The sequence below is a fragment of the Sinorhizobium fredii USDA 257 genome, assembly GCF_000265205.3.
Classification (GTDB): domain Bacteria; phylum Pseudomonadota; class Alphaproteobacteria; order Rhizobiales; family Rhizobiaceae; genus Sinorhizobium; species Sinorhizobium fredii_B.
The window spans coordinates 4,086,249-4,143,919 of record NC_018000.1; the positions used below are offsets into that span (position 1 = coordinate 4,086,249).

Here is a 57,671-nt window from a genome sequence, read left to right on the forward strand (position 1 = left end):
GCAGCTTCCGAGATCGTCCGGATGAGCCGACTGTCCCGTGAAAGCGTGCGGCTCGGACTTCGCTCGCTTGAGTCCATGGGGATTGTCGCCTGGTCAGGGTCGGCACATGCGAGGGTATACCGCTTTAATGACAGCCACTATCTCGCGCCGGTGTTGACGGCGCTTTTTGAAGCCGAGAAAGAACGGTTTTTGGCGGTCCTGGATACAGTACGCCAGAGTGCTGCCGACAAGCCCGTCTTCAGCCTTTTCATCTATGGCAGCGCGGCTCGCGGGGATGACGGGCCGGATAGCGACCTCGACATCGGCCTGGTCGCAAGGGCGGACGACCTCGCCGCAGTGGTGGCGGGCGTCCGGGAGGCATTGAGGGAGCCGTCAGAGAAGTTGGGCTTTCTGCCGAATGTTGTCGGACTCGACTTCAATGATGTCCGTCGTCTTGCTGGAGGCGAGGACCCGTGGTGGAAGAACGTCAAGCAGGATGCTGTCGTGCTTTGCGGTAGCCGCCCCGAAGACGCTATTTCACTTCGAGGGGAACTGCGTGGCTAGGGCCGGATTAACCAGGGAAATGACGCGGCGCATGTCTCAGGAAGGCTCGTGATCGCCCACGGCTTCTTGAATAGCAGCCTCGTTGACGACCCAGGAGGCATCGGAAGCCAGTCCATGGTCGAAGTTGCTCAACTGCGATCACCTATGCCACTGCCCTGACGGCAAAGTTGCGCGGCGAGGTCAATCAAGACTGCGGTCGTCGAGCTGTTGCGAGCAGCTTTGGGAAAAGGTCTTCCTCGAAACACAATGGTGTTCATAGAGCCAGCTTGAGCTGCGAAACCGGCGGATCGATCGCGGCATCTAACGAAGACAAGGTGACGCCGAGGAGGCGGATGCTGCGCCTGAATGGATACACCATAGAAAGCAGCGCCCTCGCGATCTCAGCAATCTCAGCCGGTCCGGTTACAGGGACGGGGAGGGTTCTGCTTCGCGTCGCCTGGGTAAAATCCGAGTACTTGATCTTCACGGTAACTGTCCGGGCGCTGATCGCGTTCGCCTCGCAGTAGCGCCAGACCTTCTCGACGAGGGGGACGAGTTCCTTGGAGGCAGGCTCGAACTCGAGGAGGTCTTCAGCAAAAGTGTCCTCGGCACCAACTGACTTGCGCACGCGGTCTGGCTTGACCTCTCGCTGGTCGATGCCGCGGGCAATCCCATAGAAATAGGCGCCGGATTTTCCAAAGTGCTCCTGTAGGAAAACGAGCGACCTTGTCTTGAGGTCCAGGCCCGTTTCGATGCCGAGCCGTTTCATTCGCTCAGCCGTCGCCGGACCTACACCGTGGAACTTTTTCACTGGCAACGCCTCGACGAAGGCGGGGCCGTTCCTGGGTGTAATTACGAAAAGACCATCGGGCTTGCGCTGGTCGCTCGCCATCTTCGCCAAGAACTTGTTGTAGCTCACTCCGGCCGAGGCGGTGAGACCCGTCGTTGCCTTGATCTTTGCCCGGATCTCCTCGGCGATGTCGGTTGCGATCTCCATGCCCTTCAGGTTTTCGGTGACGTCGAGATAGGCCTCGTCGAGAGACAGAGGCTCGATGAGCGGCGTGTACTCAGCAAAAATCTGCCGGATTTGCTCGGATACGGCACGGTACACGTCGAAACGCGGAATGACGAAGATGAGGTCAGGGCACTTGCGCTTGGCCGTGACAGAAGGCATCGCGGAATGCACTCCGAACTTCCGCGCCTCGTAGCTTGCCGCGGCGACGACGCCCCGTGCGGCAGAGCCGCCGACTGCGACTGGCTTGCCGCGCAGTTCCGGATTGTCACGCTGTTCCACAGATGCGTAAAAGGCGTCCATGTCGATATGGATGATCTTGCGCTGTCGCGCCGGGTCAGATGTCCGTGAATTTTCGCTGCTACGGGATGTCATTTCACCGACCATCAGATCAGATTGTCAGAGCACCTTGGTTCCTCGCGCGCCGAGCGGAAACTTCGACAGCAGACGTCCTTCAGCACGAACCCTCTCGGCCTGCATGCTCGGCGCGAGCTTCGCAAGGCAACTGGAACTTGCCGCGCCAGATAGCGGTACCCTTTGATCGCGCGGCTCGCTGAACGTCGGCATAGTCACCGCCGCTGTACTTTCCCCAATCGATCGCGTTTCCGCTTTCCACGAGCCACCGATTGACCTCTCGTCCGTCGGCGCGGAAGCACGTTGCAACGAAGCGCTCGTATCGATCGCGATCGAGGAAGTCGCAGCGGGTCGGCCGGGACGCTGCGATAAACCGGTCGAGCGCGAAGGCAGCCTCCTTGCCGCACCGGTAGTTGCCGCCGTCGCCGTCCTCGCAAGTCTGCCAGCTTTCCGGAGCGTCGACGCCGTGCAGGCGAATGCGCTCGCCGCTGATCTTGATGGTATCGCCGTCGATCACGGATGCTCGGCCGGTGAGGGTCTCCGCAGGAATGGCGATGTCGGCCGGCAGCAGAAGTGCTGCCGCTAGGTGCAGTTGATCCCCTCAAAGCAACAAAGCCTCCTGTGTGGTCTCGACTGGCAGCAGTGTCATCCGCTCGGCCGAAAACGGCCGCTGCAGCGCCTTGGCATCCTTCCACTCGGCGGTCAGCCACAGTTCGATCTCGGCTGGGTCGGTCAGGATGACCGGCATCGCCTTAGGATGGATCGGCTTCACTAGCGCGTTCGCTTCGCAGGTGAGGAAGGCGAACAGCTCGTGCTCGCCGGTGCGCGGGGTCCTTATCGAGCCGCGCGCGCCCTTCCATGGCGTCCAGATGCCGGCGAAGAAGGCAAGCGGCTGCTGGTCATCGATGGCGAACCAGCGGGCCGTCTTCTTTGGCCTGGTGTCCTCGTATTCGCAGAAGGCTGTCCACGGCACGAGGCAGCGGTTGTTGACGCCGGTCCAGCCGCGCCAGTGCGGAGAATCGAGGTTGCGGATATTGGTGACGCCATAGTCCGGCCTGCCATTGGTGACCGTCGGCGGGGAGGGCATTCCCCAGGTGAGATTGACCAGTTCGCGTTCGCCGTCGGCGCTGTTGCGGACGACCGGCCCTAGCTTGTCCGGAAACACCTCGGTCGTCGGATTGGCACGGTTGGTCATGTCCCGATGCGGCCGCGCCGCGTGCCATAGCTCGTCAAATTGAACTTCGATGCGGTACCGATTGCACATCCACCCACTCCGAGTCGCGGTCGATCCTGCCGAGCCGCCAGCCATTGTTGCCCTTGTTTCCGCAGCGCCCACAACGGAGCATCTGCCGCAGCTCGTCAAGAGTTCGCTCGCTGCCGAACCGGCGGGCGATCTCCCATCGGTTCATCCAGTTCTTGTAGTCGCACGCGGCGCAGCGCGCGCCGAGGATCTGTTCTTCCTGGAGATCGGCAAGACGCAGATGGCCTATGCCGCTTACCGGGTCGAACGCATGTATTTCAGGAACAAGGTCAATGCTGCGGCTGTGCCTCATGGCGCGACTTCCATTCCGGCCTATGTACGAAACAGAACCATTTCGGCTCGGTCCTGCCGCGCGCAAAGCCAAAGCTGCCCCATTCCTTGCAGCCGGAGTGCTCGCAGTAGTGAACATATGGACCAGCCTCGTAATGCGGCGTCGCCCCTTGTTCGTCGTTCACCAGACGATCTCCTCTGGTTGCTCCCCAATTCTCGAGGTTTCGAGCAGCAGTTGGTTGTTCTTGTTTTGTTCTTACGCTATCTCATCGCCATGGTCGAGACAATTGGCGAAGCTTCAGGGTCAAGAAGGGTGACCGTCGTATTCATGTCGCCGTCAACCGGTGACAGGAGGCCGGGGCGGCATAGTGCGGGCTGAGCGCAGATCCGGGACGACGCTTCGCAACTCGGATTAGTCAGAACAATGATCGGTTCGATATTAGATCACTTGATCGGATATCGGATCATTTGATCTGGTCTGTCTGGAGAAAGACGCCGCGAGATTGGAAACGCGGAATACAATGCTCGCGTAACCCCTCCCCATACGGCGCATCACTGATGGTCACCGGTTCACCCGTTAGCGACGACCGATGTCACGTGGTCCGGTAAGGACTCGAAACGGGGATCTAGACCTGCACACCGGTCGCAGCAGTATCTGAAGCGCTGCTGCTTGACCTCATTGCTGAAAACCCAGTTTAAGATCGCCCGTCCAGGTCCTTGGCGCGCAAGTACTTTCGGCCCCTCGAAATACTCGACGAGTCCCTTACGGAAGCAGTTCTTCGAGCCAAGCAGGGCGGTGAGGTCGTCTATCTGAGAGAACCGCTGCAGCAGCATCGCCCGCGCAGTGATCTCATCCAGGCCCGAACCGCTTGCGGTCTTTTCGGCCATAAACCGAAGGAGTCCAACATCGCGGCCGGCGCGGCGTCCGGTTTCGATGAACGTAACGGCGACAGACTGCCTGCCGTCGCGACCAGCTCGGCCGAATTCCTGTAAATAGTCCTCTACCGAAGCGGGCTGCTGCCAATGGATCACCAGACGAACGTCTGGAACATCCAATCCCATGCCGAAGGCGTTCGTGCAGATGATGTGGTTGACGACCGGACGGCTCTCTCCTTGAAACCGCTTGAGCAGTTCCTGTCGCTCCCACTCGGTTCCGAGTTTCGAATGATAGAAGGGAATCTCGAGGCCATTGTTTCGGAGGTCGTTCTGCAGTTCCTGCCCAACGCGTGCCGTCGGTACGAAGATCATCGCCTTGCGGTCCGCGAACATAAAGAGCCGCAGCAGCTTGGCGATCTCCAGGTGACGAGCTCCCGGCGGCGCGCTCCATCTGATCAGCGCAATGTTGGGACGGTCGACGCCGCGGACGAACACTGTCGCGTCCTCTATGCCGAGGGACGAAAGGATTCGCTTCTGCATAGCCTGTCCCGCAGTGGCGGTGAAGGCAAGTACCGGTGGCGAACCAAGGCTGGTGCGGACCTCTTTCAGCCGCCCATATTCGGGCCGGAAGTCACGGCCCCATTGATCGACGCAGTGGGCTTCGTCGACGACAAGGTATTCGGGGCGGCTGCGCAAGAGTGCGTCGCGTTCTCGCTGTCGTTTGACGAAGAAGCGCTCGGGAGCAACGTAGAGGAACTTCACCGCGTTCCTGCCAATCAAGGAATAGCGGATCTCCTTTTCCTCAGAACCGAGTGCGCTGTTGATAAAGGTAGCCGGTATCTTCTTTCGCAGGAGCCCGGAGACCTGGTCGCTCATAAGGGTCTTTAGAGGACTGACGATAATTGTAATCCCACGGCGAAGCAGGGCAGGGAGCTGGAAGCAAAGCGACTTCCCTGATCCTGTGGGACTGACGACCAGGATCGATTTCCCCGATAGCGCCGCAAGCACTATCGGGAGCTGCCCTCCGCGAAAATGGAACGTGCCGAACAACCGAAGGACAGGGCCGAAGTTTATCTCGGCCTCGAGTGCGCGTGCTTCGCTGTCCAGCCAGCGGGCTAGACGCATCGCCCATCGTTCGATCACCCGGCGTGCCAGGCCCCCGGCGAGGTTCGGGTGATGCGCCGCGTGGCAGCCATCGCAGAGGGTAACAAGGTTCGAGAGTTCGTCGGAGCCTCCCATCGATCTCGGAAGAAGATGATGGATGTCGGAGTCGCGCGAACTCAGCTTCGTTGAGCACGAAACGCACTGGTAGCCGTCTCTCTCAAGAACCAAACGGCGCGTCTCTTCCCACTTACCCACCAGGCCGAACTCGTCACGCGGTTACCATTGCTGCCGCGAAGATGCCTGAAACCCGCTGACAAAAGGTAACTGCGACCGGGATTTGCCGCCCAGGGGGTGAAGATGTTGCTCTGATAACCTTCCCAGCACCCCCTCTCGAAGGATTCATCGTCGTCCAGCACCAGCCGGACGTTGCCCGACGCCTGGATACTGCGCTCTCCCACGCGAGGGCGACCGTCCTCCTCGCGCGATCCGCCGCGGAAACTATCGAGGTCATGAAGCGCTATCAGGCCCATCTGGTAGTGATGGACACCCCCATTACGCTGAACAGGTGCTCAACGAACAGGTGGCGTTCGCGGCCTTCCACAACCAGGAGAGCGCGAGCATCTGCAACAGCGAGAAACTGCCGGCACGCGGACTGATTGCACTCGCACGGTGGGTGGACATCGCGCGGCCCGTAGCGGATGTCGTAGATGAGGCCGTGGCGTTCAGGGCAAGGACGAAGGCGTAGCGCTTCACTTCCATTTCGCGGCCCACTCGCGGATTTCGGCTTTTGCTTTCTCGGGCTACTCCTTGACGGGGGGGCTGACCTTGATCTTCTGTCCCGAGGGCTTCCAAGCCAGGTAGATCTTCTTGTTCTGCATGTCGGCGATGACCAGACCTTCCTGATCCAGGCACATGTGGCGGGAGCAGGTCAGTCCAACGAAGTAGTCGCCTTTGAACTCGCCGGAGCCGACGCCCATCAGGATGTCGTTGACGAGCTCCCGATCAGGTCCGGCCATGCTGGCTATCTCGTTCCCGATCTCGACGTAGTCCAGCAGTTCGCTCGGATGTGATGCCGTGCGCTCCCGCAGTTGAGCCCAGCCTTTCGAGCTGTCCGCCACAAACTTGTCGCCCTGGACTGCCTTGAGGCCGTCCGACGCCGTCCAGATCCATTTCTCGCCCGCCTTGTTCGGCGTCGGGGCAGTGGAGAGGGTGAGGGATTCTGCAGACCTATCGACGCGGACGCCGAAGCATGTGTCGAGCGGGCCGTCGAGACGAGGGTTGCCCTGTTCCGCAGCTTTCGTGATGGAGACATGATGACCGAACATGGTCATGTCAACTTCGGCTGCCGCAACTGCGGTCGTCAACAGGCTGCCGATGGACGACACCAGCAAGATTTTTCGGATCATCCGCGCTCTCCTCCAGACCACCCGCTCGCAGTTATCCAGCCACGGTTCACTCTTTGCAAGTGTAAGGAGCCGACACGAGCGACGGACAGTTTTGACGGTGAAAGCCCCAGTCTAAAATTTCCTCCCGAGGCGCCTTGACGCCCAAGTCTTCGTTCTTTATTTGTTCTCACCATGATCAGGACCCGTCGACAACCGCAACAACGCTGACCGTACCGCCGCAATCGCGGCGCGCCTAGGTAGTTGCTGTGGAGACAGACGATGAATCCTTCAGATGCAAGTGGCCGACCGGCCTCCGATGCCGCGCACGCCATTCATGAGCGTTTCCGCCCGTTCGGGACAGTACGGTGCTCGAATCCCTCATACTTTCGATCTCAACTCGCGCGAGACTTGGGCTGCCTGTTGGACGTCGATGATAAAGTCGTCGCCTGGTGCTGCCGGCCATACGGGCTGGATGACGTCCTTCTGGACATCGGATGGAAGGGACCGCCTCCAGATTTCTTGGCAACCTACGCGGACGGCCGTGACGTTTATCTTCACGCGGTTGAGGACGAGGGCGATCCCGAGGTCACGGAAGCGGCCGCATGCCGACGTATCTGGCATCGGTTCGTAACGGCCTCGGACATTCGATCCGGCCACCGCCTTCAGAACGCCAAGGACCTCCTTCGCTACTCGGGCTATCGGACGCCTCTCGGTGACAGGATACGCCTTCTTGCGGCGCTCGAACAAGAAGGCTCTGCGACCGTTGCCGAGTGCCTGTCGGTCTTCCGGGAGGTCAATCCGATGGCCGGCCTGTCCTCCCTTATCCTCCATAGATTTGTCACCGTCGATCTCGACGCGGAGCTGCTCGCTCCGCACACCGAGGTCCGAATTTTCAGGAAGTAGTCGCCATGCCCAGACGTTCCGATACGGAAAATGCTTCGTCCAATCTTGCCCGTGTTGCATGCACGCTGGCTCTCCGCAAATCCCTTCGGCAGCATGCGCCGGTGTTTCGCGGAGAGCCGTTCACGCTTGCTTTGCTGATTCCGGAAGAGACCCGGAAGGACTTCGAGCGCGCCTTCTACGACTTGAAGAAGGCGGAAACGGTGCTAGCCAATGTCGATCTCGGTCTGGCAACGACCAGCATGAGAGGGAGGCACGACTACACCGATATCAAGGCATCTCTTCGGGCCAACCGGCGGGTTGTGATCTTCCTTGAGAAGGAAGATGGAATCCCCGCCTATGTTGTCGCGGCCGCGGACACGGTCAAGCCCGTCCACCCGATCGACGCCGCCGTACTTGCCGATGCCGTCAAAACAGTACACGACGTCGTGCTTGACTCCGTCGTCGCCGAGCGAATGCTAGCCTTTCCTCTTGAGGATGTCCTTGCGGCCCTTCGCCCAGGAAGAAGCCACTCCGACACCCTGAGGCGGCTTGAGGTGGCGAAACAGAGCACGCTCGACCGAAAGATTCCGCCTGTTGAGCAGCTTGCCGGGTACGGTGCCGCAGGGGAGTGGGCTCGTGTCATTGTCTCGGAACTGGCTGACTGGAGGGATGGCAAACTTCCGTGGGAGGACCTAGACTCCGGCGCTCTTTTGAGCGGTCCACCGGGCGTTGGTAAAACACTTTTCGCACGGGCGCTGGCGAGAAGCTGCGACTGCTCTTTTGTCGCCTCGTCAATTGCTCAGTGGCAGTCAGCCGGTCATCTGGGCGAGATGCTGAAGGCAATGCGAGCGACGTTCAAGCTCGCTGCCGAGAGAGCGCCGACGATACTGCTGTTGGACGAGTTCGACAGCGTCGGCGACAGAGCCAAGTTTAGCGGGGACAATGCCCAGTATTGCACCGAGGTTGTCGCCGCGCTGCTTGAATGTCTTGACGGCGCGTATCGTAGAGAAGGAGTCGTCGTCGTTGGCGCCTGCAACCACCCCGCCCGCATCGACGCGGCATTGCTCAGGCCGGGCCGGCTCGGCAGGAATTTTCCATTATCCCTACCGGACATCGGCGCTCGCAAGGGGATACTGGCCACACATCTTGGAGCTGCCCTAAGCACGAACGACTTCGATCGCGTCGTCGCAGCGACCGAGGGCTTCTCCGGAGCCGAACTCGCCCAGCTCGCCAAAGACGCGCGCCGCCGGGCCAGAACACGAGCGGGGGAGGTTACGGTTGACGACGTCCTGGCGTCGCTGCCCCCTGTGAAGCCCATCGAGGGCGTGCTGCGCGACCGCATATGCGTCCACGAGGCTGGACACGTGGCAGCGGGGCTCGCCCTTGACGTCGGCAGGCTCGCCGGGGCGGTCGTCATGGATGGATTCCGCAGTGGCGTCGGGTTAGGCGGCGCCGCCTACTTCGAACGCGAGGACCGCCTTCCGACGAGCGAGTTCTACATGAACAACCTCGTGACCCAGCTTGCCGGGATGGCCGCCGAGTTCGTGTTCTTCGGCGACCATCTTGATGGATCGGGGGGGCCGGGCAGCGACCTGCAGCGGGCTGCCGACCTCGCCACGACCATGGTGGCCCAGCTTGGCATGGGCGGCATCACGAACTTCCTTTCGGCCGGCAGCTTCGAGGAGCTCGATAGGATTCGCCGGACGGTTCGGAGCGTCAATCAGCGGGTCGAGGGGATGCTCGCGGAGCAGTACGAGAGAGCGAAGGAGATCGCGATCAGGAACTCGCCCTTTATCTGCGAGCTTGCGGCGATTCTCAACAAGGAGGGTTGCGTTGACGGCATCAGGGCGACGACGCTTTTCCGGGCGCAGGGGAAGTCCGATGCCGCATGATTGGAAATCGGAGTTGGTTCGCCTCCGACCATTGCCGCCCGAGAAAGCCATCGGTTACATCCGAGGGATCCTCGCAAACGCGTCCGGTGGGCCTGCCACGGTGAAGGAGGCGCGAGCGAAACTCTTCCTGATTTCCCTCGCGGCTCTCCGCGGGGAACCTACGCTGATCGAGATCGATGCCCAGGTAGTCGTCGTAATGTCGGCGGTCGACCTAGCGGAAATCATCTGCATCCCTAGCATTCCAACGTTCGACAAGGGAACACGCCGCCCCCGGCGCATCGTGGGCAATCGATAGAAGATCGAGAGAGTTCGTCGCGTGAGTCGAGCCGGATCCTACGCCGAAGACCCGCCGCAAGATCAGAAACCGATAGACACCATGCCCGGTACCGTCGCCCCAATCGATATGTCCGATCACAGGAACGTTTGTCTCCAATTCGCGGACCACTCTGCGGAACGTTGGTGGGCCATTCTCGTGAATGGGGCTGGAGGCAAAGCGTGCCTATCACGATGAAGCAGGAGACACTATATTATATGGAAGTCCGATTCGGGTGGGCACCGGAAGCTCGGACGTCCCTCGGCTGAGGTCTGGTTCGCGCAAGGGAAACGGACTTTGGTTCTGGCTGCCTCGTCCTGGAAGCTGCATGAATGGCTGATCGGTTTACTGCCCTTTCTGAGCGAGCCCTGCGTTGAATGCCTGCGGGGCAGGAGCACCTCACCTGCTGCTTTTCGCTCCGGCGGCCGGCTTTACCCATCCACAAAGTGCCTCCACATCGCGCTTCACCCAAGCGGAGGGAGTACATTTTCAATTTGCCGAGTAGTTCGGAAGGCGCTGGCGGTGTGATAAGCGGTAAACCAACATGCCGACCAGCATTGCCGCAACGAAGAGAGCGGCCTCCCATCGCCCCGTCGACAATGCAGCGATAGCGGGGCCGGGGCAGAACCCCACCAGTCCCCAGCCGAGTCCGAACAGGGCCGCGCCAGTCACCAGTTTCCAATCGATCGATCTATTCGTCGGCACATAGAAGCGGCTGTCGAGCAAGGGAGCCGAGCCGCGGCTGCGGATGATGTTGGCCACGGCAGAAGGGATCAGCGCGCCACCCATGACAAAGGCCAGCGACGGGTCCCAGCTACCCGCGACATCGAGGAACGCCAGCACACGTCCGGGATTGATCATGTCGGAGATTACCAGACCCGCCCCGAAGATGAGCCCGCACACAATCGCTGCCAACATGCGGGCCCTCATGGCTGGACTCCAACGAGATGGCGGGTGACGAAGACCGTCGCGCCCGCAACGGCTATGAAGATTGCTGTGGCGGCAAGCGAACGCGGCGAAAGCCGCGCAAGCCCGCAAACGCCGTGGCCGCTCGTGCAGCCCGATCCGAGCCGGGTGCCATAGCCAACGATGAGTCCGGCGGCAATCAGCAGTGCTGGCGAAGACGTGAGCGTGATGTCGGGGTGGCGGACGAGCGTGGCCGTCAGCCAAGCGCCTGCGATGATGCCGGCGAGGAAACCCAGTCCCAACTTGCTGTCGCCGTCATGGGTCAAGCCGGCTGCGGCGGCCGCGAGGCCGGAAATCCCGGCTATCCTTCCGTTCAGCAGAAGGTAGAGGCCTGCCGACAGGCCGATCAGGAGGCCGCCTGCCAGGGGCCAGAGATAGTTTATTTCAGTCATTGCGCTCACACTACGTTCTCCGGTCGGACGTCGTTCTCCTCGGCCGGAGCAGAATCAACTAAGGTCGTTTCGCCTTGATGTACGCGACGAGATCGGCAATCTCGGAACGTGTCAGCGACAGATTGGGCATGCGGGAGTGGTGAGGAGCAGCCAAGAAATCCGAAAGTTTCGCCTCGTCAAACTGCTCCGATTTACGAATTTGAGCGAATGTCGGGACCGTATCAGAGCCGCGCATTTGTCCAGGTGTGACGACGTGACATTCGCTGCACCAGCGTTGGGCGATGCCGCGGCCGCGGAGTCGATCGGCCGCGGCGCTCTCGCCGACGACCATCGAAAGGAGAGCAACGGTGACAGCGCTTTGAAAACCGCTTATTCGCTTCATTGCAGCCAGGTCCTATTGGGTTCACCAGCAACTCGCGTTCGTGTCACCGGCCAGGGTTGCAAGCAACACATCTCAAGCCGCGTCCGGGTGAAGAGCTTTCCAAGCAGACACATCAGTCGCAGTTACTGTCACGCGCCCATCAGACGTGAGCTCTTTGCCATCGAATTTGTGAGACGCGATTTCGCTGAAGACTGAGACATACTCCTGTAGGCGGCACTCGTTGCACAGCGGCGGATCGGCGATGTCGAGCAGCGCTTCCTTCGTAACAAGAACGATCTCGTCGCCTCCGACGTCTCTTCCCATGATCAGAAGCGCCTCGTCACCGGATGCCTCCATCATTCCACTGACCAACTTCAAGGGCATTTTCGTCCTCCCGGCACGCGTGCGAGTGGAGCCACCAATCTGTGTTCACTCAAGCATTATGCTTCGCGCGCACAGAAACTCCTTGATCAAGCTCAAAGTCGGTCTCCAATCGCGAGCCTCTCGTAAAGGTAGATCGGGCGATCTGTTCGTGCTGCACTCAAGCGACCGGGTCGTTAGCAGAGGAGAATGCGCTGAGGGGCCGCCGCGTTCAAACGGCCTTGCGTAACTGGCGACCTTTCTATCTGACCAGCAGGAATGAGTTTCCCCGCTTTGAGGTTGAAGTCAGCGCGCCCGTCTGCCGAAGTCGCGCATGTCTTTGATCCAGCGAGAGCGCTTCTTCTCGTCGGCAAACGAGAGGCCATAGAAGCTCTCGCGAATAGGCTTGATTCCGGCGAAGCCCAGCATACTACGCTCGAAACTGCGCACGCCATAGGCGCCGAAATACCACCGATAAAGAAGCACCGGCATTCCCATTGTGACGATTATGCGGGCGGAGCGCCCGGCCAGCAGCCGCTTCGGAAAGCCGCCCTTCTTGTATTCCATCGCAAAGCCCGGCCTGAAGATGTGCTCGAGAAAGCCCTTGAGCAGGGCGGGCATCGTTCCATGCCAAAGAGGAAACAGAAAGACCCAGTGTTCTGCCCAGCGCATATCCTCACGCGATTGCTCCAGGTCGGGTGGCAATGCCCCGGTCTCGAAATCCTCCTGGGTTCGCAGCAGCGGGAACTCGAGCTTGGCCACTTCTATGCGGCGCACCTGGTGTCCCGCTGCCGTGGCAGCATCGGCATAAGCGTCAGCCATGGCGTGCAGGAGGTGCTGCCCGGCTGGGTCCGGATGGCCCTGGACAATTGTGACGCGCCTGGTCATCTGCTGCGCTCCGTAAAATTGTGAGGCATGCCATTGCATGCCTTGCTAGCGGTCTCGATCATGACCGAGTCGACGACGGTGCGGGCGAATCTGGCCGAACAGACGGCCCGCCACGCGACCCGGAAGGTTGCATTGTGCCTGTCTGAGCAAGGAAGTCGCTGACGGCCCTCTTAACTTTCTCCCCGTGTCCAACGAGCAGATGCCCGCCGGTGTCGTAGACGACTAACTTCGCGCCCGGAATGCTGCCGGCCGCGAATTTGGCTGCGGGGAGCGTGTTGAACAGATCGTCCTCGGCCGAGACGACCAGGGTGGGAGCGGCGATCTTCTCGAGGGGCAGGCGATGGAGATCGGGCGCACTGTCGATGTTAATGCCGGGGAAGCGCTGCGAAAGCGGTTCGACGCTGCGAATAATGGCCATCACCCGGTTTCGGTCCTTCGCCGGGGCCGCTTCAACGACCTCGGGCGGCACGCCGAGGAAGCGGATGAGAACCGACGGAGCAATCTTTTCTGTCGCCCACCAGGCGAAGTCGGCCCCGGTATTGACCAGCCAGAAGACAAACGCGCTGCCACGACTCCCCTCGACCATCACTGGACTCTCGGGCGCGTAGGTTCCAGGGACGATCAGAATAAGAGCTGACACCCTATCCGGATGGCGAAGCGCCAGTTCGATTGCCGAGCGCGCGCCAGCCGAAACACCGACGACCACGGCCCTGTCGATTTTAAGCCAGGAGAGCAGCGCCCTATGGGCGTCGGCTTGGGCGGCGGGCGACGCATCGGACGGAATCGACGTCCCCAGATACCCGAAGCGCGACGGGGCGATAATACGAAAATCGTTTCCGACCAGGTCGGCAACGTTGGTCAGCCCCTGATCCCACCCGCCACCCGCGCCATGAATGGACAGGAGCGGAATGCCGTCACCCCTTTCGGCATATTCGATCGGACCTGCGGCCGTATTCGCAACTCGCGCGCCACTGACGACCGCGAAACGCGCGCGGTCGATGTCATTGCTGTAGGACAGGAAAACTAGCCCGCCTGCGACCACGACAGCGATAGAGACCGCTGACAACACCCACCCGATCCGACCCATGGCCGCCATCCTAGAATTTCAACCTTGCGGGTATCCTAGTCGGGTTGAGCCCGGAGGACTTTGATGTCCCTCAAACGGATCGATGAGATGCAAAGCGATCGGCCGATTTCGATCCGCTCTTTCCTACTGCTCGTCCTCGAGCAAGCGATAGATTTCCTGCTCCTGGGCAAAGTGCAGGCGGGTGATCGCTTCGAGCCCGTGGAGCAGCCGCTGGATCTCGTAGCGCTGCGCCGGGCTCGGCCCATGCGCGCCGAGGGCCTTTCGAAGGGAGGTCAGGCTGTGGACCTGACGCTGAATCTCCATGTGAGCCCTACTCATGCCGGCAAGGGCATCCGGCGTGGCCGCCCGACTGCGCAGTCTCGGATAGAGTTCCTCGTCGTCGTGCCGCTCGTGCGGCAGAAGACGTCGACGGAGCAGGGCGTCCAGGTCCGCAAGCTCCTTACGGACTTCCGTTTTCGGCAGGTTCTGAATGCGTTCGGTCGTATGGCGTAGCTCGTCCACCACGTCCATCAGGGCACGATGCTCGGCTTCGAGCTGCATGAGCTCCGCGTGTGGCAAATGTGTTGTTTTCCGCCAGCCGCGCTTAGGGTTTCCAAGAGCGCGCAGCGCGTTCAAGATGGCGACGACGTCGATCGCCTCTTGCAGCAGTGCACCCTGAATCGGTGTCAGGTAGCCGAAGGCAGCCGCAAACATGCCAGCGACGGACAGGCCCATGCCCATATAGACGCTCTGGAGGGCTATGCTGCGTGACCGGTGCGCGATGCGGATGGCGCTGACGAGGCGATCGAGCCTGTCCACCAGGATGACGACGTCCGCCGCTTCCGAGGAGGCAGCCGCCCCGCGCGCGCCCATAGCCACCCCAACATCGGCGGCTGCGAGAGCCGGCGCATCGTTGACGCCATCGCCCACCATCATGACCGGTCCTGCCGATCTTTCCGCTTCCACAATCCGAGTTTTGTCCTCCGGCTTCAATTCGGCGACAACGCTGTCCAACCCGAGGAAGGACTGAAGGCTTTCCGCGAGCTCGGTGCGATCCCCGGTCGCAAGCACGATCCGATCGACGCCGGCCTCGCGCAATCGCCTCAGCACGCTGCCGGCCTCCGGTCTGACCTCGTCCGCAAGCAGAAACGCCCCCGCCAGAGTTCCGTCCTTCGCGGCGAGAACCGAAACGGTGCCATCCCTCCTGATCCACTCCCGGATGTCTCGCGAGAAGGCGGTCTCCTCGATCCTGGCGCTGACGAAATCCCAGCCGCCTACCGCGATCTCGTGGCGGTCGATGCAGCCGGTCACGCCGGAGCCCGCCTCTTCACGGGATCCAGATGGTGCGGCCAGCCGCAATCCCCGCTCTCTTGCGGCTGCGACCAGCGCGCGGGCGATGACGTGGTGCGAGCCCTGATCCAGCGATGCGGCCAGACGCAGCACTTCCAAAGGGTCGAGATCGGTGCGGGACTTGACCTCGATAAGACGGGCCCGGCCATCGGTAATTGTCCCGGTTTTGTCGAGGATCACCGTCTTCACGCGCGCAAGCATCTCGAGCGCGCCGCCGCCCTTCACGAGCACGCCTTTGGCGGCGCAACGGGAGACACCGGAGACAATCGCCACCGGGACCGCGAGAATAAGGGGGCACGGTGTCGCAATGACCAGGACGGCGAGCGCCCGGATCGCTTCGCCACTCACGGCCCAAGCGCCGCCGGCGAGAAGGAGGGTGATCGCGAGAAACCCCAACGCGTAGCGGTCGGCGAGCCGAACCATCGGCGCCTTCGCGGCTCTTGCCTCCTCCACCAGCCTGACGATTGCCGCATAGGTACTGTCGCTCGCCGAATTTGCGGCGAGCATTTCGAAGGCGTCGCCGGCGTTCGTCGTGCCGCTCGTCACCGGCTCGCCGGACCGGCGGCGGACCGGCAGAGCTTCGCCCGTCAAAGCCGCCTCGTCGAGCACGGCGATGCCATCCATCACGTTTCCGTCGACCGGCACCACCTCGCCACGGCGCACCAGGATCCGGTCGCCAGGTTTCAGTTCTTCGACGGAAACCTCCTGCAACTGCCCATCTACATAGCGAGGGGCGGTGCGCGGTACCCGACTGAGTAGCGCCGTCAGTTCTCGGCGTGCGCGCCTTTGAGCGAAATCTTCGAGCGCCTGTCCACCGGTGTACATCAGTGCGACGATGCTGCCGGTCAGGTATTCGCCGAGAAGAAGGGCGCCGCCCATCGAAAGCGCCGCAATGAGATCCAGCCCGAATTCCTTCCTACCGAGACTGATCGCGATCTCGGTAAGGAGGCTCGCAAGGATGACCGCGGTGCCGGCAGCCCAGGACGAGGCGCTGAGATCGGGCCGGTCCGCAAGCCAGGCGACCGTGCCGGCGAGCAACGCTAAAGCCATGACGGCAAGGAGAAGGCGCTTTCCCAGCTCTCCTCCTTGCCAAAACGGCTGGAAAGTTCGGCTCTTATTCAAAGTGCTCTCCAACAGATCTTGTGAAGGATATTGGATCCCAGGATCGTTGCCTTGATTCCGCGCAAAGGCCCTGCAGGAACGCTAACGGCGACCGAGGTAAAATAGTGCATGACAATGGGAATGGCGGCGCCGTTCTGCGCGTGCTTGCAACAACGGGCGGTGTTTGCTTTGCTTGGAGAGGTTTCATTTTGGGTCATCACAAATGACGGTACAGCGGCGGCGGCGCATCATTAAGCGTCAGAGGAGTTCTGTTGGTTTGGCGCTTGTCGCTGCAATATCGTTCCTCGCAGGCATGACGGATGCCATAGGACTCATGTCCCTCGGGGACTTTGTGTCGTTCATGAGTGGCAACACGACTCGCGCATCCGTCGCCCTGATCCAGGGCGACGTGGCGCGGGGAGTGCTTCTCATCGGGGGCATGATCACCTTCGTGATAGGGAACGCCGCGGGAGTGATGGTCTCGATCAGGTTCAGGCCGCAAGCTGTTTTGCTGTTTGTATCCGTTCTGCTCGCATGCGCAGCCCTGTTATCCGATCAAAGAGAGCTCCGGTTCCTTTTGCTTATTCTGGCGATGGGAGCGATCAACGCCTCTGTCGAGCAGATCGAAGGGCTGCCGGTTGGCTTAACATATGTTACCGGGGCACTGTCACGCTTCGGACGAGGTTTGGGACGCTGGGCGATGGGCATCCGCAACACGCATTGGGTCATCCAAATCGTGCCGTGGCTCGGCATGGTGGCAGGAGCCATTTCAGGGGCAGCCCTCGTTCAACAATTGGGCAACCTGGCCCTGTGGTTACCGTCGGCTGCAGCCCTGTTATTGACAGCAGTCGCGATCCAAATACCCCGGCGCTGGCAAAGCAGGTTCATTCAACACCGTTAGTGGCTTTCCGCATGTGCAACGCCGTTCATGGTTCCTTGACTCGTATCAAGGAGGCGAAGGCTTGTATCGTTCATTATCATTCCAGCCGGTGATCACTCGAGGATTCCTGGCCCGTCACTTTTTCAGAGGTGCATTCCATGATTGCCCAAGACCAGTCGGAGGTGGTCGAATTTTTGAGCGGGCCTCACTTGGTTGGCGCCGATAAGATCGAGATCATCGAGACGCACATCTCTTGCATCTTCCTTTCCGGCGATCGCGCTTACAAGATGAAGCGAGCGGTGAAGCTGCCCTATGTGGATTTCTCGACGGCGGAACTGAGGCTTGCAGCTTGTGAAAAGGAGGTGGCGCTGAACAGTGCCACTGCACCGGGCCTGTACCTTGGCGTGCGGCGGATCATGCGCGGCCGCGATGGCCGGCTTGTTTATGATCAGGGCGAGGAGCTTGTCGATGCGGTCATTGAAATGATCCGGTTCGACCAGGGGGCGTTGTTCGATCGCATGGCCGTTGGCGGCAAGCTCGACGCCGAACTGATGGCCCGGACGGCACACATGATCGCCCGCTTTCACGGGGGCGCCCAGATCGTTCATCAGGGACCCGGCTCTGCGAACATTGCCGCCGTGCTCCGTGTCAATGCCGCCGGTTTTGCCACGAGCCGGCTCTTCGACCCCGTCGAGCTGGCCGATTTCGAACATGCTTTCGAGCGCAACCTGGCGGCTTATGCACCGCTGCTCGATGCGCGTGAGGCCGCAGGCAAGGTCAGGCGATGCCACGGTGACTTGCATCTGCGCAATATCTGCCTGTTGAACGGCGAACCGCGGCTGTTCGACTGCATCGAGTTCAACGACCAGATTGCCACTATCGATACGCTCTACGACCTTGCCTTTCTGCTGATGGATCTTTGGCATCGCGGTTTTCCGCAATTCGCCAATCTGGTCATGAACCGGTATCTCGACGAATCGGGCGACGAGGATGGCTTCGTGCTGCTGCCTTACTTCATGGCGATCCGCGCTGCCGTGAGGGCGCATGTCACAGCGACTCAGATTGAAGAAAGCGGCGAGCGGTCGGACGCGCTCGCCGTCGAGGCTCGATCCTATTTCGAACTGGCGCTCTTCCTGCTGGAAAAGGGGCCGCCCCGGTTGATCGTCATTGGCGGATTGAGTGGTTCCGGCAAAACGACTGTGTCAGAGAGCTTGGCTGCGCAATTCGGTTCGCCTCCGGGGGCGAGAATTATCGAAAGCGATCGTGTCCGCAAGGCGATGTACCGGGTTGCGGCCGAAACGCGACTCCCTGCGGAGGCCTATCGTCCGGAGATTTCCAAGAAAATCTACGGCGAGATAGCGTGCCGCACATTCTCGATCCTGCGCGCAGGAGGATCCGTGGTCGCGGAAGCCGTCTTCGGCAAGTTCGCCAATCGTCAGCGCATCGAGGCGGCCGCGCGCGAGGCGCATGTGCCCTACACAGCTATCTGGCTGGACGCGAGCCCATCCGTCCTTCGCGGCCGCGTTGCCGAAAGGACCGCAGGGCCCTCCGATGCGGATCTGAATGTCCTTTCCCGGCAACTGGCTTACGACGTGGGGGACCTAAATTGGCACCGAATGGATGCCGATCGGCCGGCAGATAACATCGTCGCGGATATCCTGAAGCTCAGCCGTGATTGACTGTGGTGCTGAACTCACGAGGCGCGCATGTCGACGGGCCTGCTGCGGACCCGCCATTTGTCGAATTCCATGACGAAGAAGATTGAGGATGCGGCCAGGAGCAGCATCGCCCATTCCAGCAGCGATATCGGCGACAGTCGCAGGACCTCTCGCAACCAAGGGGTATACATGGCGGCGATGTGGAGCGCCTGTGCCGCTACAATAGAGGCAAGCAGAAGGGGATTGGCAAGGAACCCGAGCGCGAAAATGGATTTGCGCTCAGAACGGCTCGTGAGGGTCTGGAAGTTCTCGAAAAGGACGAACAACAACAGCAGCAGATTGCGGGCTTCGCTTTCGCCGTAGCCCTGCTGCAGCAGTACGTAGAACATTGCGAAGCCTCCGGCTCCCATGACGAGCGCGGATTGCCATATCCGCCGGACCATGATCCGATCGAAGATCGGTTCGGACGGCCGGCGCGGCGCGCGGCTGAGTTCGTCACCTTCTGGACTCTCGCCGGCGAGCGCAATGTCCTGGATGCCGTTGGTCACGAGATTGAGCCAGAGCAACTGCACGGGAAGAAGTGGCATAGGCACGCCGAGCGGAATCGCCAGCAGGAACAGCAGCAGTTCCGCAGCACCTGTCGACATCAGCATGAAAATGACCTTGCGGATGTTGGCGTAGGCGACGCGGCCCTCCCGGATGCCGCTGACTATCGAAGCGAAGTTGTCATCGGTGATGACGATGTCGGCGCTCTCCTTGGCGACCTCCGTGCCCTTGCGCCCCATCGCCACGCCGATATGCGCGTGCTTCAGCGCCGGCGCATCATTGACGCCGTCGCCCGTGACGGCGACGAAATGCCCGTTGCGGGCCAGCGAGAGGACGATCGCCAGCTTTTGCGAGGGGGCAACGCGCGCATAGATGCGACCATCGCGGATCAGTCCGTCGAGACTTTCCTGTCCCTTTTCCTCGGCCCTGCGCACGTCATCGCCGGTGACCACCTGGTCATCGGTGAAGGTCAGCCCGGCATGGGAGGCAATTGCCGCCGCGGTTCTCGGATCGTCGCCGGTGACCATCGCCACATCCACGCCTGCCGTGTGGCAATCGCGAATGGCTTGCGGCACTTCCGGCCGTACCGGATCCTGCATTCCCGCGAGACCCAGGAAGACCAGATCGACGAGGAGGTGCCGGCCGAAGCCTCCATCTGCCTCGATCGCCGTCTCGCCCTCCGCAAAGGCAAGCACCCGCAGGCCACGCGCGGCCATCTCTTCCTTTTGCCGGAGGAGGAGCTCCCGATTGATCGGCTCGGCGCGACCTGCCATGTCCATCCGGTCGGCCATCTCAATGAGGGTTTCCGCAGCGCCTTTGACGAAGATGCGAATGCTGTCGCCGTGGTGGTGGAATGAGGCAGCATATTTGAGGTCCGGCTCATAGGGAATGCGGGCGACGAGAGGATAGTCATCGTCGATTGCCTCCCGCGGCAGCCCTGCCTTGTAGGCGGCTGCCAGCAATGCAACGTCGACCGTATCGCCGACGGCGGTCCAGCCGTTCGCTTCCTTGACGAGCGATCCTTCGTTGGGCAGCGACGCGGCCTTAAGCAAGGCAATGGCACGTTCCCGCGCTTCCGCGGGAGGGGTTCCGTCGCCCCGGATCGCACAGGCGTCCAGGTCGGCACCCGTATCGCAAACAATATCGGTGCCGTCCGGCAATCGTATATCCGTCACAGTCAATTCGTTGAGCGTCAATGTGCCGGTCTTATCGGTGGCGATCATGGTGCAGGAGCCAAGCGCTTCCACGGCGGGCATTCGGCGCACGATCACATGAGCCTTCGCCATACGGCGCATGCTGATTGCCAGCGCGACCGAGATCGCTATCGGCAGACCCTCCGGAATTGCACTTACCGCCAGTCCTACGGACATCATGAACAGCTCGTTGAGCGTCATCGCGCGGGCAATTCCCACAACGACGAGAAGAGCGACTGCAGCCGCGACGATCCAGGCGATGAGCTGGGAGAAGCGTTCCAAGCGGATCATCAAGGGAGGCTTGGCAAAGGATGCCTTGCCGATTTCGGCGGCAATCTTTCCCATCTCCGTGGTCGCAGCCGTAGCGACGACGACGCCGCGTCCGCGACCACGCGTGACGAGAGTGCCCGCGAACGCCATGGGGCGCTCGCGCTCTCCGGGAGCAGCCTCGACGACCGGACCGGATTTGTGCACCGGTGCTGATTCGCCGGTGAGCAGGGACTCGTCACAAACGAGATCGGTCGCCCACAGGAGCCTGATGTCGGCCGGCACGCGTCCGCCCGCCTCAATGGCCACCATGTCGCCCGGCACTAGGAGCCGAGCGTCGATTTCCCGCAAGCGTCCATCGCGGATGACGTTCGCATACGGCTGTTCAAGCCGGCGCAACGCCAAGGCGGCTTTGCCAGCGGTGTGCTCCTGCAGAGACCCGATGATGCCGTTCGCGATGAGTACGATGCCGATGAACAGCGCATCTTGCAGATCGCTTAATAGGAGAGATACCAGTGCCGCAGCCAGCAGAATGTAGATCAGAGGGCTGCGGAACTGGCGCACGAAAGTGATTGCGAGCGAGGAGGCTCGCGGTTCCGGAAGGCTGTTCGGGCCAAATTGCGCAAGCCGAAGGCGAGCCTCCTCTTCTGTAAGTCCGACACCCTCGCTACCGACAAGGGCTTCCCTGCGCGGAGTAAGATCGGGGAGGGTCGCGTAGGTCATCCGAAGCGCTCCATTCAGGAATTGAATCGGCCTTTGGGTTCTTCGATTGTCAAGTGATCCTCAACCGCCGTCACGCCTCGAGCCGACCAGGCCGCTCGCTCCGCCATGATCCTTTCGCGCCGGCTTTGAACCTTCCCCCGCAAGGTGACATGACTGCCGGATACTTCTACGTCGATGTTTTCGGCTTCTATCTCAGCATTGCGTTTTAGCGCCTCTCTGATGCCATGCCTGATCTCGAGCACATCCATCATGGGACGGATCCTGAGGCGGTTGTCGATTCCGGTGATGCCCGTCAAGCGACGCACCAAGCTCTCGGCTGCAGAGCGCTGGAAATGAAAGTCGACCGTTCCCTCCAGGGTCACATAACCGTTTTCGATTTTGACTTGGATGTCCTTGAGGTCGGCGATTGCGGCTCCCCAAGCAAGGATTTTTACCACGCGACTGGCGATCTCGTCATCGGCAGCCTTCTTGTTCTCTGGCAAACGCACGACGATTTCCTCGGCGATCGCGCGTACGCCCTTCACTCTTTGGGCAACCCGTTCCGCAGAGTGTTTTTCCGCAAAGCTGTGAACATGGCCCATCAAAGTGACAACGCCGTCTTCGACCGTGACGCCGATGTTCGCGGCGTCTATGCTGGGTTCATATTCGAGCTCATCCAGGATGTCCTGGCGCAGGCGAATGTCGCTCATGATCGTCTCCTTCCTCAAAACCACAACGACGGCCAAGTATCGGCCATTCCAGACTGTCGGTCTTTGAGGGACATCAAGGCACGAGCGCCCCTGGAGATTTAACCTCAACCAATAGATCGACGCCGTAAGGAGGGGAGATCATGTTCATCAAGGAATTGTCCCGTCACGAATGCAACAGCGTGGTCCAGGCCGCTCACGTAGCTCGCCTTGCCTGCTGCAAGGAAGGCAGGCCGTATATCGTGCCGATCACCTATGCTTTTGCGGGCAACTGCCTTTATTGCTTTTCCATGCCTGGCCAGAAGATCGACTGGATGCGCGCGAACCCGTGTGTGTGCCTTCAAGTCGATGAGTTTTCAGGTGAGCGCCGGTGGAAAAGCGTCCTTGTATTCGGCCGCTATCAGGAGCTGCCGCCGGAAGGGCGATGGCAGAGAGAGTGCATGCATGCCTGGTCGCTTCTCGAGGCGCGACCAAACTGGTGGGAGCCGGGCGGGCTAAAGCCTGCACCACAAGGCGTCGCAGCCTCTTCGCCGCATCTCTTCTTCTGTGTCGCTATCGAAGACATGACCGGCCGAGGCGCATACGAACGTGAGGCATGACGGCAAATGATAAAGGCGCCGTTCTATGCGGCGCCTTTATTTCGATGTGACAGGGAATGTTCAGTGCACCATTAACACCGGAACAGCAGGTGCTTCAATCATCGCCTTGGTAACACCGCCGAATATTCTTTCGCGAAGACGAGTATGCCCGTACGCCCCCATCACGATCAGATCGGCAGAGGTATCGACGGCATGCTGGATTAGAACCTCTTCGACGCGGCGTCCGGCGCTCGGAAGCCGATCGACGGTCACCTTGATGCCGTGGCGAGCGAGATAGGTGGCAACATCAGCACCCGGTTCTTCGCCGTTTTTGGTCGAAGCTGCGTCCGGATCGATCAGGACGACATTCACTTCCTCCGCGCTCTCCATCATTTCCAAAGCTTCGCGGGCCGCTCTCGCGGCTTCCATGGTAGAGTTCCATGCGAGAACAATTTTCTTCGGACTCAAGGTGACGGATTGGCGATCGGCTGTGAGCAGAACCGGTCGCGCCGAATAGAAGAGCGCGCCGTCAATGGCACGCGCTCGCAACGGAGCATCCGTCTTCAGGCTCGCGCCGATCAACGTAACGTCCGCATAGCGTGCGCGGTTGCCGATATCGTCATCGGCCCATGCGGTTTCGCAGTAGATGCCATTTGCATCGAATGAGATCCCGAGGCCCTTCAGCGTCGCTCGGGCTCTCTCCACCGCCTTTTCCAGTTGCTGCATATCCTCGGCCCGTTCGTCGAGCCAAGCGACCGACATGGCCGCATACTCTCCGAGCGGTGGTGGAGCGGCAAGCTTGACCAGCAGAACCGAAAGATGGGCATTTGCGGCCGCGCAGAGATCCGCTGCCGCTGTTAGGTCGTTTTCGTGCTGGTTGCCATCGATCACCAAAAGAATTGTCTTGTAGGTCATTGCTTTTTCCTCCGAAGCCGATTGGCAATTTCATAAGCAATGTGCTTCAGGTGACGGCGGCTACATTGATCGTTGTCAAGAAGCTCCCGCCTGACTGCGGCACGAGTGTTGCATTCCTTTAAGTCGAATTGGCCGGGTGCGGCGCGATCGCATATCCGCACCGAGCACCCGCGCCCATGTTTCTATCTGGCTTGAGTAATGTCAGCGGACCATCAACACCGGCACAACTGGCGCCTCGATCATCGCCTTGGTAACGCCCCCGAAAATCCTCTGGCGAAGACGTGTATGTCCGTATGCGCCGATTACAATCAGGTCGGCGGTGGTATCAATTGCATGCTGATTGAGAACCTCGTCGACCCGGCGTCCGGCGCTGGGAAGCCGATCGACGGTCACCTTAATGCCGTGGCGGGCAAGGTAAGTCGCCACATCTGCGCCAGGTTCGTGGCCATTCCAGCGAGAGGCCGTAGGATCGACCAATACCACGTTTACGCCTTCGGCATCTTTCATCATGTCGAGCGCTTCGCGAGCCGCCCTTGTGGATTCGAGGCTTGAATTCCACGCCAGCAGAATCCTCTTGGGAAGCAAGGTTACTGATCGACGATGGGGTGCAAGCAGGACCGGGCGCGCCGAATAGAAAAGGGCGCCTTCGATGGCGCGCGCCCGCAACGACGGGTCCATGTTGGTCCCGATCAATGTAACATCAGCGTAGCGTGCCCGCTCTCCGACCAGATCGTCGGCCCGTGCAGGCTCGGTGTATTCGCCGGCGACGTCGAACGAAAAACCCACGTCCTTGAGCGTCGTTCGTGCCGCCTCGATGGCCTTTTCGAGCTGTTCTATCTCGGCCGCCTGTATGTCCAGCCACGCGACCGAGAGGCCCGCATGGTCCCCGAACCGAGGTGGAGCCGCGACCTTGACCAGGAGGACCGAGAGATGGGCGTTGGCGGCGGCGCAGAGAGCTGCCTCCGCTGTGAGGTCCGTTTCAAACTGGTTTGCATCGAGCACTTGAAGAACTGTCTTGTAGGTCATTGCTCTGGTCTCCCCAAGCGGTGTGGTTTTCTAAAAGCCAATCTACGCCAGATGGGGGCCGCGACATTGATTTTCGTCAAGAAGCTCCCGCCTGAGATTGCAGTGCCAGTGATGCGACCCTGAGGGTCGCATCGGTCGGGTGCGGCGAGATGGCAAATCCAAACTCGCGGCACATTTTCAGCATCTTCGCATTGTCACTCAGAATGAGACCTTCGACGCGCTTCAGACCGTCGGCTGCAGCATAGTCCCTCAGATGAGCCAGAAGAGCCCAGCCAAGACCTTGCCCCTGCAAGTCGGTCCTGACCAGCAAGCCATATTCGGCCGTTTCGTGATCGGGATCCGCGTAAAGCCTGGCAATTCCAGCGAGCTCGCCGCTTTCATCATCGAGAGCGACGAAGGCCATCTCGCGCTCATAGTCGATCTGCGTGAGCCTCACCAGCATCTGGTCCTGAAAGTGCTTGCGGGATGACAGGAAACGAAATCGGATGTCAGCCGGAGACGTCTTTGCCAGAAAATCCGGGTATAGAGCCGCATCGGACGGTCTGATCGGCCGCAGATGGTAAGCGCGTCCAGCGAGCGTAACCTGCTTTTGCCAATCGCTCGGATATGGGCGGATCGCGAGATCGCGGTTGGGGCCGGGGCGCGCGACAGCCTGCGGGTCGATTTCGATGCGCGCGTCGAGCGCGATGACGCCCTCGGCGCCGGCGACCAGCGGGTTGATATCCATCGAAAGCACGCAGGGGAAATCGGCGATTAGCTGCGATAGCGCCGTGAGCGCTTTGCAGATCGCTGCTCTGTCTGCTGGCGGCTCGTTGCGGAAACCGGCGAGGAGCTTTCCGACGCGTGTCCGATCGATCAGGTCCGCAGCGAGCATGGTGTCAAGCGGGGGAAGCGCCACTGCGGTGTCTTCGACCACCTCGACGGAAACGCCGCCCGATCCGAATAGAACGACCGGGCCGAAGATCGGGTCTCGAGTGATCCCCAGGATCAGCTCCCACGAGTGTCTGCGTTCAATCATCGGCTGGACGGCAAAGCCATCGACAACGGCATATGGGTCGTGCGCCTTCAGCCGCGCGACAATCGCCTCGGCGGCTTCTCGGGCGGCGATAGGGGTTAAGATATCGAGGACGACGCCGCCCACATCGGATTTGTGCGTGATCGACTTCGAGATCAATTTGACGACGACCCTCGTCGCGTCCTCGAGAAGCGATGCGGCAACCCTTTCCGTCTCCTCCGGCGAGCTTGCAATAGCGGTTCGAGGGACTGGAATGCCATAAGCCGCAATGACCATCTTGGCTTCGGGCTCGTTCAGCATACGGCGGCCTTCACGAGCCACCTGTTGCAAAATGGATTGGACGACTGCACGGTCCGCAGGCGCCTCCTTCGTCCGGCTAGAGGGCACCCGCAGCAGCGCCTCCTGTGCCTTCGACCACCTGGCGAGATAGGAAGCCGCCAATGCAACGTCGGACGGTGTGTCGTAGCTTGCCAGCCCGGACTGCTGCAGCACATGACGACCCTCACGAGCGGTCAGGCCGCCCAACCAGCATGTCAGAACGGGCTTGCCCGAGATTGTCCCGGACCGCGCAAGGGAGGCGACGGCACGAGCGGCATCAACGGGCGAGGCAAGGGCCGTCGGGCAATTCATGACGATCAGGATGTCCACCCGTGGATCCTGAGCGACGATCTCGACCGCTGCCTTGTAACGCTCGGGCGAAGCATCGCCGATTAAATCGACGGGATTGGCGCGCGACCAATTGGCGGGCAGGTTTCGATCCAGGCCGCGTATGGTATCCGGAGAAAGATCTGTAAGCTCGCACCCTAGGTCCACCAGCCGATCCACGGCGAGAACGCCGGCTCCGCCGCCATTGGTGACGATTGCGACACGGCTGCGCTCAAGAGGGCGAAAGCGCGCGATGGTTTCCGTTGCGTCGAACAATTCGCCAAGCCCTTCGATTCTCAAGATACCGGCCCGGCGCAGAGCCGCGTCGACGACCCTGTCGGCACCTGAAAGCGCGCCAGTATGCGTGGCCGCCGCTTTGGCCCCCTCTACGTGCCGGCCCGACTTGATGGCGACAACCGGCTTGACCCGAGCGGCGGCGCGAGCCGCCGACAGAAACTTCCGGGGATTTGGGATGGTCTCGAGATACATGACGATCGCCCGCGTCTTGGGATCGCCAGCCAGCAGGTCGAGGAAATCGCCGGCGTCAGCATCGGCCATGTCACCAAGAGAGACGATCTTGGAGAAGCCGACATTGTTGTCAGCCGCCCAGTCGATCAATGATGTCGCGATTGCTCCGGATTGTGAAAGCAACGCGATGTCGCCTGGCTGAGCCTGCAAGTGCGCGAAGCTCGCATTCAGCTTCGCTGATGGGACGATGAGGCCTACGGTGTTCGGCCCGATTATGCGAAAGAGAAATGGTTTCGCTGCATCGAGCATCGCTTGTCGCAAACCTTGGTCGGCATTCAGGCCAGCCGTGATGACCACCGCGGCGCGCGTTCCCTTCACGCCCAGCTCATGGATGAGCGCCGGCACGGTTTTCGGAGGTGTGACAATAATCGCGAGGTCGGGAACACTTGGAATGTCCGCTACACGGCGATAGCAGCGAAGACCTGCAACCTCGTCGTATTTGGGGTTCACGGGCCAGATTTCGCCCTCGAATGCTGCCGCCATCACGTTTTGGACGATAACCCGGCCAAGCGATCCGCTGCGACTTGAGGCGCCGATAATCGCAAGCGACTTCGGATTGATGGCGTAATGAAGATTGCGAATGGTCATAGCGCGGTCTCCATCTTCGCCGATTGAAGATATCGAAACCTCAGGGCAGCGCGTTGATCGCGCTCAAAACGACAATCCACGTGGAAAGTTAATGCATTCGCGATCGCAGCGCCGTCATCCTCATCGACCAGCCCATCCTGCACATCGTGCACGTCAATCCAGTAGCTCGCGAAGCCGCAGCGCCAGCTCTCTGGCCGTGTAGGGTTTTTGCAGCCAGCTTCCTGCGGCCCTCCCGGCCGCGCTCGGCTCGGCATAACCCGACGTGAACAGCATCTTTACATCGGGTCTGAGCGCGCGCACATGCTGGGCCAATTCGTCGCCATTCATTCCTCCCGGCATTATCATGTCCGTAAAGACGAGGGAAACCTCCGGATGCTCCGCAAGCAGTTGAAGGGCCCGCGCGCCGGCCTCGGCCTCGATGACTGAATAACCGGCGTCCTGGAGACGCGAGACCACGACACGGCGCACGCGCGCATCGTCTTCCACGACAAGGATCGTCTCACGACCTGTCGGAATACGATCGTGACCGGCATCTTCTCCTTCAACCTGGGCAAGCTGGTCTTCTCCTTGGGCCGCTGGCAGAAAGAGGCGCACGCTCGTTCCCCGATCGGGTTCACTATAGAGCTGTATATGCCCGCCGGACTGTTTGACGAATCCATAAACCATGCTGAGGCCGAGACCTGTTCCCGCCCCGGTTCGCTTCGTTGTGAAGAACGGCTCGAAGGCGTGGCGTTTGACGTCGTCGCTCATTCCGACGCCCGTGTCGGTGACGGCAACGAGGACATAGTGTCCCATCCGTACCTCGGGGTACATCAACGCATAGTCGCGGTCGAGAATTGTCGTCGAAATTTCAATCGTCAGGTGGCCACCGTTTGGCATCGCGTCGCGCGCGTTCAACCCCAAGTTCAAAAGCGTGTTCTGAAGCTGGGAGACGTCTATAAGGGCGAGATTGTCGCTGCCGTTTACGATCGTGGACAGTTCTATTGTCTCGCCGAGAGTTCTGATGAGGAGCTTGGAAAAGTTCGAGACGAGTTCGCCCACGTCGATAAGCTTCGGGTTAAGAGGTTGCCGCCGACCGAATGCGAGCAACTGTGCCGTCAGCTTTGCACCATCATCAGCCGCCGCCTGAGCTTCTCGTAAGAGAGCCCTCAGCTTCTTGTCTTGCAGGCGGGCCTCGATCATCTCCAGATTGCCGGTAATCACAGTCAGCAGATTATTGAAATCATGCGCCAAGCCGCCGGTTAGTTGCCCGACGGCTTCCATCTTCTGTGCTTGCCTGAGCTCTTCCTCAACCCGCTGACGGCTGGTCAGGTCCCGAATGAAGCCGGTGAATATCCGGCGACCATCAGACATCGCTTCTCCGACCGAAAGCTCCATGGGGAAGGTTGTGCCGTCCTTTCGTTGTCCTGTCACGACCCGTCCAATTCCGATAATGCGCCGTTCCCCGGTGCGCAGATAGTTATTTAGATATTGGTCATGCGCCTCGCGGTGGGGAGAGGGCATCAGGATCCTGACGTTGAGCCCGCGTACCTCGCCTTCGGCATATCCGAACAGGCGTTCCGCGGCTGCGCTGAAAGAGGAAATCATGCCGCTTTCGTCAATCACCACCATTGCCTCGGGGACGGTATCCAGGATTGAACGAAGATGTGCCTCTCGCGCTGCCAGATCGGCCTCAGCGCGTCTGAGATTTGTGATGTCGCTCTCGGTTTGCACGACCACTGGCCTCCTCTCCCTTTAGCTCGGCCGTCTTCACGCGTTGGCCGATACATACGGAGCACGCGGTGCGAGAGACGGCACCCAATGCTCGCTTTCGTCACCGTCCGCCAGTGATCGAAGCGTTTCCATCTTCAGGACCGTGATCGAGCGGCGTTCCGGTGTCGCGATGATACCGCTATTTGCAAGCTTTGTTATAGTGCGGGATACTGTCTCGATTGTCATGCCAAGGTAATCCGCGATGTCGAGCCGCGTCATGGGAAGGTCGACGACCCAAGTACGCTCGCAAATCTCGCATCGCGTCATCATCAGGAAGAAATTCGCCAGTTTTTCCTCGGCGCTCCGGCGGGAAAGAAGGACTGTTTGATCCTGCGCGGCGGTCATCTCATCACGAAGTTTGGAGAATAGTTGCTGCTGCAAGTGCGGATAGCTTGCCACTTCGTCTTCGAAACGGCGGCGAGGGAAGCGGCGAAGCTCCACGGCGGAAACGGCCTCGACCGTATAGAGATAACGCTCCTTGAGCGATACGCCGAGAAGGTCTCCGGGACGCAGGAAGCCGACGATGATCCGTCGGCCGTCGCCGAGCAGCCGCAACGCGCGCAGCATTCCATCCGCGACCTCGAAGATATGCGTCGCCTCGTCACCTTCCCAGAAGACGGCTTGACCGGGCGCGACTCTTTCGACGGGTCGCCGACTAAATAGACAGGGAAGATCCGGTACAGGCAAAGCCGCCAAACCCATGGCTGCTGCTCGACCCTCCTTGATTCTTAGGACCTGAACGCTCATGACTGCCCTCCATCTTTCGTGATGGCAAGAGTTGAACGCCGGGCCGTAATCTCATGACGACACGCGTGCAAAAATCGGTACGATATTGTGACAAAGTGTAACGGCGCTTTGAGGGAAGGCGCCGTTCGGGGTAGCTTCATGGCGAATGCGCGAGCCTTACCGGAGCACATTCTCGTCGTCGATGACGATCCGAGAATCCGACAGATGCTGTCTCGCTATTTCGAAGAGGAGGGATATCGCGTCAGCCTGGCGGGCGACGGAGACGAGATGCGCGCGTGCCTCGACAAACAACCAATCGACATCATTCTGCTCGACCTCGTTCTGCCTGGCGAGGACGGACTAACGCTTGCACGCGGTATACGGGCGCGCTCGGACGTACCACTCATTATGCTGACCGGTCGCAATGACGTGGTCGACCGGGTCGTCGGGCTAGAGGTTGGTGCGGACGACTACATCGCGAAACCCTTCCATCTTCGGGAGGTCTTGGCGCGCATCAGGGGAGTTCTTCGTCGCCGCCAGCTTCAACTTTCGCAGAGCGATCGCGATGCGCCGTCAGCAGAAGTCTATTATTTCGAAGGGCTGCGTCTTGACATTGATCGCCGCCAACTGGTCTCGGATGACGGACGGGAAGTCCCTCTGACTACCGGTGAGTTCGACATGCTTTACGTACTTGTGAAGCATGCCGGCCGCGTGCTGCAACGCGAATTGTTGATGGATTTGACGCGAGGGAGAAACCTTGAGGCTTTCGACCGCACCATCGACGCGCAGATCGCTCGGCTGAGACGCAAAATAGAGCGTGACCCTAGCCGCCCCGCTCTGATCAAGTCGGTTAGAGGTGTAGGATATGTCTTTAGCGCAAGGGCGACACGCCAGCACGCCTAGGCTCCGCCGCATGGCCACGGCACGCGGACAGAATCGGTTCTCAGGCTTAAGTCGGGGCTATTGAACAGGTATGAGGATTCCGCGACCATCTCGCGGCAGGGTGGCCCTGGACCCTGGCCAGTCGGTTGGGTCGAGTGCAGCGACGCGAATGAACCCGCAATTGTATTTGCGAGCGACCGCCATGAAATACTCGACAAGCGAGTTGGCCACGCCACGCGTGTCCCCCGCGCTTATAATGATGAAGACCGGCACGTCGAGCATTCTGCCGTATATTTCGTTCTGCACTGGACGCATGATGCAGACTCCGGCGATATAACCGAGCGGATTCTCTGCGGTCACTATTCCTTCGACATAAAGTGCCGGGCATTCTCGGGCGACGGTCGCTGCGCAGAATTCGCGCCAAGCCTCCAAGTCGAAATGGCAGCCCGCGGCGTCGATCAGTCGGTACGCTTTGTCGACTTGATGGCGCTTGATCGGACCCACGGTGTAGGCAACAGCCATGTCGCTCTCCATTAGAAAATGCATCCCAGTCCCAACCGTCGACCTCGAGGACAGGCGCAGTCCGCGGATATATCTTCAGCCACCTTCAACTCAGAGCCGCAAACTTGTTCATGTGCATTGACGGAGCATTTTCCGGGAAACGAGATGGGCGGTCATTGATCTTCATCAAAGCCGTGGAAGCGCCTGAGTTTGACGAGAATCAAAGCCTGCGAGTCATATCCGTTGTTCAATTCTTAATCGGCAAACGTTGCAATTTTCGGCGATAACCAAAGCGACGGGGCATGCCATGTCCATCAGTCTTCGAGGCCGCAGCGTCCTGACGCTCGACGAATTCACTTCAGAGGAGATCGGGGTTCTGTTGCAACTCGCCGCCGAGTTGAAGGCTGACAAGCGAAGTGGCAAAGAAATCCCACGGCTCCGCGGCAAGAATATCGCGCTTCTGAGCGAGGAGGATTCGATCGGCACTCTCTTCGGATCTGAAGTTGCGGCCTATGACCAAGGCGCGCGCGTCATCAGCCTGACGCTGCCCGCTGGCTATGCAGGGCAATGCGGATCACTGAAGGACACAGCCCGTATGCTCAGCAGGATCTACGATGCCGTTGAATATTGCGGCCATGCCCAAAGTGCCGTGGAGGAGTTGGCGGCTCACGCCCACGTGCCTGTCTACAATGGCTTTACCGATGAATCGCATCCGATCCAGGCGTTGGCAGATTTGCTGACGATGCGGGAAGCCGCAGACAAGGCGCTGCCGGAGGTCACGGTCGCATTCCTGGGTGACGGTCGCAGTGCTGTCGCTAGATCGCTCGCCTTAGGAGCGGCGAAGCTCGGCATGGACTTCCGCATCGTCTCGCCGCCGATATTTTGGCCCGCTTCGTCCTTCATCGACGGTGTGACCTCGGAAGCGCGCAAGAATGGCGGGAAGTTCACGATTCTGGAACATGTCGGCGCCGGGGTGTTGGGTGCCGACTACGTCTACACGGCTTCGTGGCTAGGAGAGCATGAGGCGGGTTGGGCCGAGCGCATCAGGTTGCTGGCGCCTTTCGGCGTCAGGGCCACCGTCATGGAAGCCACCGACAATCCGCGTTGCAAGTTCATGCATTGCTTGCCCGCTTTCCACGACAGCAGCACCAACGTCGGAGCCCGCGTTGCGAAGCAGTTCGGTCTCAACTGCATGGAAGTCTCGGACGCGATCTTTGAATCGAAAGCTTCCGTGGTTTTCGACCAGGCGGAAAACCGGATGCACACGATCAAGGCTATTTTTGTCGCGACCATTGGGGGTTGGGAGACCGATGCGCGAGAAAGAGATTGTTGATAACTAACCGACGACCGTTTGTGACCCCAAGCGGATCTCGCACATCAGCATGCGAAGTCCCAATCGGTTGCGAGTTGTCGGTCGCTCGTCTGCCAAAACGAAAGCTTGGGCCGAGATGCAAGTTTGCGGCTTGGCTGGCCCGTTTACGCACGCGGACCCGCTGCGGGTTAGCGGTTAGTTCCGAGTGTCTGGCCGAGGCCCATACCGCAGGATACCTTTCGCTGGGACCGATCAATGTTGCGCATTCAGCCAACCGCCGTCGAAGCCGGCGCGCCGCAATCCCGTCACTACATAAGGGCAGGTCCGCATTAATCGCCACACCAAGCCGCTGCAGTGATTTTCAATCATCAGCACGATCGGCCCCTGATTGAGTCCGAAGTGCCAGGACGACACCCACCAGCCATAGGGGTTACCCGGCTCGCCCGGATGGGTCGGGTTGAACGCCGCCTTGAATCCATATCTGTTGAACATCGTCAGCTTGGCCTGATGAACGCAGTAGTCGATGGCTTGCAGGACGATTTCCGGCGCGAACGGCAAGGAGGCGACGACCGTCCAGGGCGCAAGCGTCCCGTCGTCGGGCCCATAAGGAACGCCGCGGCCGACATAGTCATAGAACTCGCGCTCGACGCCCTCTAGCTTGAGCGTCGCAGGGCCGGGACCCTCGCTAGCGGTTATCCCCCAGCAGCATTCTCGGTAGCCGTCGAACTTGCGCGGGTTGTCAATTGCATAGGCTCGCTGCACATGAGTCGCCCGGCGGCTGTTCTCGAAGTAGTCGAGGCCCTTTCCGCGCATGTAAGCGTCTTGAATCCCGCGAAAGTCGATCCAGACGTGGGACAATTGGTGCGTGAATAGCGGGCCCGCGTAGAGGTATTCATAGCCGTAGCAACTCTCCCACCGATATGTGGAGCTCCAGGCGGCGTAGCTCGATTCCTGGAGCGGATGGGTCGGCGATCCGAGCCCCAAGATGTAGAGAAGCAGCGCCTCGTTATAGCCCTCCCAGCGATACTTGAGAAAGCCGGTCTCCGGTGTCCAGCCGTGCGTCACCGTCGCTGCGCCATTCAGCGCCCACTGCCAATCCGTTCTCCGGTAGAGTGAGTCTGCGACCTCGCCTATTTCCCGTTCGCGATCTTCGGCCGCGTCGAAGTACGCCGCAGCCGACAAAGCCCCAGCCAGGAACAGGGCGGTGTCGATTGTCGACAGCTCGCATTGCCAGGCGCGACGCCCGGTCGCCATGTCGAGGAAGTGGTAGTAGAAACCTTTGTACCCAGTGGCATCGGGCTCCGGTCCCTGAGGACTGTGTAAGAAGAACCGGAGCGTGGCCAGCGTTCGCGCCACGGCGGCTGAGCGGCTCATCAGTCCGCGCTCCACGGCGACGGGGTAGCAGGCGAGCGCGAGACCTGTCGCGGCGATGCTCGATGGCCAGTTCAGGGCGGTCTTGTCGACAATCAGCCCGTTGGCGGGGTTCACTTCGCTGAGAAAGTAGTCAAACGTGTCCCTCTGAAGTTGGCGAAGCTCACCCATAGACCCGGCCGCTTCCATGCTTGCCTCCTGCCCGCGCGAACATGCGCGGCAGCGAAAACACCGGACGAGTTCACAGTATACCCGATCGCCAGCCATGAAGCTCTTGTTGTGCGGCACAGATGGCGCCTTGTCGCCCAAGTTCGCCGATCGACAGGACTGGTTGAGGAGCCACATCGTTTGATGGTCATCCTCGAAATGGCGCTTCGTCTTTGATCCGCATCAAGTCGCCCACCTGCGCGAGCGTGCATGCTCAGGCATGCCGTCTTTCAGATTAGGTTTGCGACCATGGCGATTGAACCGATCATCCGTTTTCATGGTGCCGCAGGAACCGTTACAGGCTCCTGCCAACTCGTCGAATTCGGTGCCACGAAGATCCTCGTAGATTGTGGTCTTTTCCAGGGATCGAAGACCGAGAAGGAACTGAATTACCGTTCTTTTCCGTTCGATCCGAAGAAGATCGACGCTGTCATCCTTACACATGCGCACATTGATCATTCCGGTCTGCTGCCGAAACTTGTTCGGCTCGGTTATGACGGGCCGATCTTCGCTACGTCCGCTACGGCCGACCTCTGCTCCGTCATGCTGGCGGACTCTGCCCACATCCAGGAGAGCGAAGTCGATCAGCTCAATCGCCGCAATCTGCGCCGCGGGCGGCACACTGTGACCCCCATCTATACCGCCCGCGATGCCGCCGTCGCGGTTACGCTGTTTCGCCAGGTGCGCCTGGGGTCCTGGGAGCGGACCGGGGAGGGAATTCGTTTTCGATTCTGGAATGCGGGACATCTGCTCGGATCGGCTTCGGTTGAGATGGAGATCGATGCCGGGCCGTCAACATTGCGCTTGCTTTTTTCGGGCGACATCGGTCCGCGACACAAGCTCTTGCAGTTCGATGCGAAAGCGCCGAGTGGTTGGGACTATGTCATCTGCGAGAGCACCTACGGCGATGTCGAGCGCAAGGAAGCAGACGATTCCGCTCGGCGTCACACCTTACAGTCAGAGGTCTTGAATGCGACGCATCCGAACGGTGCGTTGATAATTCCGTCCTTCGCCGTGGAGCGCACTCAGGAACTGCTGACTGATCTTGGCCACCTGATGGAAACCGGCGCCGTCCCCAAAGCGCCAATCATCATTGACTCTCCCCTTGCGAGCCGTGCGAGCGAGATTTTCCGCAGACATGCGCGCGAGCTGGAAAACGGCGACGCTCTTGTCAGGGCCATCGAGTCGAAAAACGTTCGCTTCACGGAGACGGCGGAGCAATCCAAGGCAATTGATTTCATCAGGGGCTTCCACATCGTCATCGCTGCGAGCGGCATGTGCGAGGCCGGCCGCATTCGACACCGATTGAAGAATTGGCTTTGGCGAGATGAAGCGACAGTGCTGTTGGTCGGATATCAAGCGGCCGGCACGCTCGGGCGCCTTCTCGAAGAGGGGGCGTCTGCTGTACGCATCCAGGGGGAGGACATCCATGTCCGTGCTCGGATCAGGAAGCTTGATATTTACAGCGGCCATGCCGACGGGACTGAGCTTGCCGAATGGGTGCGGGCCCGGCAGCCAATCAGCGCTGCTGTGTTCCTCGTGCACGGAGAGGAAGACGCGCTTGAAGGGCTGCGCCAACGCCTTTGCACCTTCTTGCCTGAGGATCACGTGACCCGACCGAGGTTAGACAGCGCGTTTCGTCTTGGCACGCACGGCGCAGTTGAGATCTCCGAAGCAATCCGTCCGCCGCGGATCGACCCGGTTCGGGCGGGAAGGACGGATTGGCACAATGACTTTCAAAAGCTCATCCTCGATCTGCAGGACGAACTGGCCGAGGCCGCCGACGATAAGGCGCGTGGCGTCGTGATCCGCCGGTTGCGTCGCGCCTTGCAGGAAGAAGAGGCGTGAGGTGTTCCAGCCACGCACATCGGAATTGACGCGTGTCAATGCACGGGCGGCCAAAAACGGCTGCAATCGCGGCACTGGTGTTGGATGGAGCGCAATGATGCTCAGGGTTTCAAGATTGCTGGTCCTAGCTGTTCTTCTCAACCTTTTAGCCTGGGTCGGCGAAGCAAACGCAATTGACGCCAGCGTAGCCGCTATGTTGGAGCGGGTACAGCCGGCGGTCGTCAGCATCCGCACCGCGAGCAGCGGCATCTTCAGAAGCGAGATGCTCGAAGATCCGAATGTCCGGAGAGTTCTGGGCCTGCCGGACAACGTGCTCATCGTTCAGACGGGTGCAACCGCAACGGGGTCCGGCGTTATCGTTGACCAGCAGAATGGCTACATCGTCACCAGCCGTCACCTCGTTGCGGACGCCGACGATGTTTCTGTGACGCTCGCGGATGGACGGGTCTTCCCGGCCGCCAGGGTAGGGGAGGATGTGCCAACTGATCTTGCAGTGGTCAAGATCGATGCGTCAAATCTTTCCGCTCTGAAGTGGGGAAATTCCTCGGAACTAAAGGTTGGTGACTTCGTAGCCGCGGTGGGCAGTCCTTTCGGCCTGACGCAGACGGCGACCTCCGGCATCGTTAGCGGCTTGGGTCGCTCTGGCTTGGGTGCCGATGAATACCAGGATTATATCCAGACGGACGCGGCCATTAACCCCGGCAATTCCGGCGGTGCGCTGGTTAGTGCATCCGGTGATCTGATCGGCATCGCGCGCGGTATTCCCGCAACAAGCGAAGCAAGCACCGGCATCGGCTTTGCGATTCCGTCGGATATTGCCGTGCAAATCGTGCGGGAACTCATCGCTCACGGAGAGTACAGGCGCGGCTGGCTCGGCCTTTCCGTAGCGACCATCGCGGGCGCCCAGGACGGAGGAACCGCTCGCACACAAGGTCTCCTTGTGAATGAATTGGCCTGCAATTCGGCGGCGGAACGGCAAGGTGTGCGGCTTGGCGATGTCATCCTTGCATTGGATGGCCGCACCTTCTCGACGGACGCCGCCTTTAGAAACGCGATCAGCCTGCTTCCGGCGAACGCTCGCATTACGCTTGATATTCGTCGAGGATCCAAGTCGCAGAAGCTGCATGTCACGCTTGGGGACTCGACCGATCGAAGCGAGTTGGTGACGGGGCAGGTAGCGGTCACCCTGGAGTTCCCACCTACCAACGGTTCACCGGCTTGCGCGCCCACGGGGCCGGTCCTTGTTGAAGTAGCCGCCGGCAGCGCCGCCTATTCGATAGGACTGAGGGCAGGAGACTACCTGACGGCTATCAACGGCGAGCCGCCCGTCTCTGCGGATCAGGTTCAAAGCGTTCTGGAAAGCACGGAGGGGAGCGCTTCCATTGACGTCCTGCGCGCGGGAACCGCGTACCGGCTAGAACTCGAATAAGCGCAAGCGACGCGGGCTAACGCTCAACAATAGTGACCCCATCCTTGATCCGGTCGCTCGGATAGAGGATAACTCTTTGTCCAGGGCGGAGCCCTTCTCGGATTTCGACTGAGAGGCTATTTCGCTGCCCGACGGCAACGCGGCGCAATCGCGCCTGTCCGTCTGCGGCGACAAAGACCGCCCACTCGTCGTCCTGGCGGAACAGAGCGCCAAGCGGCAGCCTGAGGACTTCACCTTCGAAAAGGATGACCTGCACGTCGACTCGATAACCATGCCCGAGCGAACGCCAACGTTCCGGCGGATCGGCAAAATCCAGGACGACGTCTACCCGCTGTTCCTCGATCCCGAGCGCCGACACCTCAGTTTTTCCGAAGGGCTCGATGCGCTGCACGACGCCCTTGAGATCCTCTCCGCCCCAGCCGGTGATAATTGCTTTCTGGCCGGGCCTGATCTGGACCGCATCCTCCGAGAGCAGATTGACGACGATTTCCAGATCCGCAGGATCGCCGATGTCGAGCAAGGGCGTTCCTGCTTCGACGACGCCCTCGCTGCGGCGCATGACCTGCAGGACGACGCCGCTCACCGGCGCCGTCACCGCGACGCATTCGCACGCACTGCTGCGGGTCCTGATCTCCTGGCGCGACAAGAGCCGCGACCGGGCTTGATGAAGCTCGTGCTCTCGCACTTTCAGACCGGCTTCGGCCGTGGCGAGATTGGCTTGTGCCACGTTATAGGCGCGTTCCGCATCTTCCAGGGAGCGCTGCGAGATCGTCCTGCGCTCGATCAGCATGCGGGCGCGGGCGCGCTCTCCCTCGGCAAATGTCAGGTCGGCCTTCGCCTTGTTGAGTTCGGCGGCGGCGAAATTATACGCGGCCCGCGCCGCCTCGACAGCGGCCTGCAGCTCCGCCTCTGTGCGAACGTCGAGAAAGGCGGGGGCGGCGGGCTCGATTTGTGCGAGCAAAGTATCCCCGGCCTTGACGACGTCGCCCGGCTCGGCGGTGATGCGTTGCAATTGGCCGCGCAACGGCGCGTGAAGTGTGTAGACATCGCGCACCCGCGTCTCGCCCTCCTCATCGATGGTGACGCGCAACGTGCCGGTCTCCGCAAGCGCGAGGTCGACCTGAATTGGCTGCGGCCGCAGCGCATAGGCGATGCCGGCAATAAGCAGCGCCAGTAAGCTGCCCCAGATGGCCAATCTGCGCTTCGCGACGCTCATAGGCTACTCCCTTGTCTTCAGCACGGCGATCAGATCCAGACGATCGAGACGCCGGCGCACGATCGCAGCGCAGACCAGCGTAGCCGCGAGCGCGATCAGCGCCGCCTTGCCGTAGGTTGCATCCCGCAAGACGAGCGGCACGCGGTACAGTTCCGTCTCGAAGGCGCTCGTCATGTACCATGCGAGGCCGTAGCCGATCGCCGCACCGAGCGGGATCGCAACCCATGTCAGGATGCCGACTTCTCCGAGGAGAATGTAGGAGATCTCCCAACGGCTGAAGCCGAGGACACGGAGCGTCGCGAGTTCGCGAGCCCGTTCGGAGAGCGCAATGCGGATCGAGTTATAAGTGACGCCGACGGATAGCGTCATCGAGAAGGCGACGAAGAAGCCGATGAAGATGAAGATCGTTTCGCCCATGGTCTTGTAGAAGGTGTCGATTGCAGCCTGGCGGAACAGAACGGCGGCGATGTTCGGGATGTCCTTGAGCCTCGCTAGCAGGGTCGCGCGGCTTGCGGCATCGACACGGATATGCAGGCCGCTCACGACGCGACCATCGCCGGCGATGCGATTGAGCGCGGCCATGTCCATGTAGGCGGGCGTGCCGAGATAGGTTTCGAAGATCTGCGCCACCGGTAGGTTCAATCGTACCTGACGGCCTTCCAGGAGTTCGACAGCCACGGTGTCGCCAGCTTTGACGTCCAGAAGTTCGGCGAGCTTGCGCGAGACCATAAGCCCGCCTGGAGGAACCTCGATGCGTCCGCGCTCCACGTCGAAGACGGGGCTGAGGATGGCGCCGTGCGGTACGCCGATGATTCCTTGGCGCTCGGCAAGATGCCCCTGGCTGATGCGCGCCGACGCATAGCGGTAGGGTTCCGCCGTCAGGACACCGGGTAGACCCCCGAAGTCTCCGACCGTGTCAATGGGCTGCAGGTCGTTGAACGCAACCGTCGCGTCCTGGTGCTGCCCGCGCTCGAAAACGGTTTCTGCGAGGGAGTCGATGGCGTCGACCCATTGCAGCGCCATGATCAGCACGGCGATCGACATAGCGAGGCCGAGACTGGCGAGGAACGCCCTTGCCGGCCATCGTATGATGCGCCTGAGAACCATGCGCGACGGTTCGTCCAAAGCGGTGGCGAGTGCCGATCGCGATGCCCAGGTGCGCCGATAGATCGGCGGGGAAGGGGGCAGCATGGCTTCAGCAGGCGGGAGCCGGACGGCGCGGCGGACCGCGGCGAGACTGCCGGCGAGCGCCGCGCCGAGGCTGATCGCGCCGGCAATCACGAAGCTGGCTGGGCCGGGGCGATAGAGCAGGAACGGAAAGCGATAGAACTTGGTGTAGAGCTCCGTGTTCCAGTGGCCAAGCCAGGCGCCGACCAGCGATCCGATCAGAATGCCGATCGTGCCGATGACTAGAACCATTTTGGCATAATGCCAGCCGATCGCCCAATTGCCATAGCCAAACGCCTTCAGGAGGCCGATCTCGCGACGCTCGGTCTCGATCAACCGCGCCATCACCATGTTCGTCAGGAAGGCGGCGACCGCAAGGAAGATGGTCGGCATGATCCGCGACATGTTCCTTTGCTGGGCGATCTCGCTTTCCAGAAACCAGTTTGAGGTCTGATCGGCGCGGCCGTAGGCTCCCGCGCCGCCGAAGGGGGCAAGCAGGTTGTCGAGCCGGCGGATGACGTCCCTTTCGTCCGCGCCGGGCAGGAGACTAAGCGTGACGCTGTTGAAGGAGGCCTTGAGGTCGAAGGCCGCAGCCAGCGCATCCTGACCCATCCATAGGATGCCATAGCGCTCGTCGTCCGGCATGAGGCCGCCCGGTGCGATCGCGTAGACGAATTCTGGGCTGAGCGCGGTGCCAACGACGTGCAGAGTGCGTTTGCGCCCCCTCAAGACGGCCTCGAAACTGCCGCCGGGCTTTAATCGGTGAGCCTCGGCGAAGGGCTCGCTCACGACCACCTCGTCGGGCCGATTCTTGTCAGCCAGACGGCCGGACCGGATCACCAAGGCGTTCAGAAGCTCAGGGCCTCGTTCGGGGAGCGAAATCAATTGTGCGACGACGGGCTCCGGAAAGCCCGGCATGTCGAGAATGGCGCCTTCCGTTATGCGCGTCTCGGCGAGTCGGACGCCTGGAATTTCCGCGATATCGCGGCTGAGATATTCCGGCGCGCGCTTCGTCTGGGAAAACACATTGGCAAAACGCGTTCGCTCGTAATAGGCGGCCGTCGTCTCTTCGAGCGCTTCGATGGTCGTCAGCGCCATGATCAGCAGGGCGGTGCCGGAAGCGATCACCAGCGCGATCGCGAGAATCTGGGCCTTCAGCCTCCAGAGTTCACGAAGCAGCCTTCGATCGAGACTACTCATCCTGCTCACCAGGCGAGTTCGCCGGGGGCGCGCTGAACGGCATTTTGCCGCGTTTCGACGATACGCCCGTCGGCAAAGTAAAGCACGCGATTGGCGATCTCGGCAATCACTGCGTTGTGGGTAATCAGCGCCGTCGTTGTGCCGAGTTCCCGATTGATCTTCAAAATCGCGTCGAGCACGAGGATACCAGTCTTGCTGTCGAGCGCGCCGGTCGGCTCGTCGCAAAGAAGCAGGTTGGGTCGCTTCGCGATCGCGCGGGCAATAGCGACGCGTTGCTGCTCGCCGCCGGAAATCTGCGCGGGAAAATGATCGAGCCTGTCGCCGAGGCCGACCATTGTCAGCGCGTCTGTGGGCGGCATCGGGTTCTTCGCAATCTCGGTTACGAGGGAGACGTTTTCGCGCGCGGTCAGGCTAGGTATGAGATTGTAGAACTGAAAGACGAAGCCGACGTGGTTGCGGCGGTAGAGGTTGAGCGCGCGTTCACTGTCCATTGTGAGCTCGTGGCCGCGAAACATAACGCTGCCGCTTGTAGGCCTGTCCAGCCCGCCGAGGATATTGAGCAAGGTCGATTTGCCACTTCCGGATGGCCCCAGCAGAACCACCAGTTCGCCCTCGCGAAGGTCCACGTTCACGCCGCGCAGGGCGTGAACTTCTACCGTACCCATCCGATAGATCTTGGTGAGTTCGCGTGCCTCAAGGGCAACGGCCGATGCCTCGTTCCCCACCACTCGCTCCTCCAATCGCCGGCATGTCCCTGCGATCCCCTCGATCATTGCTCTGTTTCAGGTGGACCATTCCGAAACATGATGCTCGATCTCCGGCGTTGGAAATCTTAGCAAATCTTTCGCCACTTCGGCGGTGATGTAGCGCAACAGGAGCGCCTTCACCCGGTCTCTCTCAGACGAATTCCCGTCCGCAACGGTCTAAGCTTTGCGGACGGGGAAATGACAGACGCTCAAGCCGGCTTGATCTGGATCTTGCGCTCGCTCTGCTGCGCTTCCGGGGTCTTCGGCAAGGTCACGGTCAGAACTCCCTTGGTGAAATTGGCGGTGATGTTGTCGGCATCAACGCCCTCAGGCATCTGGAATGCCCGCTGGAACGAGCCGTAGCGACGCTCCGAGAGCACCCGGTCTCGATCGCTTTCTCCACAACGGGTATTACCGGACCAACATCAAGTCCGGCCGGCTTGAGCCCAGTGTAGGGAGCGCCTTCTCCGGCTCGATGCAGCCGCACGGCAGTTTCGTAGAAGTAGAGGTCTGCGACCTCGCGCGCTGCTGGACTGCTCTTGCGAGCTTCCATCACCTTCGTGAATGCAATCATCAACTCTGCGGCGCTGCTCTCCTGAACGTAGGGCAGGACCAAACTGACGTCTTCCATGTCCAAGGCCTGGCGCGCGGCGGTGACAACCGGTCCGTCCATGCTGTCGCAATGTGGAGGCATGATAGATGTCCTCAAGTGCATCTTATCAATATTGCCGCATGTTGAAGGTTCGACATTGATCTGGGACAAAATCGGAACGACGTCTCCAGGGCGTTCGTGTGACTCTCGACCACCCCCGCTCCTAAGTGCCCGATCTGCGGTAGAACGAGGCTCGACCGGTCCGTGCCGCCGACGAGCGGTGGTTTGCCGGGCTGTGTTGACTCTCGGCGTCATGTCCCAGGATTCTGTTTCGGTGACTCTGGCTGATCGCAACCTAATCAGCTTGGAGCTCACGGTCGATTGGCCATGGTTTGGCTCATTCCCTCCGTCGACCTATGACCGCCCGCTGCCTTCAAACGCGTTCGCTGCGTCTTTCGCCATGCGGTTCACGCACCAGCGTGCGTAGATGGGGCCAAATAGCGGGCCGAGCAGCTTGCCCGCGAACGTGCCCGGATAATCATAGTCGATGCACACGCGCAGCCGCGAAGCCCGGCCAGAGGCATTGATCGCGAACCCCATCCGGTAGGAACCGATCACCAAGAGGTTGGGATGGCCTCGCGTCTCCCATGTCTTGCGGTGGGGTGGTTGCCGCTCGATGACGACTTCTTCGACGGAGAGCACGAGGCCGAGTATGTTGCCTTGCATCCTGATGACGGAACCGACGGTGCGGCCTTGGGCGTCGTCGAATTCGTATGACATCCGTCCGCCGAGCATCATCATCGAAGGCTTCTGCATGTGCGACCCGAGGCTGGCCTGGTCATCGAGGTAGTCAAAGAGCACCTCCGGGGAAGTCCCGATATCGGCAAGGGCTTGCGCTGAGTGAGCGTAGGTCATGTAAGATCGTCCGTCTTCGTCGTCCGATGATGATGGCGATCACTGCCGTGGCCATGGAAGAGATGCATCAACGGGCAGGCGAGCAGCAGAAGATAGGGCGCGAGGCCCAGTGCATGCTGCCAGTGCTCGCGGAGAACGAAGAAGGCGGCGATCACAGCGAGCGAAGCGGCGAAAAGCGTCCATTTGCGTTCCCACTTCATATCCGCACACTCCTCAATCTGAGAGAATTCCCAATCACGCTGACCGACGAGAGCGCCATTGCCGCGGCCGCGATAATCGGCGACAGCAGCAGCCCGAAGGCCGGGTACAGAACGCCCGCCGCGACCGGAACTCCCGCAGCGTTGTAGATAAAGGCGAAGAACAGGTTCTGCCGGATGTTCCTCATCGTTACATGGCTTAGCTGCCTTGCCCGCGCGATCCCCTGGAGGTCGCCCTTGAGCAGGGTTACGCCTGCGCTCTCGATCGCCACGTCCGTTCCGGTGCCCATGGCGATGCCGACATCGGCGGCCGCCAGCGCCGGCGCATCGTTGACGCCGTCTCCGGCCATGGCGACGATCCGGCCTTCGCTGCGCAACCGGGCGACGATTTCGCTCTTGTGATCCGGCAGCACCTCCGCTTCCACCTCCGTGATGCCCAGCTTGCGCGCGACGGCGTTGGCGGTGGTTTTGTTGTCCCCGGTCAGCATCACCACCCGGACGCCTTCGCTCAGCAATGTCTGCACGGCCTCCGGGGTCGTCGCCTTGATCGGGTCCGAAATCGCGAGCAGGCCGCTGACACGCCCGTCGATGGCGACGAAGATGACGGTCGCTCCTTCGCCCCGCAGAGCCTCGGCCTCCTTTGCGAGGGCCGACACATCGACGCCGGACTCCTCCATGATCCGGTGGCTGCCGATGATCAGCTTGCGCCCGTCGACGGAACCGGTGACGCCTTTGCCGACCGGGCTGTCGAAGTCTTCCGCCTTGCCGAGCGCCAGGCCGCGTTCCGACGCGGCGTCGACGATGGCGGCCGCGAGCGGATGCTCGCTGGCGCGTTCCAGGGTCGCCGCCAGTCGAAGCAGCTCGTTCTCGGTCAGCCCCTCTGTTGTGGCGATCGACGTCACCTTGGGCTTGCCTTCGGTGAGGGTCCCCGTCTTGTCGACGACGAGCGTGTCGACCTTCTCGAAGCGTTCCAGGGCCTCGGCGTTCTTGATCAGCACCCCGAGGCGTGCGCCGCGGCCGACGCCGACCATGATCGACATCGGCGTGGCGAGACCAAGGGCACAGGGGCAGGCTATGATCAGCACCGCGACAGCGGACACCAGTCCATGCGTGAAGCGCGGTTCCGGTCCCACCCACATCCAGACGGCAAAGGCGATTATGGCGATCGCGATGACCGCGGGGACGAACCATCCGGAGACCTCGTCGGCCAGGCGCTGGATCGGAGCGCGCGAGCGCTGGGCATCCGCCACCATCTGCACGATCCGCGACAGCATGGTGTCGCGTCCCACCCTGCCAGCCTCCATGACGAAGCCGCCCGTCTTGTTCATCGTGCCGCCGATGAGGTTCGCACCCACCTCCTTGGTGACGGGCATCGATTCTCCGGTGATCATCGATTCATCGACGGAGCTGCGGCCATCGACGAGGGTGCCGTCGACCGGGACCTTTTCGCCCGGCCGCACACGCAGCCGGTCGCCGACGGCAACCGCCTCAAGCGGCACGTCTTCGTCGGTCCCGTCGTCCCGGATGCGACGGGCCGTCTTCGGGGCGAGGTCCAGAAGCGCCCGTATCGCGCCGCCCGTCTGTTCTCGGGCGCGCAGTTCCAGAACCTGCCCGAGCAGGACGAGCACTGTGATGACGGCGGCCGCCTCGAAGTAGATCGGTACCGCTCCGTCGGCCGAACGGAAGGTGGCGGGGAATAGGCCGGGCGCAAGCGTGGCCACGACGCTGTAGAGCCAGGCCACCCCGGTGCCCATCGCGATCAGGGTGAACATGTTCAGGTGCCGCGTGACGATTGACCGCCATGCCCGTTCGAAGAATGGCGCGCCTGCCCACAGGACCACGGGCGTTGCGAAGACGAGCTGCAGCCAGTTCGATGTCTGGGCGTCGATGAGCATATGCAGATCGACGAGGTGGCCGCCCATCTCCAGCGCCAGCACTGGTACCGTCAGAACCAGCCCGATCCAGAACCTCCGCCGCATGTCGATGAGTTCGGGGCTCGGCCCCGTTTCGGCGGTCACCATTTCCGGCTCGAGCGCCATCCCGCAGATCGGGCAGTTTCCAGGGCCGATCTGCCTTACCTGCGGATGCATGGGGCAGGTATAGATCACGCCTGCCGTCGGCGTCGCTCGCGACTCATCGGCGCGAACGGTCGCGGCTCGATCGTCCAGAGGATTATGGCGATGGCGTGGATCAATGCTCATCCAGGCATCCTATCCGTTCGGGACGCCAATTCTTTGACCGGCATCAATCTCCTGCTGCGCGCGACGGCGTATGCTGCGCGGCTGAAACGGGAGTTCGATACGATGCTAGCAAAAGACATCATGAGCAAGAACGTGCTCTCGCTAAGCCCCGAGCACAGCATAAGTCATGCTGCGCGTATGATGCTCGAGAACAGAATAAGCGGCCTGCCTGTATGCGACAACAGCGGCAAGCTGGTCGGTATCTTGTCGGAGGGCGATTTGCTGCGGCGTGCGGAGCTGGGATCGGCTGCGGGGCGCGGCCAGGTGAGCGATAGACCGGAGCCGGAGGCCTTTATCAAGGGACATAGCTGGCGCGTCGGCGACGTAATGACGCGGGACGTTGTCACGGTTGATGAAGATGTGCCCCTCGGCCGCGTTGCCGCGATCATGGCCGCCAACGAAATCAAGCGCATTCCGGTCGTGCGAGCTGGCGCGATGGTTGGCATCATAAGCCGAAGCGACATCCTTCGGACGATCACTGAAGCCACGCCTGATGTTGTTGCTGTCGGTGATGAGGCAGTGCGGCGGGCCGTCTTGGCGCGGCTTTGTTCCGATCTCGGACTTGACCGAGGGTCAATCGACGTGACGATCGAGAATGGAAACGTCAGTTTGTGGGGACAAGTCGAAAGCGAGGCGATACGCGAGGCGGCCCGCGTCGCTGCCGAGACGATCAGCGGTGCCGGGGGCGTCAGGAACAGACTGCGTATTGTCGCGAATCGAGCGGCTGTCTAGTGGTATACCGAGAGTGTGCGCGCCAGCCATCGCGAGTGTCGCAATTGGATCGAGGTCGAGTCCTTCTCCCGAGACTGATCACGCAATCACTGAGCAGAACCGTCGCGGTATCACCCGTCCGTCACACAATCGGGGATCATATTCGATCGCCGCCAGTTGTGTTCCGGATATGACCCTCGGTTGGAGAAGGCCGGCAGAAATGCAGAATGGTCGAAACATCCTGATCCTGAATGGCGGCTCTTCTAGTCTGAAGTTTGCCGTCTGCGAAAGTGCGCGTCGTGACTCATGGACGTCGCGCGGCCGGTTCGAGCGCATAGGCACGTCAGACACGCTCTTCATCGTAACGGAAGGCCGGACGGAGAGCCGCCGCGACGCCGGCTCGATCAATCATGGCACCGCCACGAGCTTCCTGCTTGATTGGTTGGAGAAACGTCTCGGGCTCGCATCGATCGCCGCCGTCGGGCACCGGGTCGTGCACGGTGGGCTCAAATATCAGGCACCCGAAGTCATCGACGATTCTATGATCGCCGAACTTCGTCGGCTGCGGCCATTTGCCCCCGAACATCTACCGACGGAACTTGACGTCATCTCGGCCTGCACAAAGCGTCTTGAAAAGGTTCTCCAGGTCGCCTGTTTCGACACCGCCTTCCACCGGGACATGCCGGCCGTCGCACGCGTCCTTCCTCTTCCAAGACGGTTCAATGCGGAGGGGGTCCTGCGATACGGCTTTCACGGCATCTCCTACACCCACATTCTGGAAAGCTTGCGCACCAGTGCTCCCGAACTGGCGTCAAAGGGGCGTCTGATCTTCGCGCATCTTGGTAACGGGGCAAGCCTCGCCGCGATCAAGGACGGCAGAAGCATTGATACGACGATGGGGTTTACGCCGGCGGCGGGTATTCCGATGAGCACGCGGTCCGGCGATCTCGATCCCGGCATCTTCCTTTACCTGCTAACAAACTCAGGCGTCGACGCGACCGGTTTCGACCGAATGATCAACCATCATTCGGGCCTCCTGGGCATATCCGAAACGAGTGGCGATCTGCGCGATCTGCTCGACCGCGAGGAAAGCGATGGCAGAGCGGCCGAGGCGGTGGCCCTCTTTTGCTACAGCGTCAAAAAGCAGATCGGTGCCTATGCGGCGGCGTTGGGTGGACTCGATCTTCTGGTTTTCACCGGAGGCATCGGGCAGCATTCGCCGGTGATCCGCAAACGGATCTGCGACGGCCTTGGCTTTCTGGGTATCGAACTCGATCCGGCGCTCAATGCCTCCGCCAAGCCAGTCATCTCTGCCGCCGGAACCGGCGTAGAGGTTCGCGTGGTCGCCGCCGACGAGGAAGCTGTCATCGCAGCAGCAGTCAACGATATTCTCACCAGGAAGGAGACCTCCCGATGACCGGCCCCCTGTCGCCAGACCTTCTGGAGCGGATGGACGCCTATTGGCGAGCCGCCAACTACCTTTCCGTAGGGCAAATCTATCTCCGCGACAATCCGCTCCTGAAGGAAAAGCTCACGCTCGCACATGTAAAGCCGCGCCTGCTCGGCCACTGGGGCACGACTCCGGGATTGAATTTCCTGTATGTCCACCTCAATCGGCTGATCCAGGCACATGACCTGAACATGATCTATGTCACGGGTCCGGGTCACGGAGGTCCCGGTCTCGTTGCAAACACTTATCTCGAGGGCACCTATTCCGAACTCTATCCGGAAGTCAGCCCGGACGAGGCCGGGCTGAAGAGGCTCTTCACGCAGTTTTCCTACCCCGGCGGCATACCGAGCCATGTTGCAGCAGAGGTTCCAGGATCGATAAACGAAGGCGGCGAGCTTGGCTATTGCCTCATGCATGCCTATGGCGCGGTCTTCGACAATCCCGACCTCATCGCAGCCTGTGTCGTGGGCGACGGAGAGGCAGAGACAGGAGCGCTCGCGACGAGCTGGCACTCCAACAAGTTCCTCAACCCGGCGCGCGACGGGGCGGTTCTGCCGATCCTTCATCTTAACGGCTACAAGATCGCCAATCCCACGGTTCTTGCACGCATCAGCCACGAAGAGCTGGAGGCTCTGTTTAGAGGCTATGGCTACCAACCGCTGTTTGTAGAGGGGGCTGATCCGCGGCAGATGCATCAGGATATGGCGGCGGCACTCGACAAGGCTCACGGAAGAATTGCCGAGATCCAGCGGCAGGCGGGCAGTGCGGGATTTTCCGGTCGCCCTGCCTGGCCCATGGTCGTGCTCCGCTCTCCCAAGGGCTGGACGGGGCCGCGGGAAGTCGACGGCAAGAAGACCGAGGGCTCCTGGCGCTCGCACCAGGTGCCGCTTTCAAAGCTGGCAGAAGTGCCGGAACACCTCGGAATTCTCGAGGAGTGGCTCAAGAGCTATCGCCCGTGGGAGCTGTTCGACGAGAGCGGCCGACTTCGCGCCAATTTGCGGGACCTCGCGCCAAGGGGCGAACGCCGCATGGGAGCGAATCCGCACGCCAATGGCGGCCTTCTCCTTAAAGATCTCAACCTGCCGGATTTTCGCCGCTACGCGGTGGAGATCAATGGTCCGGGAGCCGAGACGGCGGAGTCGACCCGCATCGCCGGCCTTTATCTCCGTGATGTCATGAAACTCAACGAGAAAGAGCGGAACTTCCGGATCTTCGGGCCGGACGAAACGGAGTCAAATCGCCTGTCGCCGGTTTTCGAGGTAACAACTCGCGCCTTCACCGGCGAGATATTGGATAGCGACACGCAGCTATCTCCTGACGGCAGAGTGATGGAAGTGCTGAGCGAGCATCTCTGCCAAGGCTGGCTCGAGGGTTACCTGCTGACAGGTCGGCACGGCTTCTTCTCGTGCTACGAGGCCTTCATCCACATCGTTGATTCCATGTTCAACCAGCACGCAAAATGGTTGAAGGTCTGTCAGGACATCCCCTGGCGTAGGCCAATTGCGTCGCTCACTTACCTGCTGACCTCCCACGTCTGGCGTCAGGACCATAACGGCTTTTCACATCAGGACCCCGGTTTCATCGATCATGTGGGCAACAAGAAGGCCGACATCATTCGTGTCTACCTGCCACCCGACGCCAATACGCTTGTCTCGGTGGTTGACCACTGCCTCCGGAGCCGCGACTACATCAACGTGATCGTCGCCGGCAAACAGCCTGAACTGCAGTGGATGGACATGGACGCGGCCGTGGCGCACTGCCGGACCGGCCTCGGCGTATGGCATTGGGCCTCAAATGACGACGGCAATCCCGACGCCATAGTCGCCTGCGCCGGCGATGTCCCGACCATGGAAGCACTCGCGGCCGTGATGATCCTGCGGGAAGCATTTCCTTCGCTGCGATTGCGGGTCGTCAATGTCGTGGACATCATGGCGCTGCAAGCGCCCAGCCAGCACCCCCACGGTATCGCGGACGAGATGTTCGATCAGATGTTTACCCACGATAAGCCCGTTATCTTTGCCTATCACGGCTATCCCTCTCTCGTTCACCGGCTGACCTACCGCCGCACCAACCATGCCAACTTCCATGTACACGGCTACCAGGAGGAAGGTACTACGACGACGCCCTTCGACATGGCCGCTCTCAACGGACTTGACCGTTTCCATCTCGCCAAGGCGGTGGTCGACCGTGTTCCTTCCCTGGCCGCAGCGCGGGAGGGCTTCGCTCGTTTCGTCGAGGGCAAACTCGCGGAACACGACGCCTACATCCGCGAGAATGGAGAAGACCTGCCGGAGATTCGAAATTGGCAATGGTCGGCCTCCGAAGCGTCGTGACGACGGCAGTTGAACGACGCCGCGCTTGATTTGCATCAAGGTGGGTTTTCTCGGCTGGCGTATCTTTGAGGTGAATAGTTTCGCGAACGTGGAGGAGAAGCGAAATGGCGACACTGCGAACGGTACTGCTGGCGACTTCACTGCTCATGCTCGCGACGCCAGCCTTTGCCGAGGACGCACATCATCCCGAGGGCACAACCGGGCAGGCGAGTGAAGAAGCCGCGCAGCAGCTTCCCGCTGCCAACCCGAGCGCTCCGATGCCGAGCGGCATGATGTGCGGTGACATGATGGGCGGCATGATGCGAATGATGGCCGGCGGACAAGATTCGATGGGTATGATGACCGGTCAGGCACCTTTGGGGCAGACCGGCATGGGTGCGATGGCCCAGATGATGGCTCCCGAACACATCGAGGGACGTGTCGCGTTCCTGAAAACGGAACTCAAGATAGTCCCTGAGCAGGAGACATTGTGGAACGCGTTTGCCGAGGTTCTGCGTGCCAACGCCCGCGGCGCTCCGGACGGCATGATGCAGACGCCGCGGGGAATGGCAGGTCCCGCTGGAGCAGCCGCGACCCCTTTGCAGCATGTTGAACTGAGCGAAAGCGCCCTGGCCGGCAGGCTCGAAAGCGTGCGGAAGCTAAAAGCCGCGCTCGCTCCTCTCTATCGGTCGCTCAACGGAGCGCAGAAACAGATGGCCGACAGGCTGCTTGTGCCTCCGATGATGGGGATGATCTAACCGACGCAGGTGAGGAGTTGATTCCGATAAGAACGCGTCACGGTACTTTGCGTCAACGACGAGTTCGCAGCGAGAGAACTACTTGCTCGTGGCGATCGGCTCACCGCTCGGTGACCGAGGCCGTTGCCGATTTTGCCGGCTCAGCCAACGTCACTGGTTAACATCCTGTGTGAGCATCCGCTCTGGGGCAATACCGGACATCCCCGGAGCTATCGGCGAGCGTCCGCAACGGGTCGGAAGCTGAAGCTTGTTTTCGCTTGGCCGAGTTAGGATCAGCTCTGTTGCCGTTTGGGGACCATATCAGGCCGGCTGCAACTCTCCCTTTCGGGCTTCTGGGCCGCCCTCATCGCCGCCGTCTTCCTGCCATCAGCCCTGCCAGTCTTCCCCGAGTGCGTCCTTCGCCTGTAGAACTCAAGGCGGGTTATGAACCGCTGGAGCCACTAGTGTTTGCTGATGCCACTTTCTGTCGGCGGATATTCGGCGATATCGCGTTGGCAGTCCTCGATCAGCCTTCTCATCTTCTCTTTGTCGGCCATGATCTGTATCCCTTGATCGGTCAATGCGAGGGGAGGTTCCCGCCCTTGTCGCATCTCGGTCGGCTCCTATCCTCTCAGCAAATCAAGATCCTGGTCATCGAAGTCGGACAAAGGTGTGGAGAACAGAACAAAACGCGAATTGTTTGTCGCCTCGACTCAACCGCTGACGTATGAAGACAGGTCAATGCTCGAGGTACTACATTGGCCTATCGCTTCCTGCATACCGCCGACATCCATCTTGACTCGCCTCTGAAAACGCTGGCTCTCCGTAATTCCGAACTTTCCGATTTGATCGGAGTGGCGACGCGGCGGGCGTTCATCCGCGTGGTCGATCTTTGCCTAGAAGAGCGGGTGGACGCGCTCGTTCTCGCAGGCGACCTGTACGATGGCGATCAGACGTCGATGAAAACGGCTCGCTTCCTCGCCGAGCAGCTTCGGCGTCTTCACGAGGCGGGCATTCGAACGTTCATCATCCGTGGCAATCACGACGCCCTGTCGAAAATCACGGCCGAGCTCCTGATGCCGGAGACGGTCAAGGTGTTCGGCGCGAGCGCAGAAGCGGTCGCGATCGACCGCGGCGCCGGCAACTTTCCGGTAGCGATCCACGGCCTCAGCTTCGCAAAGCCGCACGCCCCGCAGAGCCTGCTTCGGCACTACGCTCTTCCCGTCCCGGACGCGGTCAACATCGGCATCATGCATACGAGCCTAGGTGGATCGGAGAAGCACGACCCCTACGCTCCGTGCAGTGTCGCTGACCTGCAGCAGAGCGGGTTCCGCTACTGGGCGCTGGGTCATATCCACAAACGGTCGGTCGTCGAAGACGCCGCCTCCGTCATCGTGATGCCTGGCATGCCGCAGGGGCGCGATATCAACGAGGACGGACCCAAATCGGTGTCCCTCGTGACGATCAAAGACGACCGTTCGGTGATCGTCGAGGAGCGGCACACGAGCGTCGCACAGTTCGAGCGTCTCGTCGTCGATGCCTCGCACGTGTCGGAGTGGAAGGACATGATCGCCCAGATCTCGACCGGCCTTGAGGCGCTGCGCTCGACATTCGCCGCTGATCACCTTGTGGTGCGCATCCAGCTCCATGGTTCCGACGAGCTTGCCTGGCGCATTCGTCGCGATGTGGATCTCCTTCGCACGGAGATGGAAACGCGCGGCTCGATGATCGGCAACGTCTGGATCGACAAGGTGCAGACCGCGTGCTCCGCACCCGGTGGGATCGGCTGCGGGGCAGGCGCCCTCTCAGAATTGGCGTCGATCATAGACGGCGAGGTCAGCAGTTCGACAGCCTATCATCAGGAACTCATTTCGATAGCGGAAGAGCTTCGCGCCCAGCTTCCGGCCGAACTCCGCGACATATTTGGGACGGACGAAGCGTCCTTCAAAGATGTGCTTGCCAACATTGCTCGGGACGGTTCGTCCGAAGTAGTGGCGCGCTTGCGTGGCGCCGTGGGAGAATGAATGCGCATAAACCGGCTCGATCTCGCTCGCTACGGCAAGTTCACGGACGGGGTCCTGGACTTCGGCTCACGGCCCGTCGGTTCGCCCGACCTGCACATCATCTACGGCCCCAACGAAGCCGGAAAGTCCACGACGTTCGATGCGATCGTGGATCTCATCTTCGGCATCGGCGGCTCAAGCAAGTACGGCTTCTTGCATCCTTACCCGACCATGCGTATCGGAGCGGACATCAACGTCGCCGGAAGAGATCGCGAGTTCGTCCGTATAAAGAGGCCTCAGAACAGCCTCCTCGACGGCATGGAGCGGATCCTTCCTGACGCAGACATCAGGGCGGATCTCGGGGGCATCGACCGGGACGCGTTCACCACGATGTTCTCGCTCGACGACGATACCCTGGAGAAGGGCGGGGAAGGGATCGTTGCCAGCAAGGGAAATCTCGGAGAACTGCTTTTCTCCGCGAGCGCGGGTCTTTCGGATCTGAGCCGGCAGTTGACCGCTATTCGCGCAGAGGCCGACGGCTTCTACAAGTACCGCGCAAAGAGCGGCGCACTTGGCGAGCTCAAGACGCGGCTGGCCGAACTGAAGCAAAAGCGCGATGCGCTCGATCTGCAGGCGAGCGACTATCAGCGACTCGTCATCGAGCGCGATCGGCTGGCCCGTCTGTATGATGAGGCGATCGACGCGAGGGCAGGGACGCAGCGAAGGATCGACGAGATCAGACGCATTCTGAACGCGCTGCCCGCCATGGCTCGCCTCAGGACGCTGAAGGACCACCTTACCAGCCTCGAGGTGGTTCCCGAGCCGCCTGAGGCATGGCGACAGGAAATCTCCGAGCTCAAGGGCAAAGAGATCGAACTGCGAGTGAAGCTGCAGGACGTTTCCCGTTCGATTGCCTCCGTCGAGGAGGAAATCTCGGGCATCGCCGTCGACCCCCTCGCTTTGGCGGCGGCTGCGCAAGTCGAGGAGCTTTCGGAGCTTAGAGCGCGTTATGTGACCGCTGGAAAGGACATACCCAAGCTGTCGGCTCGTGCGGCCGAGCTGTCGATCGAAAGCATTCTTCTTCAGCTAGGCAGGCCGAGTGAACAATCTCCAAAGCGCCTTGTTCTCGACGCCCCCACAGTCGGCTCCCTCCGAGCGCTCATCGGCTCGAAGTCGGGCGTCGACGCAACGCGCCTCGCAGCACAGCGGGAGCTCGCAAGGGTCGAAAGTGCCCTCGCACAGGAGTCCGAGGCTGGAGTCGATGCCGACCTTCTGATCCCGCCGGAGCGAGCCAAGGCGTTGGAAGCGCTCCAGACAACTATCAAGGTTGCGCCGAAATCGGATCAGGAAATGGCGCTACGGTCTCTGTCGCGGCGACGCGATGCTGCGTCGGCAGCGCTGTCGGAGGTCCTGGCTGGTTTGCACCCTTGGCGAGGCACCGCGGAAGAGCTTGCGTCGCTTGCCCGTCCGTTGGCTTCAAGGCTGGAAGGTTGGAAGTCAAGTTTCTCGAGCGTTGATGAGCAGCAGCGCGCATCGAGAGCGGAGCTGGAGCGGCTTGAGCCGGAGACACGGCGGCTGGACGCTGAGATCGAAGTTCTGCGCGAACAGGCCGGAAACATAGACGAGGCGACTGCGGCCGGCAGCCGCGCCGCGCGTGAGAAAGCGTGGACGGCGCATCGGCAGCTACTGGACGCAGCATCCGCCGAAGCCTTCGAAGCAGCGATGCGGGCCGACGATCAAATCGTCGCGCAGCGGCTCATTCACTTCGCGGAGATGAGCAGGCTGAACCAGCTTCTGCAACGTCGTGCCGTGGTCGAAGCGGACATTCAAAGCCACCAGAAAATTCTCGGGACCGCGGCGTCGAGGATGGAAGCCCTGCGGTCGGAAATCGAACAATCCTTCGGAGAGATGGCCTCGGGCGGCCCTCCAGTCTACGATCCCTGGGAGCTCGAAGAATGGCTCCGCATGCGGGACGCGGCGCTGAAAGCCAAGGGCGAACTGGCGGCGATCGAGCAGGAGATCGCCGAAGTTCGCGATCAGGTCGAACACGCGAAGCGATTGCTGGCGGAGGCGCTGACCAACGCGAAGATCACTTTCCATCCGAACGCCGACATTGCGGCGCTGGTTTCCGTGGCGGAGGAAGCGGTGGATGCTTACCAGAATGCCGCGAGCGCGGTCGCGAATGTCGAGCGGCTACGGAACGATATCGCCGAACGGAAGCGTATCCTGCAGCAGGCCGACGACACTGCCAAAGCATGGCTGGCGGAATGGGAGGCCGTCTGCGGCGCATGCTGGCTTCGCGAGCTTGGGCCCGTTCCCAACGTCGGCGCCGTTGCCGAAATCCTGTCAGTTCTCGAGCGGCTTTCGTCGGCGGTCGGGGAGAGGGAAGGGTTGATCGACCGCGTCCAGAAGATGGAGAAGGACAGGGCCGTCTTCGAGTCGAGGGTGCGCGAGTTGTCCGACGCGCTCGGTTTATCTCCGGACGAGACGCCGTTCGCGCTCTTCCAGGCAATCTCCGACAAGGCCAGGACTGCGGGCTTGAACTTGGATCGTCGCGAAAAGCTTCAACGCGATCTCGCCGACATCCGAAGAGAGGAGCATGACCTAAACGTCGCGCACGAACTGCTCGCAGCAAGGGTCGCCCAGATGCTGGAGTTCTTCGGCGTCGCAAGTCTCGGCGAAGTGGAGCGCAGCATCGACGTCTCGGTACGGCGCCGCGATCTGACGAGGAACATTGCGGAAACAGAGCACGAGCTTCTCCAGATAACCGGCGCAGCCGCCATGTCAGAAGTCGAGGAACTTGCGGTCGGAGCCGACAGGCCGGCGCTGGCGGAAGAGCTCGCCAGACTCACGCCTGTTCTCGACGACCAGGATGCCAGGTGCCGCGAGGTCTTCCACAACCGATCGAAGGCCCAGGACGCGTTGGATGCGATCGGCGGCGACGCGAAGGTGGCAGCATTGGAGGAACATCGACGGACAACGCTTCTTGAAATCGAGGAAAGCGCCCGTCGCTACATGGAGTTGCGCGCGGGCGTGGCCGCTGCGGAGCATGGCTTGAGGATTTATCGGGACCGTCATCGTAGTGGCATGATGGCTCGTGCATCCGATGCGTTCAGGACAATCAGTCGAGGAGCCTATCAGGGTGTCGCCGCCCAGCCCGGAAAGGACGGCGACGTCTTGATCGCCCTGTCAGCCTCCGGCGGATCGAAGGCGGCGAACGAGCTGTCGAAGGGGGCTCGATTCCAACTGTATCTGGCACTCCGCGTTGCCGGGTACCATGAGTTCGTCGCCAACCGGACGCCGACCCCTTTCATCGCCGACGACATCATGGAAACGTTCGACGACTTCCGTGCGGAAGAAGCATTCCGCCTCTTTGCCGACATGGGCATGCAGGGGCAGGTGATCTACCTTACCCACCACAGGCACTTGACGGAGATCGCCCGGAAGGTCTGCCCAAGCGTCCGGCTGTACGATCTCGAAGAGGTGGCGAGGACAGGAGGATTGCGCGTCGTTGCCGCAGAATAGAATGGAGCTCGAACGTTCCTTGTGGTGAACCGCAGCGTTCCGCCCGCCCCGCGGAGTTGGCCGAACGCATCCAGGGAAAACGCGATCGCGTTCGCCACAACGTGCTGGCGGCGGGCCTTGCCGTTCCGCCGTGAGCAGCTTTCCCTGAAGCCAGCCCGTACGATCACCGCTTTGCCTTTCGTGCGGGAGATAGGCGCACATCCGCCGCATTCATCGCGGCCTGAAGGAATGTCACGCGCGCATATGTTCCCATTTTCGTTCTCGGCGTCAAAGTCCCCTTTAGAATCCTGTAGGCGCCCTTGGGACAGGGCGCTTTTTGAGGAAGCCGCTACGGGATCGCCAGCGGTATCCTTCAGCGCGGCGGGCGAACAGCAGCTACAATACGAGACGTTCCTGACTTCCTCCGGAAGATGCGGGTTCGACTTCCGCCACAGGCGACTTCGCACAATGATGTAGCGGCCATCCGGCTTCTCAAGAACGGTTCCTTCACCTGTGCCCTCGGGCTTCCGCTTTCGTCAGCCTGAAGAAGAACCGTCTCGGGTCGCGCTCGACGACCATCATCCCGGCGACCTGGTTGCCGTCGATCCTGCGGAAGTAGTCCGTGATCGGCTGCCGGTCGTAGACCATCGCCGCGGTCATCACGTTGTCGTCCTCCCGCATCTGCAACGACGCCGTCGTGCCCCCGGCACGAACCCTTGTCCGGATGCCTTCGCAGGCATGCAGCAAAACATTGATTACGAGTTCGCGACCGTCCCTGCTTATGCCGAACCCATGCGGCCGTTCTACCGCCAAACCCAGTGCAACCAATCGCTCGCCGATCAATTGGGGGATGACCTCCGTAGGTACTCGGCCGACTTTCGATTTCCGCCTCATGCTTCATCGCCGCCATGTCTCGGCGCCTCCTCATGACCCTGCCGTTGCGACCACCTCGACTACTATTAAAAGTCGGTCGCTATTGCGAAATGATCGGATCCACGCAGATCACAGGCTCTCACCGCCCGGCCGTCGAGGAGCGCCGGAGCATGGCAG

General features: G+C 60.9%; 46 protein-coding genes and 2 pseudogenes (1 of these 48 only partly in view). 16 read left to right on the top strand and 32 right to left on the bottom strand.

The annotated features are described in order from the left end of the window. A protein-coding gene (locus tag USDA257_RS19135; protein WP_014764603.1) for a nucleotidyltransferase domain-containing protein crosses the window boundary here: on the top strand, positions 1–543 show its 3' portion. It extends 111 nt beyond the left edge of the window; only the last 543 of its 654 coding nucleotides appear in the window; its start codon lies off the left edge, out of view; it ends in the stop codon at positions 541–543. A gap of 253 nt (positions 544–796) precedes the next feature. Here USDA257_RS19135 and dinB read toward each other — a convergent pair whose 3' ends face one another. From dinB to USDA257_RS19170, 7 genes are all read right to left on the bottom strand, one after another. After that, complete coding sequence (gene dinB, locus USDA257_RS19140; RefSeq protein WP_041415434.1) at positions 797–1,909, bottom strand: DNA polymerase IV; 1,113 nt, start codon at positions 1,907–1,909, stop codon at positions 797–799. Positions 1,910–1,988: 79 nt separating this feature from the next. Continuing rightward, a complete protein-coding gene (locus tag USDA257_RS19145) occupies positions 1,989–2,480 on the bottom strand; it encodes a thermonuclease family protein (RefSeq protein ID WP_041414412.1) in 492 nt (163 codons plus the stop codon). A gap of 9 nt (positions 2,481–2,489) precedes the next feature. After that, positions 2,490–3,152, bottom strand: coding sequence for an SOS response-associated peptidase (locus USDA257_RS19150; protein ID WP_014764606.1), 663 nt, complete (start codon positions 3,150–3,152; stop codon positions 2,490–2,492). Next, positions 3,118–3,441, bottom strand: a complete 324-nt coding sequence (locus USDA257_RS19155; RefSeq protein WP_041414413.1) for a hypothetical protein — start codon at positions 3,439–3,441, stop codon at positions 3,118–3,120. Before USDA257_RS19155 ends, USDA257_RS19150 begins: the two co-directional genes overlap by 35 nt. Continuing rightward, positions 3,419–3,604 (bottom strand): hypothetical protein, encoded by a 186-nt coding sequence (locus tag USDA257_RS34320; protein WP_014764607.1) that lies wholly within the window; start codon positions 3,602–3,604, stop codon positions 3,419–3,421. Before USDA257_RS34320 ends, USDA257_RS19155 begins: the two co-directional genes overlap by 23 nt. A 385-nt stretch (positions 3,605–3,989) precedes the next feature. After that, positions 3,990–5,654, bottom strand: coding sequence for a RecQ family ATP-dependent DNA helicase (locus tag USDA257_RS19160; RefSeq protein WP_080605638.1), 1,665 nt, complete (start codon positions 5,652–5,654; stop codon positions 3,990–3,992). Between the two features lie 545 nt (positions 5,655–6,199). Continuing rightward, a complete protein-coding gene (locus USDA257_RS19170; protein WP_014764610.1) occupies positions 6,200–6,805 on the bottom strand; it encodes a hypothetical protein in 606 nt (201 codons plus the stop codon). A gap of 399 nt (positions 6,806–7,204) precedes the next feature. Between USDA257_RS19170 and USDA257_RS19175 the strand changes: the two genes are divergently transcribed. Together USDA257_RS19175 and USDA257_RS19180 are read left to right on the top strand one after the other, a co-directional pair. Further along, positions 7,205–7,687, top strand: coding sequence for a hypothetical protein (locus USDA257_RS19175; RefSeq protein WP_014764611.1), 483 nt, complete (start codon positions 7,205–7,207; stop codon positions 7,685–7,687). Positions 7,688–7,692: 5 nt separating this feature from the next. Beyond that, positions 7,693–9,558: an AAA family ATPase gene (locus tag USDA257_RS19180; protein ID WP_014764612.1), complete on the top strand. Its 1,866-nt coding sequence runs from the start codon at positions 7,693–7,695 to the stop codon at positions 9,556–9,558. 802 nt (positions 9,559–10,360) lie between these two features. On the opposite strand, the gene USDA257_RS19190 is transcribed toward USDA257_RS19180, so the two are convergent. The 7 genes from USDA257_RS19190 to USDA257_RS19220 form a co-directional block, all read right to left on the bottom strand. Next, on the bottom strand, positions 10,361–10,801 hold the full coding sequence (locus tag USDA257_RS19190) for a DUF6691 family protein (protein ID WP_014764614.1): 441 nt from the start codon (positions 10,799–10,801) through the stop codon (positions 10,361–10,363). Then, entirely contained in the window at positions 10,798–11,229 is a 432-nt protein-coding gene (locus tag USDA257_RS19195) for a YeeE/YedE family protein (RefSeq protein WP_014764615.1), read from the bottom strand. Before USDA257_RS19195 ends, USDA257_RS19190 begins: the two co-directional genes overlap by 4 nt. A 58-nt stretch (positions 11,230–11,287) precedes the next feature. Then, positions 11,288–11,611: a c-type cytochrome gene (locus USDA257_RS19200; protein ID WP_014764616.1), complete on the bottom strand. Its 324-nt coding sequence runs from the start codon at positions 11,609–11,611 to the stop codon at positions 11,288–11,290. A 72-nt stretch (positions 11,612–11,683) separates the two neighbouring features. Beyond that, a complete protein-coding gene (locus USDA257_RS19205) occupies positions 11,684–11,974 on the bottom strand; it encodes a hypothetical protein (protein WP_014764617.1) in 291 nt (96 codons plus the stop codon). A gap of 282 nt (positions 11,975–12,256) precedes the next feature. Further along, positions 12,257–12,838 (bottom strand): NAD(P)H-dependent oxidoreductase, encoded by a 582-nt coding sequence (locus tag USDA257_RS19210; protein WP_014764618.1) that lies wholly within the window; start codon positions 12,836–12,838, stop codon positions 12,257–12,259. 58 nt (positions 12,839–12,896) lie between these two features. Further along, complete coding sequence (locus USDA257_RS19215) at positions 12,897–13,934, bottom strand: alpha/beta fold hydrolase (protein WP_086018015.1); 1,038 nt, start codon at positions 13,932–13,934, stop codon at positions 12,897–12,899. Between the two features lie 114 nt (positions 13,935–14,048). Next, positions 14,049–16,376, bottom strand: coding sequence for a heavy metal translocating P-type ATPase (locus USDA257_RS19220; RefSeq protein ID WP_014764620.1), 2,328 nt, complete (start codon positions 16,374–16,376; stop codon positions 14,049–14,051). Between the two features lie 202 nt (positions 16,377–16,578). Between USDA257_RS19220 and USDA257_RS19225 the strand changes: the two genes are divergently transcribed. Together USDA257_RS19225 and USDA257_RS19230 are read left to right on the top strand one after the other, a co-directional pair. Next, positions 16,579–17,256 (top strand): YoaK family protein, encoded by a 678-nt coding sequence (locus USDA257_RS19225; protein ID WP_014764621.1) that lies wholly within the window; start codon positions 16,579–16,581, stop codon positions 17,254–17,256. A 137-nt stretch (positions 17,257–17,393) separates the two neighbouring features. Beyond that, on the top strand, positions 17,394–18,914 hold the full coding sequence (locus USDA257_RS19230) for a bifunctional aminoglycoside phosphotransferase/ATP-binding protein (RefSeq protein WP_014764622.1): 1,521 nt from the start codon (positions 17,394–17,396) through the stop codon (positions 18,912–18,914). A gap of 14 nt (positions 18,915–18,928) precedes the next feature. Here the strand turns inward: USDA257_RS19230 and USDA257_RS19235 are convergent, their stop codons facing one another. Both USDA257_RS19235 and USDA257_RS19240 read right to left on the bottom strand, forming a co-directional pair. After that, positions 18,929–21,622 (bottom strand): cation-translocating P-type ATPase, encoded by a 2,694-nt coding sequence (locus USDA257_RS19235; RefSeq protein ID WP_014764623.1) that lies wholly within the window; start codon positions 21,620–21,622, stop codon positions 18,929–18,931. A 14-nt stretch (positions 21,623–21,636) separates the two neighbouring features. Further along, the gene (locus USDA257_RS19240) at positions 21,637–22,311 is read right to left on the bottom strand and encodes a BON domain-containing protein (RefSeq protein ID WP_014764624.1); all 675 of its coding nucleotides are present in this window, start codon (positions 22,309–22,311) and stop codon (positions 21,637–21,639) included. A 140-nt stretch (positions 22,312–22,451) separates the two neighbouring features. Between USDA257_RS19240 and USDA257_RS19245 the strand changes: the two genes are divergently transcribed. Further along, entirely contained in the window at positions 22,452–22,907 is a 456-nt protein-coding gene (locus USDA257_RS19245; RefSeq protein ID WP_014764625.1) for a pyridoxamine 5'-phosphate oxidase family protein, read from the top strand. Positions 22,908–22,967: 60 nt separating this feature from the next. Here USDA257_RS19245 and USDA257_RS19250 read toward each other — a convergent pair whose 3' ends face one another. The 5 genes from USDA257_RS19250 to USDA257_RS19270 all read right to left on the bottom strand — a co-directional run bounded on the left by USDA257_RS19250 (position 22,968) and on the right by USDA257_RS19270 (position 30,102). Beyond that, positions 22,968–23,801 carry a universal stress protein gene (locus USDA257_RS19250; RefSeq protein ID WP_014764626.1) on the bottom strand — a complete coding sequence of 278 codons (834 nt, stop codon included), beginning with the start codon at positions 23,799–23,801 and terminating at the stop codon, positions 22,968–22,970. A 201-nt stretch (positions 23,802–24,002) separates the two neighbouring features. Beyond that, positions 24,003–24,827, bottom strand: coding sequence for a universal stress protein (locus USDA257_RS19255; protein ID WP_014764627.1), 825 nt, complete (start codon positions 24,825–24,827; stop codon positions 24,003–24,005). Between the two features lie 76 nt (positions 24,828–24,903). Further along, positions 24,904–27,603: a bifunctional acetate--CoA ligase family protein/GNAT family N-acetyltransferase gene (locus tag USDA257_RS19260; protein WP_014764628.1), complete on the bottom strand. Its 2,700-nt coding sequence runs from the start codon at positions 27,601–27,603 to the stop codon at positions 24,904–24,906. Positions 27,604–27,756: 153 nt separating this feature from the next. Further along, the gene (locus USDA257_RS19265; protein WP_014764630.1) at positions 27,757–29,322 is read right to left on the bottom strand and encodes a PAS domain S-box protein; all 1,566 of its coding nucleotides are present in this window, start codon (positions 29,320–29,322) and stop codon (positions 27,757–27,759) included. A gap of 30 nt (positions 29,323–29,352) precedes the next feature. Further along, positions 29,353–30,102 carry a Crp/Fnr family transcriptional regulator gene (locus tag USDA257_RS19270; RefSeq protein ID WP_014764631.1) on the bottom strand — a complete coding sequence of 250 codons (750 nt, stop codon included), beginning with the start codon at positions 30,100–30,102 and terminating at the stop codon, positions 29,353–29,355. A gap of 138 nt (positions 30,103–30,240) precedes the next feature. Here USDA257_RS19270 and USDA257_RS19275 point away from each other — a divergent pair, with 138 nt between their 5' ends. After that, on the top strand, positions 30,241–30,984 hold the full coding sequence (locus tag USDA257_RS19275) for a response regulator (protein ID WP_014764632.1): 744 nt from the start codon (positions 30,241–30,243) through the stop codon (positions 30,982–30,984). A 57-nt stretch (positions 30,985–31,041) separates the two neighbouring features. Here the strand turns inward: USDA257_RS19275 and USDA257_RS19280 are convergent, their stop codons facing one another. After that, positions 31,042–31,497 carry a hypothetical protein gene (locus tag USDA257_RS19280; RefSeq protein WP_041414419.1) on the bottom strand — a complete coding sequence of 152 codons (456 nt, stop codon included), beginning with the start codon at positions 31,495–31,497 and terminating at the stop codon, positions 31,042–31,044. Between the two features lie 274 nt (positions 31,498–31,771). On the opposite strand from USDA257_RS19280, the gene argF reads away from it, so the two are divergent. Continuing rightward, positions 31,772–32,797: an ornithine carbamoyltransferase gene (gene argF / locus USDA257_RS19285; RefSeq protein ID WP_014764634.1), complete on the top strand. Its 1,026-nt coding sequence runs from the start codon at positions 31,772–31,774 to the stop codon at positions 32,795–32,797. A 231-nt stretch (positions 32,798–33,028) separates the two neighbouring features. Here the strand turns inward: argF and USDA257_RS19290 are convergent, their stop codons facing one another. Next, positions 33,029–34,336 carry a glucoamylase family protein gene (locus USDA257_RS19290; RefSeq protein ID WP_014764635.1) on the bottom strand — a complete coding sequence of 436 codons (1,308 nt, stop codon included), beginning with the start codon at positions 34,334–34,336 and terminating at the stop codon, positions 33,029–33,031. A 267-nt stretch (positions 34,337–34,603) separates the two neighbouring features. Here USDA257_RS19290 and USDA257_RS19295 point away from each other — a divergent pair, with 267 nt between their 5' ends. Together USDA257_RS19295 and USDA257_RS19300 are read left to right on the top strand one after the other, a co-directional pair. Then, on the top strand, positions 34,604–36,202 hold the full coding sequence (locus USDA257_RS19295) for an MBL fold metallo-hydrolase RNA specificity domain-containing protein (RefSeq protein WP_014764636.1): 1,599 nt from the start codon (positions 34,604–34,606) through the stop codon (positions 36,200–36,202). A gap of 94 nt (positions 36,203–36,296) precedes the next feature. Next, the gene (locus USDA257_RS19300; protein WP_014764637.1) at positions 36,297–37,631 is read left to right on the top strand and encodes a trypsin-like peptidase domain-containing protein; all 1,335 of its coding nucleotides are present in this window, start codon (positions 36,297–36,299) and stop codon (positions 37,629–37,631) included. 16 nt (positions 37,632–37,647) lie between these two features. Here the strand turns inward: USDA257_RS19300 and USDA257_RS19305 are convergent, their stop codons facing one another. The 8 genes and pseudogenes from USDA257_RS19305 to USDA257_RS19335 form a co-directional block, all read right to left on the bottom strand. Beyond that, positions 37,648–38,847 carry an efflux RND transporter periplasmic adaptor subunit gene (locus USDA257_RS19305; RefSeq protein WP_014764638.1) on the bottom strand — a complete coding sequence of 400 codons (1,200 nt, stop codon included), beginning with the start codon at positions 38,845–38,847 and terminating at the stop codon, positions 37,648–37,650. Between the two features lie 3 nt (positions 38,848–38,850). Then, on the bottom strand, positions 38,851–41,214 hold the full coding sequence (locus USDA257_RS19310; RefSeq protein WP_014764639.1) for an ABC transporter permease: 2,364 nt from the start codon (positions 41,212–41,214) through the stop codon (positions 38,851–38,853). 5 nt (positions 41,215–41,219) lie between these two features. Next, on the bottom strand, positions 41,220–41,939 hold the full coding sequence (locus USDA257_RS19315; RefSeq protein ID WP_014764640.1) for an ABC transporter ATP-binding protein: 720 nt from the start codon (positions 41,937–41,939) through the stop codon (positions 41,220–41,222). A 230-nt stretch (positions 41,940–42,169) separates the two neighbouring features. Next, positions 42,170–42,346, bottom strand: a pseudogene (locus tag USDA257_RS37975) (Hsp20/alpha crystallin family protein); the annotation flags it as partial. A 32-nt stretch (positions 42,347–42,378) separates the two neighbouring features. Further along, a pseudogene (locus USDA257_RS38555) lies at positions 42,379–42,867 on the bottom strand (DUF6448 family protein); the annotation flags it as partial. Positions 42,868–42,966: 99 nt separating this feature from the next. Further along, on the bottom strand, positions 42,967–43,467 hold the full coding sequence (locus USDA257_RS19325) for an SRPBCC family protein (protein ID WP_014764642.1): 501 nt from the start codon (positions 43,465–43,467) through the stop codon (positions 42,967–42,969). Continuing rightward, complete coding sequence (locus USDA257_RS19330) at positions 43,464–43,667, bottom strand: DUF2933 domain-containing protein (RefSeq protein ID WP_014764643.1); 204 nt, start codon at positions 43,665–43,667, stop codon at positions 43,464–43,466. Before USDA257_RS19330 ends, USDA257_RS19325 begins: the two co-directional genes overlap by 4 nt. Continuing rightward, positions 43,664–45,865: a copper-transporting P-type ATPase gene (locus USDA257_RS19335; RefSeq protein ID WP_014764644.1), complete on the bottom strand. Its 2,202-nt coding sequence runs from the start codon at positions 45,863–45,865 to the stop codon at positions 43,664–43,666. Before USDA257_RS19335 ends, USDA257_RS19330 begins: the two co-directional genes overlap by 4 nt. 102 nt (positions 45,866–45,967) lie before the next feature. Between USDA257_RS19335 and USDA257_RS19340 the strand changes: the two genes are divergently transcribed. The 6 genes from USDA257_RS19340 to USDA257_RS19365 all read left to right on the top strand — a co-directional run bounded on the left by USDA257_RS19340 (position 45,968) and on the right by USDA257_RS19365 (position 56,642). Beyond that, positions 45,968–46,636 carry a CBS domain-containing protein gene (locus USDA257_RS19340; RefSeq protein WP_041415441.1) on the top strand — a complete coding sequence of 223 codons (669 nt, stop codon included), beginning with the start codon at positions 45,968–45,970 and terminating at the stop codon, positions 46,634–46,636. A 199-nt stretch (positions 46,637–46,835) separates the two neighbouring features. Beyond that, positions 46,836–48,032, top strand: a complete 1,197-nt coding sequence (locus tag USDA257_RS19345; protein ID WP_041414421.1) for an acetate/propionate family kinase — start codon at positions 46,836–46,838, stop codon at positions 48,030–48,032. Continuing rightward, complete coding sequence (locus USDA257_RS19350; protein WP_014764647.1) at positions 48,029–50,398, top strand: phosphoketolase family protein; 2,370 nt, start codon at positions 48,029–48,031, stop codon at positions 50,396–50,398. Before USDA257_RS19345 ends, USDA257_RS19350 begins: the two co-directional genes overlap by 4 nt. A 104-nt stretch (positions 50,399–50,502) precedes the next feature. Continuing rightward, the gene (locus USDA257_RS19355) at positions 50,503–51,135 is read left to right on the top strand and encodes a Spy/CpxP family protein refolding chaperone (protein ID WP_014764648.1); all 633 of its coding nucleotides are present in this window, start codon (positions 50,503–50,505) and stop codon (positions 51,133–51,135) included. A gap of 737 nt (positions 51,136–51,872) precedes the next feature. After that, positions 51,873–53,138, top strand: a complete 1,266-nt coding sequence (locus USDA257_RS19360) for a metallophosphoesterase family protein (protein WP_014764651.1) — start codon at positions 51,873–51,875, stop codon at positions 53,136–53,138. After that, entirely contained in the window at positions 53,139–56,642 is a 3,504-nt protein-coding gene (locus USDA257_RS19365; protein ID WP_014764652.1) for an AAA family ATPase, read from the top strand. 486 nt (positions 56,643–57,128) lie between these two features. Here USDA257_RS19365 and USDA257_RS38560 read toward each other — a convergent pair whose 3' ends face one another. After that, positions 57,129–57,515 (bottom strand): DUF4334 domain-containing protein, encoded by a 387-nt coding sequence (locus USDA257_RS38560; protein ID WP_014764653.1) that lies wholly within the window; start codon positions 57,513–57,515, stop codon positions 57,129–57,131. Positions 57,516–57,671 lie beyond the last annotated feature (156 nt).

Coding starts and splice junctions, on each gene's coding strand:
- dinB (WP_041415434.1), bottom strand. CDS start 1,909: ATGACATCCCGTAGCAGCGAAAATTCACGGACATCTGACCCGGCGCGA.
- USDA257_RS19235 (WP_014764623.1), bottom strand. CDS start 21,622: ATGACCTACGCGACCCTCCCCGATCTTACTCCGCGCAGGGAAGCCCTT.
- USDA257_RS19355 (WP_014764648.1), top strand. CDS start 50,503: ATGGCGACACTGCGAACGGTACTGCTGGCGACTTCACTGCTCATGCTC.
- USDA257_RS19200 (WP_014764616.1), bottom strand. CDS start 11,611: ATGAAGCGAATAAGCGGTTTTCAAAGCGCTGTCACCGTTGCTCTCCTT.
- USDA257_RS19170 (WP_014764610.1), bottom strand. CDS start 6,805: ATGATCCGAAAAATCTTGCTGGTGTCGTCCATCGGCAGCCTGTTGACG.
- USDA257_RS19150 (WP_014764606.1), bottom strand. CDS start 3,152: ATGTGCAATCGGTACCGCATCGAAGTTCAATTTGACGAGCTATGGCAC.
- USDA257_RS19325 (WP_014764642.1), bottom strand. CDS start 43,467: ATGACCTACGCTCACTCAGCGCAAGCCCTTGCCGATATCGGGACTTCC.
- USDA257_RS19290 (WP_014764635.1), bottom strand. CDS start 34,336: ATGGAAGCGGCCGGGTCTATGGGTGAGCTTCGCCAACTTCAGAGGGAC.
- USDA257_RS19190 (WP_014764614.1), bottom strand. CDS start 10,801: ATGAGGGCCCGCATGTTGGCAGCGATTGTGTGCGGGCTCATCTTCGGG.
- USDA257_RS38560 (WP_014764653.1), bottom strand. CDS start 57,515: ATGAGGCGGAAATCGAAAGTCGGCCGAGTACCTACGGAGGTCATCCCC.
- USDA257_RS19295 (WP_014764636.1), top strand. CDS start 34,604: ATGGCGATTGAACCGATCATCCGTTTTCATGGTGCCGCAGGAACCGTT.
- USDA257_RS19305 (WP_014764638.1), bottom strand. CDS start 38,847: ATGAGCGTCGCGAAGCGCAGATTGGCCATCTGGGGCAGCTTACTGGCG.
- USDA257_RS19195 (WP_014764615.1), bottom strand. CDS start 11,229: ATGACTGAAATAAACTATCTCTGGCCCCTGGCAGGCGGCCTCCTGATC.
- USDA257_RS19155 (WP_041414413.1), bottom strand. CDS start 3,441: ATGAGGCACAGCCGCAGCATTGACCTTGTTCCTGAAATACATGCGTTC.
- USDA257_RS19300 (WP_014764637.1), top strand. CDS start 36,297: ATGATGCTCAGGGTTTCAAGATTGCTGGTCCTAGCTGTTCTTCTCAAC.
- USDA257_RS19215 (WP_086018015.1), bottom strand. CDS start 13,934: ATGGCGGCCATGGGTCGGATCGGGTGGGTGTTGTCAGCGGTCTCTATC.
- USDA257_RS19270 (WP_014764631.1), bottom strand. CDS start 30,102: ATGAGCGTTCAGGTCCTAAGAATCAAGGAGGGTCGAGCAGCAGCCATG.
- USDA257_RS19250 (WP_014764626.1), bottom strand. CDS start 23,801: ATGACCTACAAGACAATTCTTTTGGTGATCGATGGCAACCAGCACGAA.
- USDA257_RS19210 (WP_014764618.1), bottom strand. CDS start 12,838: ATGACCAGGCGCGTCACAATTGTCCAGGGCCATCCGGACCCAGCCGGG.
- USDA257_RS19340 (WP_041415441.1), top strand. CDS start 45,968: ATGCTAGCAAAAGACATCATGAGCAAGAACGTGCTCTCGCTAAGCCCC.
- argF (WP_014764634.1), top strand. CDS start 31,772: ATGTCCATCAGTCTTCGAGGCCGCAGCGTCCTGACGCTCGACGAATTC.
- USDA257_RS19260 (WP_014764628.1), bottom strand. CDS start 27,603: ATGACCATTCGCAATCTTCATTACGCCATCAATCCGAAGTCGCTTGCG.
- USDA257_RS19205 (WP_014764617.1), bottom strand. CDS start 11,974: ATGCCCTTGAAGTTGGTCAGTGGAATGATGGAGGCATCCGGTGACGAG.
- USDA257_RS19350 (WP_014764647.1), top strand. CDS start 48,029: ATGACCGGCCCCCTGTCGCCAGACCTTCTGGAGCGGATGGACGCCTAT.
- USDA257_RS19230 (WP_014764622.1), top strand. CDS start 17,394: ATGATTGCCCAAGACCAGTCGGAGGTGGTCGAATTTTTGAGCGGGCCT.
- USDA257_RS19245 (WP_014764625.1), top strand. CDS start 22,452: ATGTTCATCAAGGAATTGTCCCGTCACGAATGCAACAGCGTGGTCCAG.
- USDA257_RS19225 (WP_014764621.1), top strand. CDS start 16,579: ATGACGGTACAGCGGCGGCGGCGCATCATTAAGCGTCAGAGGAGTTCT.
- USDA257_RS19330 (WP_014764643.1), bottom strand. CDS start 43,667: ATGAAGTGGGAACGCAAATGGACGCTTTTCGCCGCTTCGCTCGCTGTG.
- USDA257_RS19275 (WP_014764632.1), top strand. CDS start 30,241: ATGGCGAATGCGCGAGCCTTACCGGAGCACATTCTCGTCGTCGATGAC.
- USDA257_RS19310 (WP_014764639.1), bottom strand. CDS start 41,214: ATGAGTAGTCTCGATCGAAGGCTGCTTCGTGAACTCTGGAGGCTGAAG.
- USDA257_RS19240 (WP_014764624.1), bottom strand. CDS start 22,311: ATGAGCGACATTCGCCTGCGCCAGGACATCCTGGATGAGCTCGAATAT.
- USDA257_RS19365 (WP_014764652.1), top strand. CDS start 53,139: ATGCGCATAAACCGGCTCGATCTCGCTCGCTACGGCAAGTTCACGGAC.
- USDA257_RS19180 (WP_014764612.1), top strand. CDS start 7,693: ATGCCCAGACGTTCCGATACGGAAAATGCTTCGTCCAATCTTGCCCGT.
- USDA257_RS19255 (WP_014764627.1), bottom strand. CDS start 24,827: ATGACCTACAAGACAGTTCTTCAAGTGCTCGATGCAAACCAGTTTGAA.
- USDA257_RS19280 (WP_041414419.1), bottom strand. CDS start 31,497: ATGGAGAGCGACATGGCTGTTGCCTACACCGTGGGTCCGATCAAGCGC.
- USDA257_RS19345 (WP_041414421.1), top strand. CDS start 46,836: ATGCAGAATGGTCGAAACATCCTGATCCTGAATGGCGGCTCTTCTAGT.
- USDA257_RS19335 (WP_014764644.1), bottom strand. CDS start 45,865: ATGAGCATTGATCCACGCCATCGCCATAATCCTCTGGACGATCGAGCC.